The organism is Bdellovibrio bacteriovorus, assembly GCF_001592745.1.
In the GTDB taxonomy this organism is placed as follows: domain Bacteria; phylum Bdellovibrionota; class Bdellovibrionia; order Bdellovibrionales; family Bdellovibrionaceae; genus Bdellovibrio; species Bdellovibrio bacteriovorus_B.
On sequence record NZ_LUKD01000001.1, the window covers coordinates 1314964 to 1372634 of the forward strand.

A 57671-nucleotide genomic window follows, 5' to 3' on the forward strand; every position below is an offset into this window, starting at 1 on the left:
GAAGTTATCGAAAAATGTTTGGGCAAATTGAAATTCTTGGACGATCAAGAACGCGCACACTTCAGCGAGCTCTGTGAACTGGTGGCTCAAGAGATCGTGACTCTTCACTTAGAGATTTCTTCTCGTGAAGATCGCATCAAAGAATTGAATAAAGAACTTGGCAATCGCTTTAAATACGACAACATGATTGGTAAATCGAAACCAATGCAATCACTGTATGCTCTTTTGGATAAAATCAAAGGCGCAGATTCTACAGTGCTAGTACAAGGTGAAAACGGTACGGGTAAAGAGTTGATTGCAAAATCAATCCACTACAACTCAAACCGCAAAGACAAACCTTTCATCATCCAAAACTGTTCTGCATTCAATGACAACCTTTTAGAATCCGAACTTTTCGGTCACGTTAAAGGATCGTTCACGGGCGCTCTTAAAGATAAAAAAGGTCTTTTCGAGATGGCTGACAAAGGAACATTCTTCCTGGACGAGATCGGTGATACGTCTCCACAAATGCAAGTGAAGCTTCTTCGCGTATTGCAAGAAGGTACATTCACTCCGGTGGGTGCGACTGAACAAAGAAAAGTCGACGTGCGTATCGTTGCGGCGACAAACCGTAACTTAAAAGAGATGGTTGAACAAGGCACTTTCCGTGAAGACTTGTACTATCGCTTGAACGTTATCAACATCCGCGTTCCGCCTCTTCGTGAAAGAAAAGAAGACATTCCATTCCTAGTGGACTTCTTCTTGGGTAAGATCCACGATCAACAAGGTGGACCAAAACGTCAGATCACGAAACGTGCTTTGGAAAAATTGTATGATTATCCATGGCCAGGTAACGTGCGTGAATTGCAAAATGAAATCGAAAGACTTTGTGTTCTTTCCGGCGACGAAACAAAATTGATGGCAGAATTGCTTTCTCCAAAAGTTTTGGAAGCTGGCGAAAAGAACAAAGTTCAAGGTTCTCGTCTGCAAGGTAAATTGAAGGATGCGTTGGAAGATCTAGAGCGCGAAATGATCCGTGAAGGTCTTCGCCGCACAGGTTGGAATAAATCCAAACTTGCCAAAGAATTGGGTATCAGCCGCGCGGGTCTTATCATGAAAGTTGAAAAATACGGTCTTGATAAACGTAAGCTTGCTCGCTAATTCTTGAAATTCTAAATGAATCAAAAAGGGCTCTACTAAAAACAGAGCCCTTTTTCTTTTCTGAAACAACAGTGACACTCCCCGCACCCACCCTAAATATTTTACTGGTATGATCGAAACTTAGCGGGTTTTAAGACCTCTTTTTGCCGCCATTTTTTTAATCAGCTTTATAGCTTAAGTCCATGAAATTACGGGTAAATCACCTAAGCGCCAAAACTTGGCACTAGTCTTGTATTAATGGGTTTTGAGTGTAAGGGGTACGTGGGTATGCAGAACTCAACATTGGATAGCTCATTCGTAAATCGATTGAAGCAAATTCTCGCCAGCCGCTATGGGAAGGGTTTACAGGTTCGTCAGTTGATGGATCTGGCAGAGCTTAGTGCGGAAGATGTGTTCACGCGGGGGCGTGATCTTCACATTCCGATTCGTGTGAACGGATCTATCTTAGGAACGGCCGTTGTTCCTTCCGCCGATGATCTCAACGCAGAAAAACGCCAAGGGGTGGCGCAATTAGTGCGTATGGTTTTAGAGCCAGCCATGTACAAATGGTACCTCGATCAAAAAGAGTCGAATCTTTTAGAGCTGAGCAAAGCCAACCTGACTTTGGATAACGTGGCTTTGTTTGGCGAAGATCCTTTACCATCTATTGATGAAATCTTAAGTGATACTGAATTGGACCTCAACGAAGGTCTAGCTACGGAACTGATTTCTCAGCTTATCCATCTTGAAGGTCGTTCTGAAAACACCAATAAGAAAGTCGCTCTTCAACTTCACGAAATCACGGGCCGCTGGGCCTTTGTTCCTTTCAACGATATCAAGGGGCAGCTGCACTCTGCGCAAGACATTGCGAAAATGGGTGCGATGACAATCTTTGTGGAGAATGTTGAGAAGCTAAATGCGGCTGAACAAGAACTCTTGATGGATTACATCGCCGAAGAGCGCTCTTCAGAAGAGCCTCTAATAATTACGAGTTCCGCTGTAAGTTTGGACGAGCTGACTCGCTCTGATTTGGCCTCAGATCTTGTCGATGAACTTTCTGTGAACTGTTTTGAAGTGGACCGTGCTCCTCTGACGACTCAGGGTCTTAAGGAAGTCCTGGAACTCTTTTTTATGAAAGATTCCACGATCGACGCCTAAAAGTTTAGTTCTTGATAATCATCTGAGTGTCTGTGAGAATTTTTCTTATGGTCACTCATGATGAATACTTAGTTCCATTTCTTTCTCGCTCGCTGCAAAGCGATTCCTATAAAGTCTTCTCTTTAGCTGGAGATGCTTCCAACCGTCGCTATTACCGCGTGGTCTTGGACAATCAATCATGGGTTCTGATGCGCTGGGAACCTTTTCAGCCCGACAACTATCCGTTCTTAAGCGTTTTAAATCACTTTGCTAAAAACGGAGTTCACGTACCCCAGGTGGTTTCCATGTCCCCGGAAGAGGGGTTGGTTCTTCTGGAAGACCTCGGTGATTTGACTTTGGAAAGAAAGTTCTGGGAAAGCCAGCATCAAGAAGCTTCGATGGATTTTTATCAGATGGCCGTTGATGAGATCGTAAAGATTCATCACCCAGCCACTTTGAATAAATCGGACTGCACGGCTTTTAAAATCGAATTCAATACTGAAAAGTTCTTGTGGGAAATGAACTATGGTAAGGACAACCTTATCCATGGTGTTCTGAAGTTTTCATTCAACGAAAAGCTGCAAAAAGAAATCTCTGACATCTTTTTAGATGTCTGCACCCGCTTGGATAAAGAGCCTAAACGCATTGCTCATCGCGATTACCATTCTCGCAACCTGATGATTAAGCTGGATCAAATGAGCGTGATTGATTTCCAAGATGCACGCCTAGGTCCGATTCAGTATGACCTTGTCAGCCTGATGCGCGATTCTTATGTCGATATGAATGACGACATGGCGAATAAGCTAATTAATTACTACTTGGATCAATCGAAGCAGTATCTGCCAAAAGATTTTTCGCGCGAACATTTTGATCGCATCTATGAACTTCAATCGATTCAGCGTTGCTTCAAAGCTTGCGGAAGTTTCGCTAGCTTCTTCCACTTGCGCCAAGACCGTCGTTACTTGAAATATCTTTCGGGGACACTTCGTCGCGTGATAAAAGCTATCAATGAGTTCCCAGAGTACAAAACATTTGCGGATGTTTTGATTGATTCTGGCGCCTTAGAAAGAAAGTACGAATCACTATGAACGTGATGTTGCTCGCGGCTGGCGAAGGCACCCGTCTTCGTCCCTATACCACTATTTTGCCCAAGCCCGCGATTCCGTTTTTGACCATTCCCTTGGCGGCTCACTCGTTGGGTTTCCTACGAGAAATTAGTATTAATAAGCTCGTGGTGAATACTTACCACCTGCCAAAGAAAATCCACGAACTTTTCCACAGACTTCCACACAAAGCAGAAAGCCTGCATTTTTCGAACGAAGTCGGAGCCATTCTTGGCAGTGGTGGCGGATTGGGTAAAGCTCGCGATCACTTCAAAGGCGGCGGCGACTTTATTATGATGAATGCGGATGAAGTGATTCTTCCTCAAGATTCGGCCGTTCTTAATAAAGCCATTTCTTTGCATACACAATCGAAAGCCATCGCGACATTGATGGTGATGGACCATCCAGGGGTTGGAACACAGTTTGGTGGCGTCTGGACAGATGCTAACAACAACGTGTTAGGTTTTGGAAAACAACCTATTCCGGGAAGCGTGAAGGCTTGGCACTTTGTAGGTGTTCAAATTCTTTCTGAAGAAGTATTTTCGTTTATTCCATTAGAGGGTGAATCCAACATTCTTTATGATGCTTTGACCGTCGCTATTCAAAAGGGTCACGTCGTCAAAGCCTTTCCGTTTCAATGCAGTTGGTTTGAAACCGGAAATCCCGGGGACTTTCTGGAAGCCAGCCGAAAATGTTTTTCCTATTTGGCGGCGGCAGAAGATTCTTTTCAGAAAAAGGCGTTAACCGCAAACATTCAAGACTATGCTCCAAAACCGGTTCATGTGACTTCTGAATTTGGCGGACAAAGAGTCATTTCTGAAGGTGCAAAGATTGATATCTCTTCAAAGATTCAAGGTCTCTTCTGTATTGGCAGTGGAAGTTCCGTCGCTTCGGGTTGCCAGTTAGAGAACGTGATTGTAGGGGATGGTGTTCAGGTCAGCGCGGGAACTCAGATCGCAAATACTTTGTTGCTGGAAAGTATTTAAAATAAAAAAACGGTGCTTGTTCAGAGCACCGTTTTCTATTTTCGATTTTTTAATTACTTTTGCAGTGCCAATTCCGCATCCGTGAAGAAAGACTCTTGGCTTTCTTTCACTTTATATCTTCGAGTCATCATCAAGAAGATACTGTCAGCAGCGACACCGATCGGTTCACCGTTATAATTTTTCTGCATACCTGCAAGGCTTGATGGATCACGATCTAAAGCACCCCGGCCTGCACCATCATTACTCGCGTAAGCACCACCAGCCGTGCTGTCGTCTGTAGAATCTGAAGGACCGGAACCAGAGATACCTCCGCCGCCGCCTTCTTCAAACCCGTTCGCTGCTGTCTTTGAACCAAGTTTTAGTTTTTCCATTTTTTCTGCGGCTTTTTTCTCGATGGCTCCTGCGAGCGACATCAAACCATCAATCGCGCCTGGAGGAATCCCCGCGGCCGCCATTGATTCTTTGGAAGCGAAGTCAGAAAGTTTGTACGTCTTTCCGTTTACGGTCGCAGTTCCTTTTTTAGCATCTAAGACGCCCATGCTTTCAAGTTTCTTGATGTTATTTGCAACTGCAGCGGTGTGTGGGTCTTTAGCAGTTTCACCTAGATCACTTGGATCGTAAGTTCCACCGCCAGTATTTAGATCTCCGAGACCATCAGTATCAAAACCGGTTAAGCCTGCCATATTTGATGACTTACCGTGGGCTCCCCCTTGCTTCATAGAAAGAAGGCCCAACATCACTTCCATCACACCTTTTGCGACTAGGCCCCAACCCACTGGAGAAGAGCTATATCCCGCAGAAATATCCGCAGTTCCCATCGCGATAAACATCCCGCCTGTGAGGAAGGACATGGCCTTACCATCGCTATTTGAATCCTTTGTTTTATCGGCAGAATCATTGACGGAGGGCTGCCCGCCACCCGTTGTTTCAATACCGTTCGATGCTCCAGAGCCGGTTTTAGTTCCCGTTCCTGGTCCCTTTTGTGTTGCTGCCGACGGAGTTACAGTTGCTGCACCCCCGAATGCCACATTCGAAGAGAGCCCGACACTTAGTGCACAGATGTATTTTAAGAATGTTTTAGTCATTCGTGCCCCCTAGTTATTCAACAGAGTGTTTTTATTATCACGGTAGCGCTCTTTGACTTTTTCCCAGTTGGATTTACCACCCTGGCCCGTCACTTCGTTTTTCCAAGCTTGCTGTTGACCGGCAACGCCTTTGCTTGGATCTTTCGCCCCACCTGGAAGATAGGCGCGATATTTATCTCCGCTGCCACCACCGAAGCTGCCGAAGCCACCGCCTCCGCCGCCACCACCGGTGCCGCCAAGAATATTTGCATCAAGACCTTTTGCTGCAGCTTCAGAAGGTTTGTCGCCGCTGGCACTGATACCACCGCCGCCACCTAAACCTGCGCCACCGCCTGAAGGTGCGCCGGGCATACCACCACTGTCACCGCCGCTACCGCTTGCTCCACCTGTTGGTGAATCAAGCCCTGGAATGCTTCCGCCGCCAAGACCGGCAACACTGCGGTCACCTGAGATATTTGATTTATCAGTCGAACCTGTTCCTACGCCACCAACGACAGAACTTTCACCTGGTTTTTCATAGTTGTTAGAACAGCCCGGAGTTCTAGGATTTGCCAAACAAATACACTCTGGCAAATTTGCATTGGCAGCGACTTTACATTTTTCTTCAGTGGATGCTGTTGTGGTTGGATTTGTGCTACCACTTGTATCTTCGTCACACTTCTGACCTTGCTTCATTGAATTTGCAAGAGACATAATACCCGCTCCTGCTGAAGCTAAAAGCTGAGCGTACTTGCCAGTGCAAAGACTGACTTTTCCAGAGATCGAGCGTTTGTCACCCTTCTCTTGCTCTTGTTTCACATATTGCATGATATTTTTTAGGTCATTATGATAAGAGGCTTTATACGACTCACATAATTGAGTTTGTCCAGGGTTAGGATTTGGCGCACACTGCGCACTTTTTTCTGCAGCCGCCGCATACTTTTGCATATCCTCTAAGCCTGAACGGGCTTTTACACACGAAACACCGCAACCCGCTTTCATCACACCACAAGCAGATGTATAAGCAGTTAAACCCGCTTTTGCGATATCCATGGCTTTAGCAAAACCACTACAAGCATCGTTAACTGCCATCCCACCTAAAGTTGAAAGCAGAATGTTAATATTAGATGCGGTAGATGCAAGATCAGGACTGTATTCTTCAAGGCATACGGTTGAAGCACGAGAGTGATTGTTTAAACAGGATTGTCTCCATCCCGTGTACTGCTCAAAACCCTTTTTAATTTGCTCATATTGATCATTAACGAGGCCGCCCTGCTTGTAACCCTGAATATTGGCATTCAGGTTCTCCATCATACTTTTCATCTGATTGCAGGTTTCTTTTTTTCCTTTACCTGCTAAGTCTTTATCCGGAGTTGAACCTGTAACACCACCTGAGGTGACCCCAGATCCAGCCGGTGCCGCATTTGCTTTATCATCATCGGTATCAGCGCAAGGGTCACCACCGCCGCCACCTGCACTTGCTTCTGTGGGAGGACTTTTCGGAGCACCATCATTGGCAAAAGAATGAGGAGTATAGAGACTCATCGAGCCCAATAATATATAGGTGATAAATAGACTTTTCATGAGATTCCCCTATGTCTCACTTTTCGGACAAAGGTCTACCGTTCTTGAGTATTTTCTTGGCGTATCAGAATGAGACGCTCTAGATAAATTTATTTAGAATTCGTCGTCTGGAGGAGGAGGATTCAACAGCGGGCCCGCGCCAGAAGCTTCTCCACCCAATTTCAAATCAGCAGAGCGAAGATAATCTGACGACACCATCTTAACGGCGTATCCCGTAGTTCCACCCATCACACAGTTTCCTGGAGTTGGAGGATTGGGAGCATTGTTATCAGCGCCTTTAGGAAGATCGGTGCATTTTCCAAACTTATTTGTATCTAACGAATAGTTGTTCAAGCCGACGGGAGCCCATGATGTGAGAAGATGCTTCCAGTCACTCAAAGTAAATGTAAACTGCTCTTTCACTAAGCCTTTCGTGTTTACGAGATCCCCTGGATCGTTGATAACTTGAAACTGATCTTTGACGCCAAATTTTTCGTAGTCGTAAGCGCCTTGTCGGTACCCTCTGCGATAGCCAAGGTCAGGACGCAGATCTTGATTGCTGGTGAATGCAGATCCTGGCCCTGCAAAGAACCCATTCTTTAAGCGAAGAAAATAGTTGTGATAAAAATCGGGCTCGATCGAATAGTAAGCCGTATCGAAAGTATCAGGCAGAATCGCCGCCATCTCTAAGATCCGCATTGGTGACGGGCGATTTGCCGCTCTATCAAATGCCATGACATCGCCGGAGCCGCCTCGATTGATAAAATCAAAGGGGAGGTCATCCCAGTGTGCAAAGTTCGGAGCGTCTACTCCTTCGTAAGGTGAGTTACCACTGGAATCATCACTTGGCGCCGTACCGTTTCTCCATCCCGAATCCAATTCGTAGATAGCTTTACCGTAGTAGCCAAGCATCTTATAAGTTTTGAGACCAAATTTATCACCAATAAAACGACTGTAGTTCGCAGCTCGATTTTCGGTGCCTTCGGCACTTTCACTGATAGTTGAAAGTGCGGAGGTGTCCGTCACACGAGGAGCCATGTTTGGATCAGTTTTGTCATTGGGATTACCTTCAGACCAACGTGAGCCCCGATTCCAATTTTTATAATACCACGGACCAACTCGCCCACCGAAAGGTTTATAGAAAGCGCGCGCTTTAAGCGTAATCGCACCTAGTGGAGAAAAAGGAATCTTGGGTTGTGTGGTTGCAGACACCCCAGTGTAAGCCATACACCAAGGATTTTTTTCCACACCAATAGAAAAGTTGAAATTATCATTCAAGTCAGTTCGGTAGCCAATCCACTGGGCCATCTTATCGATGGAGGAACTCATTTCAGTTTCACTTTTGTGATGTGGGAAACTATACGGGTTATTAGAGTGCTCTTTCGCTATAATGTTAATCGCATTATTATTCCCACACTGTGTATCAATATAGCGAAAGCCAGGGTAAATGCGAATAGGCGTGAGCCATTTCGCTGGAGCACCGTCTGCCAAGCCCTCAGCATTACAATCGCCAGTTCCTAAAGAATTGAACATGTCCATACGAACAGTAGAACGATTCGCCGCCGTTAGATTATTGGCTAAGGTTTTTTCAACTCCGGTCTTCACACTTTGACCGTCAATGTCGTAGAAATCTGACTTCGTACCACTCGTGGCTCTGGAAAGATGTTTGATGGCTTCCATGCGGTTATTTTGATCCAGGTTGTAGCCAACCACGAATTTTGCGAGCATCAAATAGTTGTACGAGCCGAAATACTTACAACGCTCGATCGCATTTCTTTTTAGAACGTCACTGGCCCTGTCGATTTGCCTTGAAAACGCCTGGTGAAACGCAATGACTCCAGGGGCGTCCCAAAGTCTTGTGGCTCTTCCCGTGGCCATATTACGACATGTATTCTCTCCAGGCGGCATCGGTTTAAAAGGAATATAGGTAATGCAAAAAGCAGGAGCTATTTGATAATTTTGAGCAATAGAGTTCGTCGTATTAACAATATCATCAAGCATTCCGGATTTTAGCTGTCGGGTTGTTTTATCGTAAGGGTGATAATTCCACTCCCCCGCACTTCCCAACATACGATAGCGCCAAGCCAAAAGTTTCCAGCTTTGACGAATTTGATAATTCATGTGCGCGATCGCATTCATATTCTCTGCTTGTCTCGAGGCCGCGTAGTAAGCCGCTAAATCCACAGAGTTTTGCAGATTGATTTTGTGATGAACTAAAAGACCCACGTTGATGACCATTGCGAAAAACAAAAACAGAATTTGAAAGATCAACGCGACGAAAAGTGCGACCTGACCTTTACGGTTTTTTAGATTCTGATTAAAAGTGCTTCGTCTGTTCAACATTGTGTTTAAACATTGTCTCTTAGTCGGCGTCTCGAAGCAATAACTCGACCTCTAAAACTTTGACTTGTTCTATAGTGAGATGACAGACTTTTGGACATAGTTCTATGGAGGGAACTCGACGATGGTCCGATCCATTCTCCTTGCTGTTGCCGTGTCCATGTTGTCTTTGTCGGCACGAGCAGAAATTCTGTTTGAAGGTTACTCGAAAATTCTTTCGAACGATCAGCATATTGGATATGTGATCAGCCGTTATGAGTTCGACGCTAAAAAGAAGCACTTCATATCCACTTATTTCTTAAAAACAGGCAAAGGCCCGACGGAAGTGACTGAAAGTTTGAAGGCCGTAGCGGATTCGGAACTGGCACCTGTTTCTTACGAGTACACAAATCTTGCTGGCAAAGAAAGCAAGACTATTGATGCCAAATTTAAAAACGGCACAATGAGCGGCGTGATTCTTTCAGGAGGAAAAACTCAAAGAATTGAGAAAAAGATCCCTAAAGGAACTTTTCTTTCCACGTTCCTGGTTTATCTGATGTTAAAAAGTAAAGAAGGGCTTCGCTCTGAAACAAACTACGAATATCAGGCGATTGCGGAAGAAGATGGTGCCATCACGAAAGGACAAGCCTTAGTTGGCAAAGAAGAAACTTTCAACGGGTTTAAGGTCTTTAAGATTCTTAATACGTTTAAAGACATGAAGTTTCTAAGCTACGTCAACGACCGTGGCGAAGTTCTAGGAACGAACGCCATGGGACAAGGGATCACTACTGAATTAGTCGCCAGTCCTTCGGAGGCTACCGCAAATCTTCCTTACAGCGCGACATTACTAAAAACTTTGTTTGGCAATGTACCTATAGGTCAAGCTAATGTAGTTTATAGATCCTTGAAGCTCAAGGAAGCCGAAGCAAATGCGCCGGCTCCTTCCAAACAAATGGGTGTTCCTCAGGGACAAGGAATTATTATTAAGGCTCAGCCCGAGAAAGCGGAAAATAAAGGAAACTAGTTCATGAGCAGCATCAGTCATATCATTGGTCAGCACTTTTTTATTGGAATCTCCGGACATGCTCTGACTGCAGAAGAAAAAAAGTTTATCGTAGAGAACAATATCGGCGGTGTCTGTCTATTCGGCCGAAATGTGGCCGAACCCAAACAAGTTCGCGAACTCTGTGCTGAAATTCAATCTCTTCGCCACCAACAAACTGAAAAAGCACCGCTATTCATCGGTATTGATATGGAAGGTGGGCGAGTTCATCGTCTTAAGTCTCCTTTCACAGTTTGGCCTCCCCTTCGTAAACTAGGTGATCTTGATGCGCCTACCGTATCTTTTCATTTCGCAAACCGCATGGGTCAAGAAATGAAGGCTGTCGGTATTAATTTAGATTTTGCCCCTTGCGTAGACATCTTTACGAACCAAGCAAACACTGTCATCGGAGACCGCTCGATCGGAAGTGATCCTGAATTGGTCGCAAAACATGCTTCCGCCTTGGTGCGGGGTTATATCAAATCTGAAATCATCACTTGCGCAAAACACTTTCCTGGTCACGGCAACACGATTGTGGATAGTCATGAAGATCTTCCCGTTGAAAACTTGGATCTTGAAAGACTTGAAGCTTGTGAACTTATTCCTTTCAGAAAAAGTTTTAAAGCTCGCGTAGATATGGTGATGACTTCACATATTAAGTTCCCAAAAATTGATCCTGATTGGCCGGTGACGTTGTCTGAAACTTTTATTCAAAAAATCATTCGTGATGAATGCCGCTACAAAGGATTGATCGTCACTGATGACTTAGGAATGAAGGCGATGACGAAGCACTATGGAATTACAGAGGTTCCAGTGCGCGCGCTCAAAGCCGGTGTCGACTTACTTCTTTACTGTAACGATCCTGAAGTTCCTCCACAAGCCTACGAAGCAGTATTGGAGGCAACAGCTCAGGGTTCTTTATCCAAAGAACGTCTTGAAGACAGCTATCGCCGCATCATGGATTTGAAAAAAACAAAAATTCCTAATCCCGAGCCTTTGCCACTTAACGAAGTGGTGAATATCGTAGGACACCCAGACCATCTAAAAATTGCGAAAGCCATTGCAAATGGTCAAGTTCCCGACGGACTTCTTCCCGAATAGTTATCGCTGCCAAAACACAGGCGTCCTTTCATAGGACGTTTTCTTTCGCGGTGTTACGCTTAATAAATGGATCTTATTCGCGTAACACCCGAGGGACTTTATTGTGATTTAGGCGAGTTCTATATAGACCCGTGGCGCCCTGTTCGCCATGCGCTGATTACGCACGCACATTCCGATCATGCCCGCTGGGGATCCAAAATCTATTATGCTCCCGAACGAGGTTTGGCATTGCTCAAATCAAGATTGGGCGAAGGCCTGCACGTCGAAGGTAAGAAGTGGGGAGAAAAATTTCGGATGGGTTCTGTTTGGGTGAGTTTCCATCCTGCGGGACACATTCTGGGCTCGTCTCAAGTGCGTATAGAATACAAAGATCAGGTTTGGGTCGCATCAGGTGATTACAAAAGAACGCCGGATCCATCTTGCGACGCTTTTGAGGTTCAACAATGTGACACTTTTATTTCTGAAGCAACATTTGCCTTGCCGGTTTATAAATGGGATCAAGGCGAGGTCACAGCAAAAAAAATCTTCGATTGGTGGCAATCGGATCTGGATAGACCGACCTTAATTTTCTGCTATGCCTTAGGAAAAGCGCAAAGAATTCTGGCAGAACTTAAAAGATTCACCGATCAACCCGTTTATCTTCATGGAGCGGTGGAAGGCCTTACACAAATCTATCGCGATGCAGGGATTGAAATGCTTCCGACCGTGTCCGTTATGTCCAAGGAAAAAGGATATAACTTTAAGGGTGATCTTATCATTGCTCCCCCTTCAGCACACCGTTCTCCATGGATGAAAAGATTTAAAGAGCCACAAACAGCTTTTCTATCCGGATGGATGCAAGTTCGGGGAACGCGCAGAAGGAAGGGTTATGAAAAGGGTTTTGCACTTTCTGATCACGCGGATTGGAACGAGCTCAATCAGACCATCCAAGAAACAGGAGCCTCAGATATTTTTTTGACTCATGGAAGAACCGACGTCCTTGCCCGCTTCCTAGAAGAGCAAGGCAAAAGTGTTCGCTTCTTTGAGACACAGTTCACCGCCGAAGAGGAGGCTTCATGAGAGCCTTCGCACAACTTTACGATGAATTGGATTCCACGACATCGACTAATGAAAAAGTCTCTGCTCTTAAAAAGTACTTCGAAAGAGCCAAAGCAGACGATGCAATGTGGGCAATTTTAGTTCTTACCGGAAAAATATCGAAACGCATTCTTACATCGCGGGATTTAAGAAAATTATTTTTAGAGGCCACGAAGTATCCAGAATGGCTGTACGATGAAAGTTATCATCACGTGGGTGATACCGCAGAAACATTGAGTTTGCTTGCGCACTCACTCAACCTCTGCCGAGAAGAATCTTCTTCCAAACAGAAATCACTCACGAAGTGGCTTGAAAAGGAAATTCCCAATTTAGCCTCACTGAAAGACGATCCCGCACAAACCGAAAAGCTTCTGGAATGGTGGAAAGACCTGACTTACCAAGAGGTCTTTATTCTCAATAAACTTATAACAGGCGCCTTCCGGGTGGGAGTGAGTGATAAACTCGTGATTAGGTCCATCGCGGAAGTATACTCTCTTCCCACTGATCAAGTGGCGCACCGACTGACCGGAGATATTAAACCCGGTAAAGAAACTTTTGAGCAGCTAATCTCTGCAGAACCAACAGAGCTCAACTTTTCTCAGCCTTATCCATTTTGCCTAGCCCATGCTTGGAGCGATCGCAGCGAAAGCTCCTTCAACTCGGAGGACTGGTGTTTAGAATGGAAATATGACGGGATTCGAGCTCAAGTCATTCGCCGCGAAGACAAGCTCTGGATCTGGTCGCGGGGTGAAGAGCAAATTACTCACACTTTTCCCGAAGTCGCTTCGGAATTACAAAAGCTTGAACCGGGAACCGTCTTAGATGGAGAGATCCTAGTTTTTGCAGAAGGTCGCATTAGACCCTTTCAAGACCTACAAAAAAGATTGGGACGAAAGAAGGTGAGCGCCGCTCTTCTGAAAGAAAAACCGGCGGGCTATATTGTCTATGACTGTCTTGAATATGAAGGTGTCGATCTTAGAAATCGTTCCTTACGTGAAAGAAAAGAGTTTATTAAAAAGGCCTTAGCGAAAATTAAGCATCCGAATATTCGCATTTCCTCAATTCTGCACGCAGAAAACGTTGCAGCATTAGATCAGTTGCGCGCTAATGCGAGAGAAAATGATGCCGAAGGATTGATGATTAAGCACTGGAATGGCGCCTACACGGTCGGACGAAAAACGGGTAACTGGTGGAAGTACAAAGTGGAGCCATTAACTTTAGATGCCGTGTTGCTTTATGCCCAGGCCGGCACAGGCCGCAGATCCAATCTTTACACGGACTATACTTTCGCACTCTGGAATGAACAACACGAGCTTACACCGTTTGCAAAAGCCTATTCTGGATTAGACCAGACTGAGATTGATGAGCTTGATAATTGGATTCGCCGTAACACCGTTGAAAAATTCGGACCTGTTAGATCGGTTCAGCCATTTCATGTTTTTGAAATCGCTTTCGAAGGTATATCAGAATCCACAAGACACAAATCGGGACTGGCGGTGCGCTTCCCCCGGATCTTGAGATGGCGTAAAGATAAGAAGCCCGATGACGCCGACACTTTAAAAACAGCGCGAGAACTTTTAGACGCCGCAGGGAAATCATGAAGGAGTTAAAGCCCATCCATGATTTTTTCAAGAACCGCAAATGGAAGCCTTTTCCGTTTCAGGTTCAAGCTTGGGAAGCCTTCCTAAGAGGCGAATCGGGCCTGTTACACATTCCCACTGGTTCCGGAAAAACTTATGCCGCCACTATGGGCCCTTTTGCAAAGTTTCTGAATAAACCGCGCAAAGGCTTAAAGGCTCTCTACATCACTCCCCTTCGCGCCCTCACGCGCGATTTGGAGCTTGCTCTGTTAGAACCCATTCAACAGGAAAAATGGCCGCTTAAAATCGCTTCCCGAACCGGAGATACGGCTTTGTCGGCAAAGAAAAAGCAATTAAAGGAACCCGCCGACTTAATGCTGACGACCCCAGAATCCTTAGCCGTACTCACTTCACAGTTAGATGCCGAAGACATTCTAAAAAACATTGAAGTCGTTATTCTCGATGAGTGGCATGAGTTGATGTCCAGTAAACGAGGCAGTCTTATTGAGCTGTCTCTTTCTTATCTAAGAAGTCTCAACCCCGAGGTTCAAACCTGGGCGATGTCGGCTTCGATCTCAAACCTTAATGAAGCCGCTCAAGTTGCCGTCGGTCGCGCGCAAGAGCCGGTGATAATTTCGGGAGGCTCGGACCGAAATTTGGATTTGGATACGCTTCTTCCGAAAAAAATCGACCGCTTTCCCTGGGCCGGACACTTAGGTTTAAGCCTGAAAGAATCTCTTTTAGAAGAACTTGATCCCGATGTCTCGACTTTGATTTTCACGAACACGCGTTCACAAGCAGAAAAATGGTTCGAAACAATTCTTTCGATGAAACCCGAGATGGAACCCCTCATGGCTTTGCATCACAGCTCTTTAGAAAGAGAAGAGCGCGAGGCCGTGGAAGAGGGAATCAAAGAAGGTCTTCTTAAATGGGTGATCTGCACTTCTTCATTGGATTTAGGTGTCGACTTTCAACCTGTCGAACGTGTTGTACAAATCGGAAGTCCAAAGATGGTCGCGCGCATGATTCAAAGGGCAGGTCGTTCCGCCCATCGCCCGGGTGGTAAAAGCCGGTTGCTATTTGTACCTACAAACTCTTGGGAAATTTTAGAGTTAGAAGCCGTAAAGAAAGCCTTAAAAGACAAGCGCATCGAACCCCGACGACCCTTAAAGAAACCCATCGACGTGCTATTGCAGCACATGATGACGTTGGCCTGCGGACCGGGACTGCGCTTAGATGAACTGTGGCTGTCACTGAAAGAGACCTATTCTTTTTCAGACATCACACCCGAAGAACTGAACTGGTGCCGCCAGTTTTTAACTAAAGGCGGGGAAACACTGCAGTCCTACCCGCAATTTCACAAACTCACGTATGACGAAGAGACCGGTAAATATCGACCTGCAAATTCTCGTGTCGCCAGCCACCATCGGATGAGTATTGGCACTATTGTCTCTAGAGAATCCGTTCACGTGTCTTATACGAACAGATCCCGTATTGGCTCCGTCGAAGAAAATTTTATTTCTAAGCTCAAAAAAGGCGACGTTTTTCAATTCGCCGGCAAGAAACTCGAGTTCGTTTTACTCAAAGACATGACGGCTTACGTAAAGGCCAGCAAAGCCACTACAAATGTGATTCCTTCGTGGGACGGCGGCCGCTTTCCTATTTCAGAAACACTAGGGCAAGCTCTTCGTGAAGTTCTCACCATGAAGCATCCAGGACTTGATAAGCTCCTTCGGCCTTTATTAGGAACTCAAAAAGAGCTGTCTATACTTCCCGACGAAAATACTTTTCTGATAGAGAATTGGCATTCTAAAGAAGGAGAACATCTTTTCGTCTATCCTTTCGAGGGAAAATCCGTGCACGAAGGACTGGCGCAACTTTGGGGATATAGATTCGCTCAAAGAAAACCCACGACCTTTTCTTTTTCAGTGAACGACTATGGATTCGAGATCGTCGGCCCCGTTAATTACGGATTTCAAGACTTATTCGACGATGATTTCTACAGCGAAGATCAACTGATTGAAGAAATAGGTCAGTCTTTGCAGATTGGACAACTTTCACAGCGCCAATTCCGCGAAATCGCTCAGATTGCGGGGCTGGTTTTCACCGGATTTCCCGGATCTCCAAAGACTGGAAGACAATTGCAGATAAGCTCCTCACTCCTATATGACGTGTTTAAAAAGCATGAACCCAACAATTTACTAATAAAGCAAAGTCTGGACGAGGTGCTTTCGAATTCTTTAGAAAGCAGTCGAATCAAAAAAACTTTGCGCCGATTGCAAACCATGAAGACAGAATGGGTGCGTTTAGACTCACCTTCACCTTTGGCCTTTCCTCTTATTGTTGAAAATCTGGCCATCGGTAAATTGTCTAATGAAAGTCTTGAATCGAAAATCGCCCGACTAAAAAAATCCTGGGAAAAGAAAAATGAAGATTCAACTCGCGAGCGAAGAAATTGAACTTCTTCCAGAAAAAGCTTTTCATTGGCATAAAGAAAGATTGTTAGGTCTTTCAGATATCCATATTGGGAAAGCGGAAAGCTATCAACATGCCGGAGTTCCATTGCCATCGGGAGCCCACCGCGAAGATTTAGACAAAATGAGCTTTCTGATTGAAAGGCATCATATTGAAAAAGTCGTCATCCTCGGTGATTGGATTCACACTCAACACAGCATCAGCGAACTCGTCTTCCGCGATCTGCACAGGTTTTTCCACAGGCACAGCAACGTTCATTGGACTCTGCTTCTGGGGAACCACGAAAGAAACGCCTTCGAGCTATTACAGGATTTCCCGTTCCACATGGTCAGCCAAGATTTGGAATATCCGCCGTTTCTTTTCACCCACGGACACAAGTATCGCAGCTCGCCTTTCTTTCAGATTCAAGGGCATACTCATCCGTTAGTCTCTATTCACGAAGGACCTTTAAGAATGAAACTTCCGTGTTTTCATCTCGAAAAAGATTGTCTGACGCTTCCAGCGTTTGGAAGTCTTACGGGCGGTTATGTCATTCGTCCTAAAAGAACAGATCAAGTTTTTGCCGTCGCTGAAAATGAAATTTTTGAAGTACGGACCAGACCTTAGAAAGAATCCGCATTGCTTGTCGGTAAGATTCTTCATCATCCGATCTCTCACTTTTTTAAAGGAGTATTCTCGAGAGATGAGGGGGTGTTTCATGAAACTCAAAGATTTCAAACCAAAACCAATCGAACAACAAACTATCGTCATTACTGGTGCAACCAGCGGTATCGGGCTTGCTACTGCAGAAATGGCAGCAAAGCGTGGTGCTCGCGTCGCACTATCATCGCGCAACACAGATGACTTAGAAAAGATCTGCCGACGCTTGCAAGAGCAGGGCTACAATGTGATCGGTGTTAAAGCTGACGTCAGAAAAATAGAAGAGCTTGAAGAGCTTTGCGAGCAGACTAAGATGGCATTTGGCTCTATCGACACCTGGATTAACAATGCCGGCGGTTCCATTTATGGTCCGATCTTAGAGATACCCGAACGAGAAGAGCGTGAGCTTTTTGAGATGAACTTTTGGGGGGTCCGTCACGGATGCCATGTGGCAGTGGAAGCACTCAAAGAAAAAGGCGGAGTTCTTATCAATATCGGGAGCGAGGTGTCTGCCAGAGCCATTCCTCTGCAGGGAATGTATTCCGCCAGCAAACACGCTGTAAAGGCTTACACTGATGCACTTCGCATGGAACTTGAGCATGAAGAATTACCGATACATGTTTGCTTGGTGAGACCTACAGCGATAGACACACCCTTCCCTGATCATGCAATCAATCACTTAAAATCCGGCGAACCTTCACTCCCTGATCCTGTCTATCACCCTGACTATGCGGCGGAAGCCATTCTAAAATGTTGCGAAAAACCAGAAAGAGACGCCTGGGTAGGAGCTCCTTCTAAGATGAGAGCTATCATGGAGTTTCTGGCCCCAGAAATGGCGGACAAGATGATGGAAAAATCCGCGTTTGAAGATCAATCTCAAGGTACCAGCGTCCCTCATCGAGTTGAGAACGAAGGTCTTTTCGCTGCTCCTGTCCAAGAAGGCGAAATCCAAGGCCATCATAAAAAGAAAATCAAAGCGAAGGATGAAATGAAGAAACCACACGTCTCGGATCCTCGTCCTTCTCATCACTAACTAGGATGTCAGGCTCTCTTTGCCGAGGGCCTGACAATCGCCCGTACAGCCCTGAAAAATATTCCTGATCTTTCTGTCCCAGGTGGCCCTGGATAGTTCTGGGGTGGCCTAGGAATTGATAGTGCACTCCTTGATAGGACAGGAGTTTTTATGGGTTTTAACTTTGATAATGATAAGTCAAATAAAGCTGATGATCAGCTAAGTCTTTTTGACTTTCAAATGCCGAAGGCCGATTTCACAAACGAAACTCCGAAACAATCTCGTAGTGAAAACACCGCTGTTGATTTCGATATGTGGATGATGGCGCACAAAGAACCTGAGGTTAGCAAGACACCAAAGTTCGTGACTTTATCTGCCGCTGTTCACGCCGCCGCGATCTTAGCTATCGCCGTGATGACAGTGCCACTGGTTGAGACTGCAAAAACAGAGACGATCACGATTGAAATTGAAGACGTTCCCGCTCCTATTATGAAAGCTCCTCGTGGAGCTCGCGTTCCTCCAACTCAAGGCGGAACTCCCGTGGATCAAAGCACTCCCCTCGTGGAGAAAATGGAAGAGGCTGGCAGCCCCGGTGATATCGTCGTTGCAAAACCTTCAGCGCCGACGAAAACGAAAGCAAAAGCCGCTGCTAAATCTGTTGCCAAGGCTTTACCTGCGAAAGCTCCCAAAGCTTCATCACAGGCGGTGGCAGGAAAAGCCGCACGCAGTATCGCCCCTAAGACGACATTCAAAGCCGTTCCAATGACAATTGATGATATTGAAGCTCCTGAATTAGATCAGGGAGAACTTTCGAAAGCCGCTGTGGCTTCAAACTTAAACGAAGACTTCAACGACGATTTTGAAAACATCGATCGTTCGCAAAGATCCGCTATTGAAGGTGAAAAGCGCTCTATGGAGGCTATGGCAGCGGCCCTCGCCGCTGAACAAGATGAAGATCTAAATGCTTTAGCGGATGCAAACCAAGAAGAAGCCGATCGCTTGGCAGCGGCTCAGAGTTCTTTGCGTGAACGAAACGCTAAGTCTATCGCTTCAGCACTTGCCGCAGAAAGAGCGGCCGCCGCAGCTGCCTCAGCAAGACAGGCCGCGGCTCGCGAAGCAGCCGCTAAAAAAGGCGGCCTTGGCGGTAACGGCAATGGTCTTGGAATGAAAGATGGCGAAGGTGCCGGAAACTCTGGCTCAAAAGGGCCTGGGACCCAACTTTCAGGAATGCCCTCAGGCGTTCGCAGCCTTGATCAACTTCGTCAAATGCCAGGCAACCCAAGACCGCAATACGATCGTGAAGAACGTCGTCGCGGCGACCAAGGTGAAATTGCTTTCGTCGCTTATATCAATAAGCAAGGTTATGTGTCTCAATTCAAAATGTTGAAATCGACAGGATTCAGAAACCTGGATTCAAAAACCTTGGCGGCACTGAAAAAGTGGCGCTTTTATCCCGGCCAAGAAGGTTGGGTGGAGCTTCCATTCCGCTGGGACCTTAAAGGTGGAGTTCAGGAAGACGGTGGTCTGCTTCGTCGAAGCGTGAGCCGCAGATAAGATTTAATTCTTAGAACGAAAAAAGGGCCTTCAATGGGCCCTTTTTCTTTTCCGCAGTCGACAGAAAAACGAAAAGCCCTTTGGAGTTCCCGCAGGGCTTAAATCTAACTACTTGAAATAACTAAGCAACTAGTCTTTGAAAAGAGCTTTAGCTGATTTTGTCGTACCTTTAGTGCGAACAGAAGCTTTACGCTTTTTGCCGCTTGTCGTTTTTTTCTTTTCGCGAATGTACTCAGTACGTTTTGTTTTAGAAGCCATGGTATCTCCTGCGTTTTTAACGGAACGAGTTAATTATCAAAACGGAATCTCCAAGTCAACCGAATGGCGATAATCTCCCGAGAATTTCTGATTTCCTTGATAAGCATAGCTTAAAGCGAATCTAGGGCCTTTAAAGCCAAATCCGGCCGTTAAAAGCTCTCGTTCATCGTCGGTATCGTTGGAATAACCGATGCGGGTAATTAGAAAGCGGTTCACGTAAGTCTCAAGGCCGGCGCCGAAAACAGACTCTGAGGTCGCATCCACGCGGAACCTCATGGCTTCTTTATAGATATAGTTAAAGCCTCCACCCACCGAAGTTTTTTGGCGGATATTTTCTGGAGCGTCTTTGTTTTCACCAAACACATTGTAAACGACCAAACCCCAACCAATATAAGACTTCGGAGTGTACATGATACCGATGTCGGCGTTGGGTTGACGGTATGATGAGTCCGGAAGTTTTTGTTCGATGTAATGGCCAGTAATTCCAAAAGCCCATTTGTCGACGATGAATTCCGCCAGCGACAACATGATATCACTTTGTTTCAGTTCTCCTTGTGCAACGTCAGTCGTTCTTTGCACGTAACCTAAAGTTGCTGGGAACATGCTCTCTTCAGTATTGTCACTTAACGTGATTGCAAATTCGTCTTCGGCACCCGAAGCAAAGAAGTAATGTCCTCTAAGATGCACTTGGGATGCGGGATTCAAGAAGGTGGAGTCGCCTGCTTCTACCGTCGCACGTCCAGTTCCTCCCGTTGCTGCAGAAATTGATGAATTATAAACTTGGGCTGCGGCCAGGTTCGCGATAAGCTGGACAAGCAAGAAAACAGAAAGTTTTTTTAAGCTCAAAGGATGGGGCAACATGATTTTTCACCTCGCAAGCATCGTGAGTGCGTTCGTTTTAGCATTCACATCCTATCAATCGGTCCAGGCTGCCGCCAACACATTTACTGCAAAACCTGTTCGTCTTGGCGACAACTTACTTTCAATTCTTCGTCAAAATGGATTTTCTGAAAAAGAGCGCGAGCAAGTTCTTGCTTCACACAAAGGACTACGCCACCTCTTTCTGACTTTAGATACGAAATACTTAGTGCGCCGTACAGCGGGGGAAACAGAACTGCGCATGTTTGATTCCCAGACGTCGGAGGCCTTTCGTATTCTAAAATCCGGCAAGAAGGTGACGGCCCTCCCCTACAATCCAGAATATAAAACTTCTTTAATTCGTATTGATGGTCGGGTCTACGGCTCGCTGTTGGGAAGTATTCTTGCGAAAATCAATTCCAATTGGGTCGCAACGCGCTTTATGGATGCCTATGTTTTCGATATGGAAAGTTCGCGTGACGTCGCTCGCGGTGCGCGCTTTTGGTTCACGGTCGAAAAGAAGTTCGAAGCTGGACAGTTTGTAAAATACGGAGAAGTTCTGCAGACTTCGCTAGAGATTGACGGCTCTCCAGTTCAAAAAAGGTTTGTTCGTTATAAAGATGGAGGCGTGTTCTTTAATGCCCAGGATCTTTTGGAAGATCGCCCCTTTTATGCCCCCGTTGAGTACATTAAAGTCGCAAGCCGCTTTAAACCCAATCGCCTGCACCCAATCACAAAACGTCTGCAACCTCACTTAGGAATTGATTTTGAACTTCCGGTAGGTGAACCAATCTTTGCGCCACGCAAAGGTATCGTGGTTCGCTATGGTCACAATCGCGCAGCAGGAAATTTTATTATTCTTCTGCACTCGAATGGCATGGAGACAGCTTACAATCATCTTCACCGCATTGATAAACGCATTCGTCGTGGTTTGTCTGTGAAAGCAGGAGAGCGCATTGGTGAGGTCGGTTGCACGGGATATTGCACTCGTGCGCATTTGCATTTCGCGGTAAAGAAAAAGGGTCGAATGGTCGACCCTGTGAAATACATTAAACCTTTTCCGCCCCAAATGGAGCAGTTGTTAGAAGCACGCGTTGCTAGCAACTAGTCGCGCGTACACACAGTTACGTAGTGCATGCACTTACTGCTGGGAATAGCACCACTGTAAGTGCCGTTTGTTCTGAAGCACTCTTTTGTCGTATCGTACTCAACTTCCGCAAAACCTTTAGCCGCCATGTTTTCTTCTTTATAGCAAGACGTGGCTCCCTTAGGAACTACACAACGGTAAGAGACATTCACATCCCATTGATCCGCGCGAAGATGACGGCGCATAACCGCTAGTTCTTGACGAATTGAACTGTTGGATAGGTCTGCAAATGTATGCTCTGGGCAATAAGAAGCACGGTCTTCCTTGCGAACCACGCGATAGGCACGGTTGCAATTCCAGTTTTTAGCGCCAACACCGGAACCTGAAAGATCTGTTTCCAAAACCGAAGCTAGTACGCGGTTGGGATTTCCCGAATGAACACCCGCAGCTGAAGAGCCTGGCACGAATGCCAATGAATAACCCTTACCGTAAGCCGATTTTACTGGATAAGCATCTGTCGCTGCACGCACTTTATAAATTTCAGCATTATCAGCCATGTAAGTTAAAGCCAACACGCCCGAAGACATGAAGATATTGCGATACTCCTCTGCCAATTCCTCACTCGTGTTGAAATTTAAAGACGCTTCGATGACACGAGATTCTGGAGAGAATGGGAAGTAATTCGCCGTCACACCCTTCGTGCCATAAGCATCCATCACTAAACTGTCAGTTAAGTTTCCCACTAGAGGAACGATGTCAGTCCACAAAACAACGTTGTTCGTGGCTGTGTAAACATCCGTCAGACTGTTTTTCACACGGATTGCCATATTCGCTACAGCACCGTTATTCGCCGGAGAATCGGCCAAGTATTCTTTGTATTGATTTTCAGTTAAAGTCGGTTCTGGATAAACTGGTTTGAAGTTTTGATCAGCGTAAGTAAAGAACTCATCTTTAATTTTAATACCGCCGGAAGTAAACGCACCGACCTTGAGGGAAGAAAAAGCCGTATTATTGCGTAAACTCGTATCAGCACAGGAGTTATAGGTGATTGTGTCGATCGTCGATTCGAAAGCAAAAGGAATTGCCTGAACCTTCGCCGCTGTGGATTCACCATACTTCGCAGCCAAAGCTGCATCTGACATTCCAGAATCCAGAGTGCTATCTAGATCTGCATCAAAGCCCGCTTTACCGCAGTTTTGAAACGACACTACGAGCACAAACGAGGCAAGAATGCCACCTGCTGCACGCCACGCCGTTTTATTAAAACGTACTTTCATGGATTGCTCCCCCAAATACAAGGCTATCACACAACTTTTCGGCAGATTTACTAAAATTAACAAGGATTCTCACTCTGAAACGGACATTGTTTTAATGAAGCCGGGCCCCGTTAAGACTTGTCTTAAATTGAAACGTTTGAGATCAATGAAGCATGTCTAAAATTAAAAAAGCCATTATACCTGCTGCCGGACTTGGAACACGTTTTCTTCCCGCAACGAAAACAGTTCCCAAAGAGATGCTCACTATCGTAGACGCTCCTATTATTTTATATGTCGTCGAAGAGGCTGTGCAGGCAGGCATTGAAGACATCGTACTGATCGCGGGTCGCTACAAGTATGCGATCGAGGATTTCTTCGACACATCTTATGAACTTGAAGACAAACTTCACAAAGATGGTAAAGAAAAACTTCTTGAGCGTGTGATTAAAATCCGCGACAAGGCAAACATTATCAGCATTCGTCAAAAGCATGCGCTGGGTTTAGGTCACGCGGTTCACTGCGGCTTACCCATTATCGGCAAAGAACCTTTTGCCGTCTTACTGGGTGATGAAATCACAATGGGATTCCACGGACAGCCCAACGTAACATCACAGCTTGTAAAATCTTTTGAAGACACTGGCACATCGACGATCTCAGTCATGAAAGTTTCGGACAAAGATGTTTCTAAGTACGGCATCGCCGAAGTTGAAGATACGAATAAAGGTTATTTCCACGTCACTTCTTTGATGGAAAAACCCAAGCCAACGGAAACGAAAAGCCGCTGGGCTTTGCCGGGTCGCTATGTTTTTGATAATCACATCATGGATATTCTTCACAATGCGAAGCCTTCATTAAATGGCGAAATTCAGCTGACTGACAGCATGAAAGTTCTTTGCAATGACAAAGGCCTAAATGCCATGACATTCACAGCAGAACGCTACGACGCAGGTGATAAGCTGGGCTATCTTCAGGCAAATATTGAGCTTGCCTTACAAAACCCGGAGCTTGGGCCTGAGATGAAGCACTATATTTTGCAACTCGCGCAAAAATTGAATTAGGATCAAGACATGAAGAAGTTCATCCTTTTATTGTCCGTTGTAGTTTCAGCTCAAGCTTGGGCGTACATCCCCCCTACCCGCACTATTTTGCAAAAAACTGTGGAAAACGCGGGGTCAGGCATTTACGCCATCGAGCAAGAAGTTCAATTCTCAAATGGTGACGATACTTTGTCCGTTAAAGAAACCTGGCTGATTGATAGCGACCGTACGATGCGCCTGACGGTGACTGGTGGAAAAGACCTTCAGAACAACTTCCGACTTCAGTTCCTTTATAATGGCGGTCAAAAATGGAGCATGACAGGCAATAATCGCAAAAGCGAAAAAGCCCCGGATGATTTTCTTGAAAAGTATTTAAATTTCCGCAACGCCGAGATTTTCGCAAACACTTTGGCGCATTTCAAAATCATTCCGACAACGGCTTACAACAAAAAGGCCTTGCCTCGCACAGGTGCAGAGATCAAATACGAGCCCGAAACTTGGGTTCGCTACTCTCGCACCGGCGGTGTCGTGAACTATGCTTTGGGAATTCCTACTCCCGTAGAAAAAGAAATCAACTATCCAGGTTTGTGGATCGAGCAGGACCAGTTCGTGGTTCGTAAGCTGCGCCTACCTAGTCAGGTTGAGATGAGTGCGGATAACTATAATCAATTTGCAAAAAATCTATCTTATCCTCGTTCTCGCACCATCCGTTGGGGCAACAACACTGTAACAATTCGTTTGATCAGCGCTTCGGCTCGCCCACAAACGGCGGTCAGCCTTTTTCAACCTTCCTCATTAGATTCAAACCTGAAGTGGGACGGCATTAGCGGTCTTCCTGCAAAAGATGTCGTTACGGAGTTCTACACGAGGTTTAGATGAGTGATGTCCAACTGTGGAGAGTGGCCGTCGACGCTCCTCTCCCAGAGGCTTTGACGTACAGCTTTGCACATCCTTTAAAACGCGGCCAGCTAGTAAATGTTCCTCTTGGTCGCCGCAAAGTTAAAGGCCTTGTTCTAGGTCCGACGGATAAAGTTCCTGACTTTGAAATCAAAAGTATAGACTCGATTGACGAAGAGTACTCTCCCCTTCCTGAATCCTTCATGAAGTGGCTCGAGTGGCTTGCGCAGTACTATATCCATCCCATTGGACAAGTCGCGCAGTCTGCTTTTCCTCCGCTGAAGAAAACAGATAAACAGCGTCAATCAAAGCGACCGCCCGTTATTCCAAAGTTGGAAAGTGATACCAATTTAAACTTAACGGAAGAGCAAAGCGCTTGCTTCGAAAGCATTTCACAACATCATAATTTTTCCACGCACCTTTTATTCGGTGTAACAGGCTCGGGTAAAACGGAAGTCTACTTGCGCTTGCTTGAAAAAGTACTCAGCGAAGGAAAGCGCGGTCTTGTACTGGTACCCGAGATTTCGTTAACGCCACAATTGATTCAACGTTTTGCCCGACGCTTTGGCGATAAGATTGCCGCACTTCACTCTCAACTGACGGATCGTGAACGTACGAATCAATGGTGGGATATTGTTGAAGGCAGAAAATCCATTCTGATTGGCGCTCGGTCGGCCCTGTTCTGTCCGATTGAGGACTTGGGACTTATCATTGTTGACGAAGAGCATGAGCCCAGCTTTAAACAAGATGAAAAATTAAAATACAATGGCCGTGATGCTGCGGTGATGATGGGCAAAATGATGAATTGCCCGGTCGTACTCGGTTCCGCAACACCGAGTCTGGAGACTTGGAAAAACGCAGTGGATGGAAAATACCATCTGCACACTCTCCGTCATCGCGTTGCTAATCGTGCCCTCCCAGAAATCGAAGTCATTGATCTTCGTAAGCAAAAAGACGACAGCGAAGAACAGAAAAAAATCGTCGAAAAGTATTCGCACCTTCCCTTCTGGCTCAGCCCAAAACTTTATGACCGAATGCATGAAGTTTTAGATCGCGGCGATCAAGCTGCTCTTTTCCTCAATCGTCGGGGAATTGCGCAAATGGTGGTCTGCCCGGCTTGTGGTCACACACGGGAATGCCCCAACTGTGATATTTCACTGACATTGCATGCGCATTCTCATTTGATCTGTCACTATTGTGACTATCACGAAAATTTTAAAACCAAATGTCCTGACTGCAAAGAAGGACAACTGGAAGCTATCGGCCTGGGCACCGAACTTGTTGAGACGGATCTAGCTCGTCTATTCCCGGGCAAAACGATCGCTCGCGCGGACCGAGACGAAATTCAAAGCCGCGCGGACCTGGAAGATTTAGTTCAAAAAATGGAAAGTGGCGAGATCGACATTTTAGTCGGAACGCAAATGATTGCCAAAGGCTTAGACTTCCCAAAGCTGAAACTCGTGGGACTTGTCTTAGCTGATGTGGGATTTAATCTTCCCGATTTTCGTGCGACGGAAAGAAGTTTTCAGTTGATTACGCAAATGAGTGGTCGCGCTGGTCGCCACGTTCAGGAGGGCGAAGCTCCGGGAATGGTCATCATTCAAACATTCAATGCAGAACACGACAGCATCACTTTCGCCCGAAATCACGACTTTGAGGGCTTCGCCAAACATGAACTCGAAATTCGTGGCCAGCTTAGCTATCCACCTGTTGGACGTTTGGTGAGTTTCAGAATTCAAGGGACGCACTTAGGAAAAGTCGAAGACACAGCCGGACTTTTAGCGAGACGAGCGCATGCTTTGAAAGCTCAGTTTCCTCAGTACAACTCCATTGAGATTTTAGGCCCTGCAGAGGCTCCACTTTCGAAGTTAAGAGGACAATTCCGATTTCATCTCCTCATAAAGACGACTCAGGTTGCAGCTGCCAATCCCTTTTCAAGACAACTTCTGGGTGATCAAGAGTGGATTCCGTCGGGTATAAAAATTTTGATCGATATCGACCCAATGAGTTTGCTTTAATTCCCTTACTTTCCTAAAATGGGAAGTTAAGGAAACCTTGATTCATGATCCAATGTCCCCGCTGTGGAATACAAGTTACTGAACTTCATCCCGTAGATGCTGACCTCATCACGAAGTTGCAATCTATTGGTGAATCTAATTTACCTCCACAAGTCTGCGCGGGATGTATTTCCGATTTACGCCGCACAGTCGCTTCAAGCAGTGGTGGTGTTCTTATGGCGCAAGAGCGCGCCAAAGAACAACATCGTCTGCAGCTTTGGAAAAGTCGCGTGATGCTAATCAAAAAAGCGCGCCTGTGCATGACTCAAAAGCTTTATTCCGAAGCCGCGATGTCGTATGAAAAGTACTTAAAAATTCTCGACATCGTTTTCGATATTAAAAAAGGCGAACGTCTTAAGCCAGAAGCTTTCAAGGACAGTGCTCGTACGACAGAATTGACCGTAGTGGCCTCTGTGTACTGGGACTTGATGCGTATTTATGATACTCACGAAAAATACGCGGATCGCATGATGAATGCCGCAAAACAACTGGCGATGTTTATTCAATTCACGCCTATTTATCCGGACATTATTCGTAAGGCAGAGTCTTTTCAAAAAACCGCACGCAACCCGCATATCGTGAAACAGTTTTTGAAGATGTCCGACAAAGAACGTCCTCGCTGTTTCATCGCGACGGCCGCCTTCGAAAACCCTCAGGCACCCGAGGTGATGAGCTTACGCGCTTTCCGTGACTTCACTCTTCGTCGGTCAGCATGGGGGCGTAAATTTATTGCCATTTACTATAAGTTTTCGCCTCACATTGCTTGCTTACTCGATAAGCAACCACGCATGAAACCCGCAGTCAGAGCACTTCTCCGTCTTTTGATTAAATGCGTTAGCTAAGTTTCTCACGCTTTGATGCTTGCAAAGCAGCTACGTTTTAAGGGAATGTATTTGCATGGCTCATATCTACGACTATGCAATTATTGGTAGCGGTTTAACTGGTCTCAGTATCGCAGCGGCTCTTAGCCGTGAAACTAAAAACATCGCCCTTATCGAAGGCGCCGATGTTCCGTTCGGAGTGAACAAGAAAGTCAACTTTCCTACAGGCCCTATGAACAACGGCCTTCGTTTTGTTCCTGATTCTGTGCTTTCCGAAAAAGCTTTGCGCTTTTTAGAAAATCTTCTGAATACAAAAGTTGTCGACACAGTTTCTGAAGAAGCTCCTATCACCTATGAATCTGGTGGCTTCAAAACTTTCTTGGGTTTTGGTGACACTCCACCAGCGTTCTATGAAGAACTTGCTTACTTCACTTCTAGCAAGCGCTTGGATTTGGCGATGGAGCCCTACGAGTGGACCCAAGCTTTGTTTGAAAAATTCCAAGGCGAGTTCATGCAGCGCTCTTACGTGACTAAGTTTCACCAAGAAGGTGAGAAAGTAACTCACGTAACTATCAATGGTTCTAAAACATTGCATGCTCACAACTTTATTTTTGCGGGCACTGTGAAGGATTTAGCGATTCTTCTTCCTGATGACGCTATTTCTATCCGCGCACGTTCAAAGCTTTCTAAAAATACTTACTGGACGGCTTTGTGCTTAGATATCTGCCACGCGAAACCGGTGACAGACTCGACAGCTATGCACATCTTGAATGGAACGACTCAAGACGAAATCGGTCCTTGTGCGGGGCGCTTCCTTCCGGCAGTGGAAACTGAAAATGGTCCTCTTCAAACTTCTCAATGGATGACTTTCATTGAGCAAGAAGTGACTGAAGATTCAGAGGTCGTTGGCATGGCTTTGAAAAAAATCAAACGCCAAATCAAACGCGCTTACCCTGAAGCTTTGGACAACTTGAAACTGGAAAGAATTTTTGTTGCTCCAATCATCGCTGGCAACGGCGATATTAAATTGAGCGCGAATATGACAATTCCAGAACTTGAAAATCTTTGGATTGCTTCATCAACTGTGAATGAACAAAAGAACCTTGTAGGCTCTTTGCTACAAGCTGAAATGATCATTGCGTCTTTAGGATTTAAAGTCGAAGCTTCAGAAGAAGCTCCAGGGGCGGAAGCTACAATCTAAAAATAAAAGGGTGCGCCAAGCACCCTTTTTCTTTCTCTGTCTTCTTCTAAATTGCCAATAATTTTCGCTGCCACGCTAGCAGCACCAGTTCCTCGGATATTTTCTTGCACTTTTACTTAAAAATTAAATCTCTTCTAATGGAAGTGAAAAAGAGAACGTAGTTCCTTCACCGAAGTTGCTAGTGACAGAGATCTGTCCACCCATAATCTCTACCAAGTTCTTTGAGATCATTAGGCCTAAGCCTGTGCCGCCATATTGGCGCGCGATGGAAGGATCTTCCTGATAAAAACTGCGGAAAAGTTTTTTAATATTTTCGCGCTTAATGCCACGACCCGTATCAATGATGTGCCACGAATAAGTGTTCGCAATAGAATCTTTTTTCACTTCAATGCGCACTTTGCCTTTTTCTGTAAACTTCACTGCATTTCCGACCAGATTCATCAACACTTGGCGCAGACGATGCGAATCGCCTTTAGCTCGTGCCGGAATACCCTCATCCATGTGCAGCTCTAGCGAAAGACCTTTTTCCTGACATTTGATCGAAAACATTTTTTGAATGTCATTGTGAAGCTCTTTAATATCAAACGGATGACTGTCCACCTGAAGAAGTCCATTTTCGATCTTTGAAACATCCAAAATGTCATTCACAAGATGCAGTAGAGAATCAGAACAACGATGAATGGTGTTCACGTACTCTTGCTGTTCTTCATCGAGTTTTGTATCACGAAGGATATCTGAAAATCCCATGATACTATTTAGAGGCGTACGAATTTCATGACTGACATTGCTTAAGAAGCTGGATTTCACCGAAGCCAGGCGCAAAGCCTCTTCCCGCGCATGCATCATTTGTACTTTAGAGCTAGCCACTTCCCGCAGCTCGACACGGTGGCGTTGAATTCCTAAAATAAGTACGAAGTTTTCAAAGATAACCCAAGCGGTGTGTTCAACCCATCGCCACTCAACATCCGCATTAACTCCATAAATGGACATCGGAATGAAAAAACCGCGCAGAAGGTGGTCAATAATAACGATCGAGGCCCCCACCCATAGAACGGAAATATCCATATAAAATGCCAACGCTGCTAACGAGACGAAGATATGGAAATGCGATTCGATTCTGCCACCGGTAAGATAGATGATCAGGGTCGAAAACAGCATCTGCCCAAGAGCCACCAGACAGCGAGTGACTTTTTCGCCCGGGAACATCCATGCCGCATAAATGGGAGGAATCGCAAAAAGGGCCCCAAAAATAAGGCCGATCAAGGCGTTTTCTTTGGAGCCGCTCATCTGCCCCAACCAAGTCGATGGAGTAACAAAAGCCCCCAGCAACACGCAGCCAACCCATTGAAATAACATAAGATATGCAAAACCGCGATCTACCCGAACGCAGATGTCATTGGCCTGATTTTTAAAGATCTTCTCCACCTCATGATGGAGTCTTGGGTCGTCCTGTACTGTCATTCCCTCTCGCTTACGTTCATAAATATTGGGATTGGTTAGACTATTTATCGGAGTCAATCCGTCGCGTCTAAACATTTCTCAATACGCGAGGTTTCTAATGTAATCCTGATGTATCAAAGGGGGAGTCCACGAAAGACTACTTGCGTGCTATGCCACCCTGTGATATCCCCAAACTCCAAACAATAAGCACTCGTAGGCACTAACTGGTCCCCCAAGTACTGAAAAAGGGGGTCTTCCGGCGAATCAAAAAAAGCTGGCTCTACCTGCGGGGACGATTAACCAGAAAGGAAGTACTACCATGGCACAAGTGACCATGAAAGAAATGTTAGACGCTGGCGTCCACTTCGGACATCAAACTCAGCGTTGGAACCCAAAAATGAAACCTTATGTTTACACAGCTCGCGGAGGCATTCATATCATTGACCTTCAAAAGACTGTTGTACGCGCTAACAAAGCTGCTGATTTCGTAAAAGAAGTTGCTGCTAACGGTGGTCGTTTGATCTTCGTTGGAACGAAAAAGCAAGCTATTGAGCCTATCCAAGAAGCGGCTCAAAAATGCGGTCAGTACTACGTAACTAAGCGTTGGTTGGGTGGTATGATGACGAATTTCGAAACGATCAAATCTTCTATCGATCGTCTTCGCAAAATCGACACAATGAAAGAAAAAGGCGAATTCAACTACTTGACTAAGAAAGAGCGCGCGAAGCTTGAAAAAGAATACCTTCGTTTGACTGAGTTCTTGTCTGGTATCCGTGAAATGAAGGAAATGCCATCTGCTATGTTCGTAGTAGACCTTCCCAAAGAACACATTGCTGTTGCTGAAGCTAAACGCTTGGGCATCCCAGTTGTTGCTATCGCTGATACAAACTCTGATCCAGAGTCTGTTGAATACGCGATCCCAGGTAACGACGATGCGATCCGTTCTATCAAATTGTTCGCAAACCTAGTTGCTGAAGCTTACCTTGAAGGTGCTAAAACTTGGGAACAAAAACTTCGCACAATGACAGACAAACAATCTGACGTTGCTAAAGAAGCTTCTGAAGGTAAAGAAGAAGCTCCTAAGCGTCGTGGCGCAGGCCCTCGTGGTGGCGCGAAAGATGCTCCTAAGAAATCAGCAGGTCCTGCAGTTGTTAAAGCAACTAAAGGTCGTAAACTTGTTGCTGCTGGTACAGCAGAAGAAGTTGAAATCCAAGCTGAGCTTGAGAACAAAGAAGACGATTCAGCGGAGTAATTCCTCTGTAATTGAAATGAAAAAGGTGGCCTAGCCACCTTTTTCATAAGTAGCCGCCCTCGCTTTTCCGCAACGGCGGTTTCTTCGTGTCTGATCGAATTCGTTTTTAAAATCTATTGTAAGGAGACTTCCTAATGTCTATTTCCGCTACTCTTGTTAAAGAGCTAAGAGAAAAAACAAACGCAGGTATGATGGATTGCAAAAAGGCGCTTGAGGCGACTTCTGGCGATTTCAATGCTGCTGTTGAATGGTTGCGCGTAAAAGGTCTTGGCGCTGCTGCAAAGAAAGCTGACCGTATTGCTGCTGAAGGTACAGTATTCGCGCAAGTTGTTGGTAACACGGGCGTGGTTGTTGAAATCAACTCTGAAACTGACTTCGTTGCACGTAACGATGGCTTCAAAGCTCTAGTTGCTGACGTTGCTGAACACTTGGTTAAAACGACGGCTACTGGCGACGTTTTGGAACAAGCATTCACTAAAGATCCTTCTAAAAAAATGGCAGACCTTTTCACTGAAGCTACTGCTACTATCGGTGAAAAAATCGTTCTTCGCCGTTCAGAGAAGTACACTGCTTCTGCTAACACTTTGGTTCACACTTATATCCACGGTGAAGGTAAAATCGGCGTATTGATCGAAGTTGCTGCTTCTAAACCAGAAGCTGTAGCGAACCCAGCTTTGAAAACTTTCGCTCAAGACGTTTCATTGCACATTGCTGCTATGAACCCAATGGCTATTTCTTCAGATCAAATCCCTGCGGATGTTGTTTCTAAAGAAAAAGAAATTTTGACTGCTAAAAACCTTGAATCAGGAAAAAAACCAGAAATGATCGAGAAGATCGTTGAAGGTCAAATCCGTAAATTCTTGGCTGAAAACTGCTTGATGGACCAAGCTTTCGTTAAAAATCCGGACATGAAAGTGTCTGATTTGGCGAAAACTGTTGGTAAAGAGATCGGCGCTGACGTTACAATCAAACGTTTCGTACGTTATGAATTGGGTGCTGGTATCGAGAAGAAGTCTAATGACTTCGCAGCTGAAGTTGCAGCTCAAATGAAAGGACACTAATTTGAAAGAGCCTGTCTATAAACGCATTTTGCTAAAGTTAAGTGGTGAAGCTCTTGCGGGCAAGCAAGGGACTGGTATCAATACAGCGACGATTAAACAAATCGCGCAAGACGTAGCAGAGGCTTATAAAGCAGGCGTTCAAATGGGTATCGTCATCGGTGGCGGTAACATCTATCGTGGTGTTGCCGCTTCTGCTGAAGGCATGGATCGCGCAAGTGCTGACTACATGGGTATGCTTGCGACTTGTATCAATGCTTTGGCCCTTCAAGACGCTCTTGAAAAAGAAGGCGTCCCTACTCGCGTACAAACGGCTATTGAAATGGCTGAAATCGCAGAACCTTATATCCGTCGCAGAGCCATCCGCCATTTAGAAAAAGATCGTATTGTGATTTTCGGTGCAGGAACAGGAAATCCATTCTTCACGACAGACACGGCCGCTTCTCTTCGCGCCATGGAGATCAATGCACAGGTCATCATGAAAGCGACAAAGGTCGACGGAATCTACGATAAAGATCCTGCAAAACATACGGATGCAAAAAAATTCGATAAGATCAGCTACATTGACGTTCTAAACCGCGGCTTGCAGGTGATGGACTCTACAGCGATCAGCATGTGTATGGACAACAAACTTCCAATCATCACTTTCGACCTTACTCAGCCAGGAAACATCCTTAAAGCTGTTCAGGGCGAAAATATCGGCACATTGGTTCACTAGAACCACGATAGAGCAAAAAAGGAGACAACATGTCAGTCGCAGATGTAAAAAAGAATGCTCAAGCAAAAATGGAAAAGACTTTGGCGGCTTTAGGCGAAGAGCTTAAAAAAATCCGTACGGGTCGTGCTCAAGTATCTATGCTTGATAATATCCGCGTAAACTACTACGGCACTCCATCTCCTCTTTCTCAAGTGGCATCTATCTCTACTCCGGATGCAAAGTCATTCCTGATCGCTCCTTGGGAAGTTTCAATTCTTAAAGATATCGAACAAGCTATCATCAAGTCTGAATTGGGCATGGCCCCAATGAACGACGGTAAAGTGATCCGCTTGAAAGTTCCAGATTTGACTGAAGAACGTCGTAAAGACCTCGCAAAACAAGTTAAGAAAATCGCTGAAGAAGCACGCGTGGCTGTTCGTATGGCTCGTCGTGATGCCAATGACGAAGTTAAAAAACTTCAGAAAGATAAAGCTATCAGCGAAGACGAAGGCAAAAAAGCCGAAGCAGACGTTCAAAAAGTGACTGACGATTTCATCAAAAAAGTAGACCAAGTTGCTGATGAAAAAGAAAAGTCCATTTTGACTATCTAATTAAGCTTTGAATTGGTTGCGATGACTCTACCGAAGCACATAGCTATTATTATGGATGGCAACGGTCGTTGGGCTCAGCTCAAACGTCGTCCTCGCACGTTCGGACATATCAAAGGAACTCGTGTCGCGAAAAAAATCATCACCGATTGTTCGCGACGCGGAATCAAGAACCTCACGTTGTATGCATTCAGCACGGAAAACTGGTTTCGCCCTCAGGCCGAAGTCAGTTTGCTGATGCAAATTCTTCGTCGTTATCTTAAGCGCGAAACTGAAAACCTGGTTAAAGAAAACATTCGCTTCTCTGTCATCGGTGACATGTCCCGCATTCCGGCAGATGTTGCGGAAGCTATTGGTAAATCCATCGAAGCTACAGCTCAATGCACAGGTCTTAACCTGGTCTTTGCTTTGAGCTATGGTTCTCGACAAGAGATCACAGAAGCCGTTCGCGATATTGCTGCACGTGTGGCGGCCGGTGAAATCAACCCTGAAGACATTGATGAGTCGGTTATCAATTCAGCGTTAAGCACGTATCCTACTCCGGATCCGGATTTGATCATTCGCACAAGTGGCGAACAAAGACTGTCAAATTTCTTGTTGTGGCAAGCGGCCTATTCAGAGTTTTATTTTACTGATGTGTTATGGCCCAACTTCACTGAGTCCCATTTAGAGGAAGCGTTGAACGCTTTTTCGATGAGACAACGCCGCTTTGGCAAGGTTACAGCGAATGACAACGTGGAAAAGCTTTCAAACTAGAGCTGTCTCGGCTGCAGTGGCCCTCGCACTGATTATCGGCCTTTATATTACTTTAAATGTTCAAGGACTGAAAATCGCGATCGCGTTCGTGGTTGCTGTGGGCACTTGGGAATTGATCACGATTCTTTTTAAGAACGAAAAATCAATTCTATTAAAAGGCCTTTTTTATTTTCTGACGCTTGCGATTTTCGGTGCGACTTTAACTTCTTTAAGCACCGGTGGAATTATTTATTCAATTGCATTGATCCTTATGATTATTGCCGTTCTTTTGTCAGCGCACAAAGAAGGTAATCTGAGTTACATGGCCGATGCTCAAGCCAAAGCCGCTTTGGGATTCTTCTACATGGGACTTTTGCCAGCGTTCGCGTTCCGTATTTTAGATCAGGCGCACGGCATTTCTTGGTTTGTTTATTTGTTAGCGGTTGTTTTTGCTGGCGACACAATGGCTTACGTTTTTGGTGTCTTGATCGGAAAACATAAAGTCATGCCGTCGGTTTCACCGAAAAAAACCTGGCAAGGTTCTGTGGGTGGCATCATCGGCTCGATGATTGCGGGATATATTTGCTGGCAATTTCTCTTTTCAGAACAGCCCTTGGGTCTCTTTTTGATACTTGCAGGTCTTTCTGGATTCGTGGGACAGTTTGGGGATTTCTTTGAATCTCTCTTAAAACGAGTCGCTGATGTTAAGGACTCCGGGAAAATTATGCCGGGTCACGGCGGTGTCCTCGATCGTATTGATGGCGTCCTATTCGCAAGTCCTGTTGTTCTTGCGGGAATTTTGATTTTGTCTCATCTTTTGTCGTAATCGGAAGGTCGAGCCCCCGAGCATTAACATTTTTATTTCCTAGCTCGCGACTCATCGAAACTCTAGAATATTCGAATGAATATCTTTTCTTATCTTCAATCAGGTTTATCAGCAATCATCCCCTTTGTTATTTTGCTCGGAATTTTGATTTTCGTGCATGAGCTTGGACACTTCCTTGTCGCTCGTTGGTGTGGCGTTCGTGTTGAAGTTTTCAGTTTGGGATTTGGCAAAAAGCTTTTGAAATATAAAAAAGGCGACACGACTTATGCGCTTTCACTGATCCCATTAGGCGGTTACGTGAAAATGTTTGGCGAGCAGCCGGGCGATAATATTTCTGAGGAAGATAAGAAACATTCGTTCACGCACAAAAATGTGTGGCAAAGAATCGCGGTCGTTATCGCGGGTCCTTTGATGAACTTCTTCTTTGCGGTATTGATTTTCTTTGCAGTCGCTTTGATTGGTGAAGACGCTAAGACGCCGGTTGTTGGTGACGTAGCTCAGAATACTCCTGCCTATGCGGCAGGTTTCCGTTCTGGTGATAAAATCGTGTCTATCAATGAAGCTCAAGTGAACACTTGGGAAGATTTGCAACGTGCTTTGAGCTTAAAAGAAAACCACAATCTTCATATCGACGTTGTCGTTCAACGCGAAGGTTCTGGCGAGACAGCTAAAATTGCAACAGACGCAAAAGCAGAACCAAATCCAAATGTTCTAAGTTCCTATGAATATGTCGCAAATGTTGATGGTTTAAGTCCTTACTCTGCGGGAACAACTATTGGGGTGCTTCAAGGTTCTCCACTAGCTGCTTTAGGAGTTCAAACCGGCGATTCAATCACCGCCATCAATGGCCAAAAAGTCGCTTACTGGCGTCAGCTTGAAGACACTTTGGCGAAACAGAATTCCAAGGAAGCGTTGACGTTAGAAGTTCTTGGAATGCGCGAAGGCGATAAGGAAGCAAAGCCAATCACGGTGACTTTGGCTCCGACGGAATCTATTAAAACTTATTCAATGGCAAGCCTGGGGTTTGAAAGCTCTGAACTTTATTTGAGCAAAGTGATGGACAATTCTCCGGCGAAAGCAGCAGGTCTTCATGCGATGGACCGTTTGGTCTCTATCAATAATGTGACGCTGAAAAAGTGGGAAGATGTCATCAACAACATCAAATCTTTTGATGGCAAAAACCCGGTAGCGTTGACAGTTTTGCGTGATGGTCAGAATTTAAATTTAAACATCACTCCTAAGATGACGACTCAAATGCTGCCAACAGGCACTGAAGAAAAGCGTTATACGATCGGTATTGCGCCGATAGCGAATATCGCAGCTCCCGAGTTGATGGTGGTTCGTTCCGAAAATCTGGGACAAGCCTTCGTGCGTGGCGTGGAAAAAACTTGGGACGTGTCAGTAATGACCGTGATGAGTTTCGTTCGTTTGTTCCAAGCGAAGATTTCTCCTAAAAATATCGGTGGTGTGATTTCTATCGGTCAGGCCGCTAGCGAAACGTTCAAGATTGGTTTGACTCAGTTCTTGCAAATGATGGCGATTATTTCCGTCAATCTTTTCATCCTGAACTTGTTGCCAATTCCAGTTTTGGATGGTGGACACTTGGTGTTCTATGCCATCGAAGTTGTGAAAGGTGCGCCGCTGAGCATGCGTAAGATGGAGCTTGCTCAACAAGTGGGTCTTGCGTTACTGATGAGCCTCATGATTTTTGCTCTATTTAACGACTTCACTCGTATTCTCGGTCTATGAAAGTATTAGCTATGGAAACCAGCACTCTGCTTGGCGGAGTTGCTGTTGTCATCGATGGACAAGTGGTTGCAGAGGAATCTTCCTTGCGCCAGAAAACCCATAGCGAAAACATCAGTCCTTTTGTTGATCATTGTTTAAAAAAAGCCCACTTAAAACTTGAAGATATCGACGTCTTTGCGGTGGGCCGGGGGCCTGGCAGCTTCACCGGAATTCGGGTCGCCGCCAATGCCGGAAAAACTTTTGCCTATAGCTTTAATAAACCCATGGTCACTATCGACACCTTGATGCTGTTAGCGGCTCAGGTGAAAGACAAAAGTAAACCGGCTCTTTCCATTATCAACGCTTATAAGAACATGGTGTACATGGGTCTTTTCGATATCACGGGTGCTGAGCCGATTTATATCAAAGGTCCAGACGCAGTTCCCGTCCGTGAACTTAAAAACCACATCCACTCAGATTGTTTGGTTGTTGGTGACGGTTGGGAAGCCTATAGCGAATACTTCCCTGAAGAATTAATGAAAAAGTTTTCTCGCGATCCGCAACTTCCCGATCACGCTTTGGCGTCAACACTCGGGCTGATGGCGGAACGCCGGGCTTTATCGGGCCGAACCTTGGACTGGAAATCTTTTGTTCCCCTTTATATCCGTGCCTCCGAAGCCGAAGAGACAAAAAAAGGAATTTTAATCTCGCCGCTTAAGTAGAGGATGCATCATGGAAAGAGATCTTCATAAGGCCTATTTGGAATCGTTGGAGTTTCAAAAAACTTCGAGTGAAAACACAGACACCAAATTATGGGTTGTTGCTTCTGGTAAAGGTGGCGTAGGTAAAACCTTTGTTTCTTCCAGTTTGGGAATCACTCTTTCAAAACTAGGTCACTCGGTTGTCATCGTAGATCTTGATCTGAGTGGCGCCAATATTCACACCTCTTTAGGACTTCCACCTTCACACATGAATGTTCGCCACTTTTTTGAGGGAGTTAAAACTCTTCAAGAGCTAGTGATCCCAACGCCATTCCCACATCTTTCTTATGTTCAAGGTTTTTGGGATTCTTGGACTCCGACTGATTTTTCTTACACTCAAGTTCAAAGTCTTTTGCCAGAGCTTAAGAAGCTACGTGCTGACTATGTGATCGTTGACATGGGTGCCGGCGCTTTAGAAGCGCACCTAGAACTTTTCAAAGCTGCTGACGAAAAATTTCTGATTACGACTCCTGAACCGACAAGCATCGAAAAGACATATCGCTTTATCGAAGCTTTCGTTTGCCATTCTTTGCGCCAGAATTCGACTCCGGATGCTTACGGCAATATGATTTCAACTTTAAGAAATCACCGCCAAAGAACTTTGGAAAAACCTTTTTCGTTTAGATCTTACTTGAAAGAGCAAACGGGATTTCAGTATGACTTCTTTGAAGCTCTTTCATCGACCCCAGTTCGCTTGATTGTGAACTCCGCTCGCAGCCAATCCAACGCCGATTTAGGTCATTCGATTAAGAGTGTCTGCAATAAATACTACGACTTAGGTATTGATTTTACGGGTGCGATCGATTTCGACAACGCTGTGTGGCAGTCGATTCGTTCACGTGAACATGTCTTGGTAGCTCAGCCTTTCACTGCTTTAGCGGGACAATTTTTAACGACCTGCAAACAACTTATTGATCCCGAGGAGCTTCGCGCCGTAGTATAATAGCTACGATGCAAGCGACGTCACGGTACAACTACTACGAGATTCTTGAACTGACAGCAAATGCACCTCAACACGAGGTGAGTGCTGCCTATGAACGCGCGCGCACAACGTATTCCGGCGAAAATCCTGCGATCTACACCATCTTTTCTGAACAAGAAGCTCGCGAGCTTTTGGTTCTGATCGAGGAAGCCTACCAAGTTCTTGGAAATAAGATTCTTAGAAATATCTATGATCAACGCTTGCTTAGCGGTCGCGCTTCATTGAACGATCTGACTTACGCTTCTATCATTGAGGCGAGTAAACAAGTCTTCCCAGAGCAAAAAGTTGAAAAGCCTATTCCGACTTTCAAAAAAGACGACGCTTTTGAAAAAGAGATCGCTGCAAAAGAAAACTGGGACGGAGCTTTCTTACAAAAAGTTCGTGAGTACAAACAGATCTCTGTACAACGCATGAGCGAGATCACAAAGATCAATTCTTACTACGTTACCGCTGTAGAAAGTATGGATCCATCGGGTCTTCCAGCCGTCGTGTTCGTTCGTGGTTACGTAGTTCAAATCGCTAAAGCCTTGGGTTTGGACGATAAAAAAGTCGCCGACTCGTACATGAAGAACTTCAAGAACGGTCTTGGAAAGTAAATCCACTTTGCAAAAAATCAATGTCACCGCGACTTCGGACATGCATGGGCTGCGCCTGGATAAGGCATTGGCGCTTATCGAGGATGTCGGCACACGTTCACGGGCATCGCACTTGATTGATGCTTCAGCCGTCTTGCTTAATGGAAAGATCGCCAAAGCTTCCGTTTCCGTAAAAGAAGGCGATCAGATTGAAATCACTTTGCCCGAGCCCGTCCCTACTGAGCTTCAGCCTTATGATCTTAAATTAGATATCCTTTTTGAAGACGATGATCTCATCGTCATCAACAAGCCCGCTGGCCTTGTGGTGCATCCAGCGGCGGGGCATGCACATGATACTTTGGTGAATGCATTAATTGCTCATACTGAAGATTTATCTATGAAGTTTGGCGAAGAACGCCCGGGGATCGTACATCGCCTTGATAAAGAAACCAGCGGGGTGATCGTTATCGCGAAAAACGATAAAGCGCACGAGTCTTTGACTGCTCAATTCAAAGAACGCAGCACCCATCGCATTTACTATGCAGTCGCAATCGGAACAGCGAGAACTTTGTCATCCGGAACAATCAAGAGCTTCTTAGCCCGTCATCCAACAGATCGAAAACGATATGCATCGGTATTGGATGATGAAAGAAGACCTTACGTAGATAAAGACGACCCTCCTTCGCTCGGAAAGTGGGCCGTCACGCATTACGAAGTTTTAAATCGCAAAAGTGGCCTCAGTTATCTAAAACTAAAACTAGAAACTGGAAGAACACACCAAATCCGCGTGCATCTTTCAGAAAATGGCCTACCGATTGCGGGTGATGTGCTTTACGGTGCGGATAAAAAAACGAAGAACATCGAAGCCCGAGAGACTCAAGAGTCGATCCGTGGATTGAATAGATTTTTGCTGCACGCTGCAGAGTTGGGATTCACTCATCCCCGCACGCAGGAAAGAATGTTCTTTCAGCAAGACTGGCCGGAAGACATTTTAACTTTAATAAAAAAATGGGGACTGAGATGAATCTAGAACAAACCGAACTTGGATATGAAATGCGCACCCCGCATTTCACGGTTTTTCTAGGTGGCATTAACGCCCAACTCACACAACTTAAAGCCGCTTACCCTGATTATTCATTCATGCGCGTAAAACAAATCCACAGCGACGCTGTTGTGGAAAGCAAAGATGCCCATCTTGACTATCAGACGATCGCGGATGCTCACTTCACTCGCGAAAAAAACTTGGCACTTTGTGTGATTACGGCCGATTGTGTTCCTGCCTTGATCTATGATCCAACGACGAATTTGATCGCAGGTATACATGCGGGCTGGCGCGGAGTTGCTTCGCGTATCATTCCTAAAACAATTGAAAAACTAGTCGCCGCTGGAGCAAGACCTCAGAATCTTCATGTTGTGGTCGGACCCCATATTCAGAAATCCAGCTTTGAAGTCGGTATAGATGTGCGCGATCAGATCCTCACCAGCTTGGGTCCTTTAAGTACTGAAGAACGAGCTCTGTATTTCGAGACTCTTCCCGATAACAAAGCACTTGTAGATTTAAATCAGGTCGTTCGAACACAGCTTCAGCAAGAGGGTGTCGCCGCCGACAACGTATTCCTTTTACACATTGATACGGTGACGGACTCTAGATTTCACTCGTATCGTCGCGATAAAGATAAGTCCGGAAGACAAATCAGTTTCATTTGCCGTACATCATGAAAATCCTGCCGCAAGATTTTTATATGGAAGACACCTCGACGGTAGCCAAAGCTCTGTTAGGAAAAATCTTGCATGTGAAAAAAGGCAAAGAAGAATTTAAAGCACGCATAGTGGAAGTCGAAGCTTACTTAGGAATTAAAGATCCAGCCTGTCACACCTTTGGAGATCGAAGAACTCCCCGTACAAAATCAATGTATCTGGATGGAGGACATAGCTACGTTTACATGATCTATGGAATGTACTATTGCCTCAACTTTGTGACTCGCACCGAAGAGTTTCCCGAAGCGGTTTTGATTCGCGGCGTTCAGCCATTGAATGCCGACACACATGTTAAAAAGAAAGATATTAAAACAAATGGCCCAGGAAAACTCTGTAAGCATTATCAAATTAATAAAGAACACGACGGATTAAAGCTCTGGAAAAACACGTCTCCCCTTTTTGTTAGTGAAGACGATCATGTCGTTAAACCAAAGCAAATCATTGCTCGCCCCCGAATCGGCGTCGACTATGCAGGAGAAGCAGCGCAGTGGCCTCTTCGCTTTTATCTTAAAGATAATCTTTTTATTTCACGTCCCTAAATTCAGAACGACACTCGTCGCCTGCTTGTTTTCTCAATTCGAAGCAAATAGCAGGACCAATGTTTGAAAGCGTAGTGATAAGTGCGAGCCGAAAACAAAGTTTTCTTTGGTCCTCATTTTAGAACAGTGCTAACATTGTAAGCATGAAGGTCTTACCGCAAGTTCAGGATGGGGAACGTTTCAATACTTTTTCGCACGCTCTAGGTGCTTTTCTTGCGCTTCTTGGTTCTGTTCTTTTAATCGGACTTGCGGCTTCAAAACAAGATACGTGGCGACTGTTTTCTTTTTCTGTGTATGCCTTTACAACCGTAGGTCTTTACTGCATTTCCACGATGTATCACGGATCCCAAGGACAAAAGAAAAACTTCTATCGCAAGCTTGATTACATCGGCATTTACCTGAAGATCGCTGGCAACTACACTCCCTACGCCATTTTAGCACTGCGTGGAAACACCGGCTGGATTGTTCTAGGTGTCGTGTGGGCATTAGCCGTGCTCGGAATTATGTGGGAACTCGTTGCAACATCGAAGAATCGCAATTTTTCTTTCGCACTCTATGGGATCATGAGTGTCACCGTTTTACCTGCATTAAAACAATTGATGGACGCAATTCCTCCAATGGGTTTTGCGATGATCATGGCGGGTTTTATTTCTTATGCTATCGGAGTTTATTTCTTTTTCAACGACACCAAAATCAAGCACGGTCACGGCATGTGGCATCTGTGTGTGATGGCTGGAACGGCCTTTCAATATCTCTGCGTATTAATCTATCTGACCTAGCCCTTTTGTCTTTAATAAGTGACAGTTCCTTCGTATTCCATACAATTTAATCATACAACTGAATTCAGGTACATGTCTGGAAGGGTACGACGATGCAACTGAGATATTTCTTCGCTGTTTCCATTATTGGTTCTTTGCTGCTTTTAAATCTTTCCTGTGCAGAAAAAAGTCAGGCTCCAGAATCGATGAATTTGAAGCTTCTAAGAATGCAAGCAGAAGCAAACTATCAGACTGATATCGTGCAAAACCCTGCTTCAGTGAAGAACGTTCAAAGAGTTGCCTTGGTTTCAGGTATTGATCAATCTGCTGATCAAAGTTTTTGGAACTCCATTGCGTCTCACAAACCCGATTTGGTCATCGCAACAGGAAACACCGTTCATTCTACGAAAGCTTTCGAAAAACCTTTGCTTTCCCAATACAAAAAATTAGATGAAAGCGAAGATTACCGCAAAATCCGTCAAAGCATTCCATTCATTGCAACGTGGGATGAGCTTGATTTCGGACTACGGCATGGAGACTCTTCTTTTCAAAGTAAGAACGAAAGCCGTGATGCTTTTCTTAAGTACTGGAATTACATTCCGAAGCTTCAACCAAAATCTGCAAAAGGTGTAGAACACTCTATCATCTTAGGCCCTGCTGGAAAACGTGTGCAAATCATCGTGCTCGACACTCGTTACTATGCAACACCTTGGACCGAAAACGGTTCTGATGGAAAGTTCAAAAAGAATTGGTCTAAATCCGCAAGTTTGTTGGGTGCGCAACAATGGAGTTGGTTAGCGAACGAGCTTAGAAAAGATTCCGACTTCAAAGTGATTGTTTCATCCCTTCAACTTGCCGCAAACACCGATGAAGGAGAGCGCTGGGGACTTTATCCTCACGATCGCCAAAAACTTTTTGATACGATTCGCAATGCCGGAGCCAAAAAAGTCGTTGTCGTCAGCGGCAACCGCAACTTCGGTGCTTTAGGTAAAGTCGATATGGAAAACTACGGTCCTCTTTATGATTTAACTGTCGGGCCTTTCAATGAGTCAGTCATGAATGCAGAAAAAGATCGTCATTACATCGGTGAGCCCGTTGCTTCCGAAAATTTTGGAATGTTGGAATGGGATTGGAAACGTCAGACACTTTACCTAAAAATCTTCGACCGCAATAACAAGCTCGCTAAAGACCTTCGTATCAATATTTAACTAGAAAGAACCTGGTTCCTTTTCCCAACGATGGGAAGCAGGTACCTTTTAGGCAAAAAAAATCCCGCTGAAGAAGCGGGATTGAAGATTCGAAAGAAAAATGGTGGCTTGAGACGGAATTGAACCGCCGACACAAGGATTTTCAGTCCTCTGCTCTACCAACTGAGCTACCAAGCCACGGAAATCAAGAGACCAAATGTGTATCTTTTGGCCTCTTTGATGTCAACAACTAGGCTTTATCGAAGGCGTTTTTTAAGTCGTTTAGTAGATCGTTCAAGTCTTCCACCCCTACAGAGAGGCGAATCAACGAATCATCGATCCCTAAAGCCTTGCGGTTTTCCGCCGGAACGGAGGCATGCGTCATAATCGCTGGATGCTCGATAAGGCTTTCTACGCCTCCCAAGCTCTCTGCCAAAGAGAAAACATTCACATTTTCAAGGAATTTGCGGGCAGAATCCATGCCTCCCTTGATGTAGAAAGTTATCATTCCGCCAAAGCCGTGCATCTGCTCTTTAGCCAAAGCATGTTGAGGATGGCTCTCAAGACCTGGATAGATGACTTTGTCCACTTTTGGATGGCTTTCCAAAAACTTCGCGATCGCCATCGCATTTTCCTGGTGGGCCTTCATACGCAATGGCAAAGTTTTCAAACTTCTTAAGCACATGAACGAATCAAAAGGTCCTTGGATTGCGCCCATGCCGTTGCTTAAGAAAGCTAATTTTTCCGCCAGGTCATCACGAGAGGTCACCGCAATACCGCCAACCACGTCACTGTGGCCACCGATATACTTCGTTGCGGAGTGAACGACGATGTCAGCGCCCAACTCTAAAGGACGTTGGAAGTACGGGCTCATAAACGTGTTATCGACCGCAACGATGATACCTTTAGATTTCGCAATCGCAGAGATGCGTTTGATGTCGACAAGTTTCAAAGTCGGATTTGTCGGAGTCTCTAACCACACCATTTTCGTAGTGGCTTTGATCGCCTTTTCGAAATTTTCTACTTTCGTCAAATCCGTATAAGAAAAGTCGATGCCATCATGCTTAAGGACTTTGTCGAACAGACGGAAAGTACCGCCATACATATCATCCATAGCAATCACATGATCGCCGCCTTTAAGGATGTGCAGAATAGTTGTTGTCGCCGCACAACCTGAAGCAAAAGCAAATCCGTACTTACCGCTTTCAAGGCTTGCCATACAATTTTCATAAGCGCGACGAGTGGGGTTGTGAGTACGAGAATACTCCCATCCTTTATGTACGCCTGGAGATTCTTGTACATAAGTCGAGGTCAAATAAACAGGCGTCATGATGGCGCCAGTTGTTGGATCCGGTGATTGACCGGCATGAATAGCTCTAGTTGCAAAACCCAAATTCTCTGTTGTCTTCTTCATAGCGACACCTATTTTTTTAGATTCTTCAATGCCTCTTCAGCACTGATCACGCGATTAAATGCAGTTTTCACATCAGCTTCTTTAAGGAAACCGTTTTCAATCATCCATTTGTCGTTGAAGGCTTTGCTCAGATATTGGCGACCGCTATCCGGGAAGATCACGACGATGTTTGAAGGCTTTTCTAGCTTTTCAGAAGCTTTCAATGCGCCCACAAGAGCTGTTGCGCTGGATGGTCCAACCAACAAGCCTTCTTCCGACACCAAACGACGTGTCATATCAAAAGCTTCGGGGTCGCTGACACGAATAAAACCATCGTAAATATCCAAGTGAACGTTTCCTGGAAGCATATCTTCACCGATACCTTCCACTTTGTAAGAACCTGGAGGATCCACAATCTTTTTATGATAAAAAAGATCGTAAAGAATACTTCCGATCGGATCGGCGCAGATCACCTTTACGTCAGATTTCTTCTCTTTAAGAAATTTCGCGCAACCTGAAAGAGTCCCGCCGGTACCAGCTCCGCCTACCAGCATATCAATCTTTCCATCCATCTGTTCCCAGATTTCTGGACCCGTCGTTCTATAGTGACGAGTAGGATTGTCCGGATTAAAGAATTGATTCGCTAAAAATGCGCCCGGAGTCTGCTCCGCGATCTTTTTTGAGACAGAATAATGACTGAGTGGATCTTCCGGTTCCACCATCGGAGTGATAACGACTTGAGCTCCATAAGCACGCAATAAAGCACGCTTTTCTTCGCTCATCTTTTCAGGCATCACGAAAATACATTTATAACCTTTAACCGCGGCCGCCAAAGCCAAGCCTACGCCCGTGTTTCCGGAAGTTGCTTCGACAATAGTGCCACCAGGCTTTAAATCGCCGCGCTTTTCAGCCTCTTCGATCATGGCAACGGCCACGCGGTCCTTAATACTGCCACCCGGGTTAAAATATTCTACTTTAGCAAAGAATTTATGCTTTGAACCCTTTGTGACGTTGTGAAGAGCCACTATCGGCGTGTCGCCGACAGTATCCAAAATCGAATTATAGATTTGTGACATGATTTACTATCTTTCTAAGTCATTTCTTCTTCTGTTGGGACGAAGAAGGACTGAATTCATCGACTGCAAAACTGTATTCATTTGAGTCAAAGGATCTACGGAATAGTCCATGCCAAGCTCAGTCGTCAGTTGCTTCACAAGTTGACGGCTCGGTTGATCTTTCATCAATTCGTCCACCAATTTTTCTAAAGCAGCCTGTTTTTTGTCTGATTGTGCCATGGGCCTTCCTCCAACACGGCCACTCTATCACCCCCCTCCTAAAGAGTGAAAAAAATTTTGCAAAAGCGGTCCAAAAAGGAGCATCAAAAACGCGGGAAATTGGAAAATTAAGAGGGGTACGAGCATTATAAATGGCAATCGCGCAATTTTATTTGTTATTTCCTCGTGGCAGGCCTCAATAAGTTCTTCTTCCAGCCTGATAAGGACACCATGTATGGCCTCACCATGCAGTCCTCTTTCTAAAATTTGCAAAAGAGTGCGGCGATGAAGGGAGGAAATGGCCTGAACGCAGGCTTTTGGATCCTGCCCCTGCTGCAAAAGAGCCAGCCATTGCGTCACGATCAGCGGAAATTCGCCTTCATGCTTTTTAATATACTGCAAAACACCCTGTTTGACCGATTGGCCCTTTTCAATAGCGCGTTTTACGGAACTTAATAACTCCAATGGTGGTGCTAAACCTTCCATTTCAATCTCCTTCCCATCGAAAAAATCCAAATCAGTCCGCCTAAAAAGATTAATGACGACATTAAGATAAGTTTTTGGTGCTCTTTGAATCCAAATTGCATGATCACAAAGAAAAGTAGTGCGACATAAAGAGCGGTGACAATTATCGCCTGCATCTTCAATTGTTGACTCACTTGTCCAGACCTACGTCGAAAATCTTCGTGCATTTTTAATTCTCGTCGAAGCGCCTTTACTTGATCGATGCAACGACTTTGCGAACGATCAATTTCTAAAATCTCATCCCGGAAATCCTGTAGCAGAGCGGATTTCATGGCGATGACATTTTCCGACATCGCCAGTGATTGATAGAGTTCCATGAGCTGATGGCGCATCCAACCGGATTGATTTTCGATGGCTGCATACAAAGATGAGCGGAAAGATTTTCCCGTTTGCAGACCTAAAATCACCGCATCTAACAGCGGAATCAGCGCGCTTCGCATTCGTTTCATCAGGAAAAAACGCAAAATTCGCGGAAAAAACTTTAAAGTTATCAAAAGAATGCCGATGAAAAGCCACAGTGAAGGTGCGGTTGGCATGTTTGCGGTGAAAAAGCAGATCACAACAAGGTTCAAGATCGAAAGAGTTCGAACAAGTTGTTGAGAGAAAGCGAATTCACGCGCCATCGACGAAAGAATTCGATGAACGAGCACGTGTCCGATCAGCGAAATCATAAAAATGATGAGCAAAGGGCACCTCCACCGGATCTTGAAGTTCGCAAAAAATATGCAAGGTAAATTTTTTGTTGACGAGGCTGGTCTAATTGTTGAAGACTTAAGTTAAGAAAAGTTTTTATGTTAGAAACAACAACAACGTTTGCATCCTAGGAGGAGCACATGGCAAAGAAAGCAGCAAAAAAAGCTACAAAAAAAGCAGCTAAAAAAACTACTAAGAAAGCCGCTAAGAAAACTACAAAGAAAGCTACTAAAAAAGCTTCTAAGAAGTAATTCTTACGGAACTAGTTTAGTTCTTAACGGAAACCCCAGAGGAAACTCTGGGGTTTTTTTATACCCTGAAACCCGCTCTGGGTGCGCATTTCCGGTCGACGGACATTTTCTATAAATTCCAAAAATAGAAAATCCCGAAAGCTTTCACCTTCAGGATTTTTCTAAGAAACACATTTTAAATTTTTAAATTTCGCGGACTAGAAATAGTAGATGGCACCGACTGAACCGTTCGGCAAAATCATCGAACGTTTTACTTCCCACATCGCCGTCAATTCCCCAAAGAAAGACAATCCGGCGAATTCACCATTAAGTTGATTGTACTGAAGACCCGCTGACGCATTGACAAAATCCGTGCCAAAACGACCGGTTTTTTTCTCGCTTTCAGTCAAAACACGGTCCAGGATGTCAGAGTTTTCGTAATCGCTGGATCTTCCACGCGAGTTGTACCAGCGCGAATAACCCACTGTTGTGTAAGGCGCCAAGAAATCACCATCAAAAGCGTGTTTCCAAGCTACTTGGAAGGTGTTGTAACCAGGTCCTGTGCCAAATCCCGCAACAACTCCATCGGCTTCTTCAAAATTTAGTTCCATGTTAAAGCCGGCAACTCCCAAAGTTCCGCCTACCGCGACTCCCGCGCCCACTTTTCTTTCGGCGCGCATCTTTAGTGTCGTGTCGTAGGAATAACCGCTAGAGCCTGAGTAATAAGTGTTTGCAGCTCCTGGAATTGAATGGATCACGTCACTTGAAGTAGAACGCTGCGGAGGAGAATGAACCGTAGGAGAAGCCATTACAGGTGCTTCTTCCTCTTCCACATTTCCTTGATCAATAACCAAAGCACCTTGCTGAGGACGTTCTTCAAATGCATTTGATTGATGTTGCATGCGGATGTCGCGGGCGTATTCCGCTTCGATCGAGCGCGACTTCGATTTGATAGTTGCTGCATCAGAGCCAAGATTCAAAGGGGCCGCATGGGCCTGAACAAAGCTCAAGAAAAGGAGTGCTCCCAAGGAACACGCTGAAACTTTTAACATAGGACCTCCTTATAGGGAGATCTAAAAAATACGGGCTCTTACGCCTTCTTCCTGAAAGAACTTTTTAATCGCGGGACCATCTAATGGTTCCAATCTAAAAAGGAGCTTATGAACAAGGTCATAAGTTTCTTCCGCTTTCTTAGATCTCATATTGTGAGTAAAATATGCCATGTCATCGCTGATTTTGACCGCGTTATCAAGCAATCTTGCCACATCTTGATTCTTGGTGGTTTTATCCAAAAGAACCAGTGTTTTGTTGAAGTTTGTCGTCAGTCTATCCAACTGCTGAATCATATTGGTGACCGAGCCTTCATTTTTTTCAACGAGATCAATCAGTTTTCCCGCTAAACCATAGCTTTGTGAGATCAACTGATCGATACGCGGAGGATCTTCTCCCCGAACATAGTCACCCGAAGAAAATTCTGCGGCTTCCCCACTTCCCGGAGAGATTTCTAAAAACTTTTCCCCGATCACACCCGCTAGATTGATGAAAAATTTGGAATCTTTACGGACACTGGTCCAGGCTTTTTTATCTACGGTGATTGTTAGACGCAGTTTCACCTCTTCACCATTAGCCATTTTAAAAGAGGGATCGAAGTTAATTGATTTTACCTTGCCTACTTTAATACCCATAACGCGGACTGGAGATCCTTCTTCGATTCCACCAGCATAGTTGTACATGACATTAAGTTCTTTAGAGTTAGAAAAAGGAGAAATGAAACCCATAAAGTAAGCGAACACCACAATGAGCGCTACAGAGACAAGAGCCAGCAAACCTACCTTGGTTTCAACCTTCATACGTTCTCCTAATAAAGATAACTAAAAGTATAGGACAAAATAAAATCAATCACAATAATTGCAATCGAAGCCACGACCACGGTGTTCGTCGTTGCTCTGCCGACACCTTCGGCGCCTTGTTGACATCGAAAACCAAAGTAGCAAGCAACGATGGGAATGACTCCTCCGAAACAAGCACCTTTGATCGCGGCAAAAACCATATCTTGAAATTGCACAAAACGATCCATCGACGTGAGAAACATCGATGGTGTGTAGCCTAAGTAATGTTGGCTGACGATAATGGCAGAGAAAATACAGGTCATATTCGCGATGATCGTCAACATCATGCATCCCAAAACACAGGCCAGAAATCTTGGAACTACAAGGTAATTTACCGGATCAATACCGAGCATTTTAAATGCATCGACTTGCTCTGTGATTTGCATCGTCCCCACTTCGGAGGCGTAACCTGCTCCCACGCGAGAGGTCAGAAGAAGTGCGGTAAGAATGGCGCCAAGTTCTCGCAGAATGAGCAAAGCCGCAAACCCCGGAACCATCGAGTCGTTTTGGATAACCAGCTTCATATGGAATGACGATTCTAAGATCGTCACAATAGCGGCAAATGAAACGCAGAAAAGAATGATGATCAAACTTTTGTTCGCTACGAAATAAAGCTGCTGAAAGAACTCTTTTCTGCGGAATGGAGGACTGAACACTCCCGTCATTGTTTCGGCGATTAAAGAAATCATGAGCGGTAGCCTCGAATCATTTGTAAGATCACTTCGCCTAAAAAGCTTGTCATCCAGTCCACAACAACGATGCAAATCATAGTGCTCACGGATGTCGCAACCACCGCGCGCCCGACACCCTTGGCTCCGCCCGTCGTAGTGAAACCCTTGAAAGTACAGATGGTTGCTAAAACAAGCGCGAAAGCTCCGCATTTAATTACGCCACTTAAAATAGAGACCGGACTGACAATCATGGGAACATGGCGAAGGTATTCTTCAAAGTTCACCCCCGCAAACGCGTACCCCATCAACATTCCACCGAACACGGACATGATAAGTCCGCCACCCAGTAAGAAGAAACTAGAGATGATGATACCTAAAAACCGTGGCGCGATAATCTCTTGCATGGGATCCGCGCCCAAACAGCGAACGGCATCAATTTGTTCTGTCACCCGCATGGTTCCTAATTCCGCTGATGTGAAAGCGCCGACTTTTCCACTCAACATGAAAGCGATGAGTAAAGGTCCCACTTCACGGAAGGTACCACTGGTGGCAAGGCCTCCCAAATATCCTAAGGCACCGAATTCTTTCATTTGCAGAGCAAACTGCACTGTCATAATGGCGCCAACAAAAAAGCCGGCCATCGCTGTCGTGAAAAAACTGTCAGCCGTAACCTTCCAAATCTGTTCGAAAACTTCGTGGATTTTAATTTTTTTATAAAAAAGAGATCTTAGAATTTTCTGTAGAAAAAGCAGGGCTCCCCCCACCTCATCTAAAATTGATATGAAGAGGGTCATGCGCTTAAGACCTCTGACAGAAAGTCTTTCACCAGAGGGATTTCGGATTTTTTTAATTCATCCGGAGTACCTTGTGCAACGATCTGTCCTTTATCTAAAACGACAATTCTATCGGCAATGGAAAGCGCACAATTCATATCGTGACTGACCACCAAAGATGTCGTCTTCAAAGTTCTAGAAAGGTCTAAAATAAGTTGATTCACGGCAGTTGTTGTCACCGGATCAAGTCCCGTTGTCGGTTCATCAAAAAGAAGAATCCGCGGCTCTAGTGCCACCGTGCGAGCCAGGCTTACGCGCTTTTGCATTCCATAAGAAATTTGTGCCGGAGTTTTTTGCTCAATCCCCTGCAAATTGACCAGGCGTAAAGCTTTGGTTACTTTTTCTTTGATCGTCGCTTCGTCGAAGTTATAGTGACGACGAAGGCCAAAGGCCACGTTTTCAAAAACAGTCAGAGAGTCGAAAAGAGCGGGATGCTGAAAAACCATTCCGCATTTTTTGCGGATCGGCAGATATTGTTCCTCAGTAAATTTAGAAACTTCTTGATCGTCGATCCAGATTTCACCTTCGTCGGGAGTTAAAAGACCTACGAGATTTTTCAATAGAACCGATTTTCCTGTCCCGGATGTCCCCAGAATGAAGATGATCTCGCCCTCGCGGATTTTCAGACTTAATCCGTTGAGCACCGTTCTTGTTCCAAATCTCTTTACGAGGTTCTTAAATTCGATCACAACTCAATGTTAGTTGTCGGAAACTTAGCGGGTCAACCTGCAATTAGTATTGCGGCTTCTGCGGAGGAACTTTTAAATAAAGTCCAGCTATCACCGCGGCTCCTACTAAGTACATAACTATGAACACCCATGGTTCGAAATCTTGAAACAGTATTTTTGAAATCCATTCGGCGATAAAGCCTGAAGGATAAGTCACTTCACTTCCCGTTCCCTGTCGTAAATGTTCTTCCCATATAGTCAGCGGGCACGCGATTCCAAATACAGATTCGATGACGACAATTCCTATCATTGCCAGATGAAGGCGGCGCAACCAAAGATTTCTGACCCATTTCCAGTCCAACCAACCGCCTATCATGATCAACGGAATAGGAATAAGAACACCTAAAACATAGAGGAAATGGCAATAAAGAACGATGTCGGCACTGTATTCTTGATTCATGAATTTAGAATACGCACTCGCAGAAAACGCAAAAGATCCAGTGAATGAATACAGATTGTTACGAAAAAGAAAATCAGGTCATCGCAGTCAAAGGCCCGTCCAGCAAGCCTCTGACAAACTGATGAACACGGGGATCAGAATGCTTTTGTGTTTCTTCAGGATTTCCAGTGATAAGAAGCTCCTGGTCCACCACCACGCCAATTCTATCCGCCATTTGATAGGCACGGTTCATGTCGTTTGTGATCGCAACAACCGTCGAGTTTTTTTCTTTTTTTAATTTCAGAATCAGTTCGATGATTTTTTTGGAAGTGATGGGATCTAAGCCCGCGGTTGGGTCGTCATAGAAAATGATCTCAGGGTCTAGAGCGAGCGCTCTAGCAATTCCGAGGCGTTTTTGCATCCCGCCACTGATCTCGTCGGGGTACAAATCACGTGCATGCGGAATCCCCACCGCATCCAAGAAATACTCTGCTTTCTTTGTAATTTCCCAATCCGTGAGTTTCGTTGTTTCGCGCAAAGGAAAGCAGATGTTTTCCACGCAAGTTAAGGAATCAAAAAGAGCGTTCTTTTGAAACAAAATTCCCATGCGCTTCAGCAGCGGAAGCTTCTCCTTATTGCTTAGCGTTAACCAGTCCTTGTGTTCAATAAAAACTTTGCCATTCTGAGGGGTTACAAGCCCTGACATGGTTTTTAATAACGTGGTTTTCCCCTGCCCGCTGGGGCCCACAATAACGAAGCATTCACCGGCTGCAATATCCAGACTGACACTTTTTAGCACCACGTGATTTTCGAACGCGACCTTGATGTCTTGCAGGCGGATCATACTCATGCTTCGTCCAGTTCTTCTGCCAGCGCCTCTGCGCCGAGCGGTAAGTGTTGTCTCTAAATACGATTTGATATTGAATGTGTGATCGAACGCAAGTTTAAATTTTTTCCATTCGTTTTGAAGCCTTAAGGAGATTTACATGGCTCACAAAAGAAATAAAATTGCCGTTATCGGCGCGGGTTTCGTTGGTTCAACTACTGCTCACTGGGCAGCACAAAAAGAACTTGGCGATGTTGTTATCTTGGACATCAATGAAGGTGCAGCCATCGGTAAAGCTTTGGATCTAGCTCAAGCAGGTCCTATCGAAATGTTCGATACTAAAATCAAAGGCACGAACAAATACGAAGATATCGCAGACTCTGACGTTGTTATCATCACTGCAGGTATGCCACGTAAACCAGGCATGAGCCGCGATGAGCTTGTTGGTATCAACGCGAAAATCGTAAAAGACGTTTGTGAAGGTGTTAAAAAATACGCTCCGAATTCTTTCGTGATCGTAGTTTGTAATCCAATGGACGTTATGGCCGTTTACGCAAAACAAATCTTGGGCTTCCCTCGTGAGCGCGTTATCGGAATGGGCGGTTGCTTAGATTCAGCTCGCTTCCGTGAATTCATCGCTGAAGAGTTGAATGTGTCTGTAAAAGACGTGAACGGTATTGTTATCGGTAACCACGGCGATGCGATGATGCCTCTAGTTCGTCACGCTTCAGTTTCTGGTATTCCTCTTACAGAGCTTCTCCCTGCTGACAAAATCGCAGCTATCGTAGCTCGTACAAAACAAGCCGGCGCTGAAATCGGTGGCCACTTGAAAACAGGTTCTGCATACTACGCTCCTTCACGTGGCGCGATCGAAATGGCTGAAGCTATCTTGAAAGACCAAAAACGCGTTCTTCCAGTTGCTGTTGAGTTGACTGGTGAGTTCGGTGTTAACGAAGGTTTGATGGTCGGTGTTCTTGCTACTATCGGTGGCAAAGGTATCGAAAAAGTTCACAAGTTCGAAATGAACCCTGCTGAACAAGAAGAATTCAAAAAGTCAGTAGATGCAGTTCGCACACTAGTTTCTGCTCTTAAAAACGTTCAATAATCGGAGATAAAATGAATATTCATGAGTATCAGGCCAAAGAGATTCTCAGAAAATTTGGCGTAGCGACGTTAAAAGGTAAAGTCGCGCACTCACCTGAAGAGGCAGTGGCTGCTGCAAAAGAAATCGGTGGAAATATTTGGGTTGTAAAAGCTCAGATTCACGCTGGTGGCCGCGGTAAAGGCGGCGGTGTTAAGATTGCTAAGACTTTGCAAGAAGTTGAAGATCTAACGAAAAAAATGATCGGCATGACTTTGGTGACTCACCAAACAGGTCCTGAAGGGAAAGTAGTTCAAAAAGTTTTCATCGAGCAAGGTTGCAACATCGCTAAAGAATACTACGTTGCATGCTTGATCGACCGCGCTACAGGAAGAGCGGCAATGATGGCTTCTTCTGAAGGTGGTATGGATATCGAGGAAGTTGCTGAACACAATCCAGACGCGATCAAAAAAGTCGACATCGACCCTACTGTAGGTTTGATGCCTTTCCAAGCTCGCCAGTTGGCTTTCCAAATTGGTATGTCTCCAGAGATCGTAAATAAAGCGGTTAAGTTCTTCCAAGGCCTTTACAACGCATTCATCACAACAGATTGTTCGATCGCAGAGATCAACCCTCTGGTTGTGACGAAAGAAGGCGAAGTTCTTTGCTTGGATGCGAAAATGAACTTCGATTCTAACGCTCTTTTCAGACACCAAGACATCGTCGAACTTCGTGACTTGAACGAAGAAGAACCTTCTGAAATTGAAGCTTCTAAATTCGATCTCGCGTTCATCAAGCTTGATGGAAACATCGGATGCTTGGTTAACGGTGCGGGTCTTGCGATGGCAACTCTAGACATCATCAAACTTCACGGAGCTTCTCCGGCGAACTTCTTGGATGTTGGCGGTGGCGCTAATAAAGAAAAAGTAACTGCGGCATTCAAAATCATCCTTAAAGATCCAAACGTAAAAGGGATCTTGGTGAACATCTTCGGTGGTATCATGAAGTGTGACATCATCGCTGAAGGTGTGATCGCGGCTTCTAAAGAGTTGGGCTTAAAAGTTCCTCTTGTGTGCCGTCTTGAAGGTACAAACGTAGAGCTTGGTAAAAAAATGTTGAGAGAAAGCGGATTGAATATCACTCCTGCTGATGACCTCACAGATGCAGCTAAAAAGATCGTTGCTGCGGTAAAAGGATAATCGACATGGCAATTCTTATTAACAAAGACACTAAAGTTATCTGCCAAGGTTTCACTGGAGCTCAAGGTACTTTCCACTCTGAGCAAGCAGTTGCTTACGGAACTAAAATGGTTGGTGGTGTGACTCCGGGTAAAGGTGGCACAACTCATATCGGTCTTCCTGTGTTTAACACGGTGGCGGATGCGAAAGAAAAAACAGGCTGTAATGCATCTGTGATCTTCGTTCCACCTCCATTTGCCGCAGACTCTATCATGGAAGCTGTCGATGCAGAGTTGGATCTTGTGATCTGTATCACTGAAGGCATCCCCGTTCTAGACATGGTGAAAGTGAAAAAATTCATGCAAGGTAAGAAGACTCGCTTGGTGGGTCCTAACTGCCCGGGCGTGATCACTCCAGGTGAATGTAAAATCGGTATCATGCCTGGTCACATTCACAAGCCAGGTCGTATCGGTGTACTTTCACGTTCTGGCACATTGACTTACGAAGCTGTTGGTCAATTGACGGCGTTGGGCCTTGGCCAATCTACTTGCGTAGGTATCGGCGGTGACCCAGTGAATGGAACAAACTTCATCGACGTTCTAGAGATGTACAACAAAGACAAAGATACTGACGCCGTGATTATGATCGGTGAAATCGGTGGATCTGCAGAAGAAGAAGCTGCAGAGTACATCAAACGTGAATTCAAAAAGCCAGTAACAGCGTTCATCGCGGGTGCAGCAGCTCCAGCAGGTAAACGTATGGGTCACGCCGGCGCAATCATCAGCGGCGGCAAAGGCACAGCAGAAGCGAAGTTCGAAGCTTTGATGTCTGCAGGCTGTAAAATTTCTCGCTCTCCAGCAGAGATGGGAATCACTTTGAAATCTATGTTGAAGTAATTTCTTCGCGATTAGGTTTAAAAATCAAAACCCACGGTGGAAACATCGTGGGTTTTTTTCTTCCAAATAGAACCTACTTCTTAAGATGCCATCTTAACCAAATCTAAACCGAATCCAGCATGTAATATTAACAAGCTGCTCTTTCAATTTCCAGGAACTGTTGGTACACCCTTCCCGTCCAAATAACTAATTTAGACGGAGGTCTTTTGTGAAATCGGTGGCTTTCCTTTTCCTGTCAGTTTTGGTTTCTTTTTCTCAAGTTTCTTTGGCTGAACAGTTGGAGCTTCCTCTTGAGCCCAAACAGTGCATTAGCCTGCAAGAGGCGCAATCTTCTTTAACAAAGTATATGAATCCGCTTGTGGGTACTGTGCCTGTGGATGATTTTTATTGGTTGAATGAAGACGATGCTCCTCTAACGGCTAGAGACGTCGCTCACGCCGCAAAATCACTCGAGTGGGATGCCCGCGGTTTAGTCTATCAATCTTCCGCAGTCTATGACGGTTACTGCGCAGCGGGAGCTTCTTGCTGGGGTTGGTACGTTGTTGATTGCGCAGGTAAAATCGAAGCGCGTATGGACGGTGAAGAATAAATCCTTCATGGGATTTATTTTAATGTAGCACCGTATTTTTTAAAAATTGTCTGAAGAGTGCCGTCGGATTTTATTTTATCTACGGCGGCATTCACTTCTTTTTCTTTCACCCGCCCCTTGCGACTGACAGCACACGAGATCGGATATTCCTGCATAAAAAGGCGTTGGCGATTGCGATCAATTTTTGGATGCTTTAGCTTAAAATAATCCACAAAAATTTCATCGGTGACTATATAGTCGATACGCCCGTTAAGAAGCTTTTTTAAATTCGCCTCTTCACTGAGGCTGTCTTCTCGAACAAGTTGTTTAGACTGAAATAAAGGATCTAACTTCGGGTAC

Annotated in this window: 57 protein-coding genes and 1 tRNA gene (2 of these 58 only partly in view); 37 read left to right on the forward strand and 21 right to left on the reverse strand. The window is 45.1% G+C overall.

The features are described 5' to 3' along the window. From AZI87_RS06310 to AZI87_RS06325, 4 genes are all read left to right on the forward strand, one after another. Nucleotides 1-1140, forward strand: the 3' portion of a protein-coding gene (locus tag AZI87_RS06310; RefSeq protein ID WP_063205532.1) for a sigma 54-interacting transcriptional regulator. It extends 417 nt beyond the left edge of the window; the window shows 1140 of its 1557 coding nt (coding positions 418-1557); its start codon lies off the left edge, out of view; its stop codon occupies nt 1138-1140. Nucleotides 1141-1407: 267 nt separating this feature from the next. Continuing rightward, a complete protein-coding gene (locus AZI87_RS06315) occupies nt 1408-2277 on the forward strand; it encodes a hypothetical protein (RefSeq protein WP_063205533.1) in 870 nt (289 codons plus the stop codon). 32 nt (nt 2278-2309) lie between these two features. Next, nucleotides 2310-3344: an aminoglycoside phosphotransferase family protein gene (locus AZI87_RS06320; RefSeq protein ID WP_253696514.1), complete on the forward strand. Its 1035-nt coding sequence runs from the start codon at nt 2310-2312 to the stop codon at nt 3342-3344. Then, on the forward strand, nt 3341-4345 hold the full coding sequence (locus tag AZI87_RS06325) for a sugar phosphate nucleotidyltransferase (protein WP_063205535.1): 1005 nt from the start codon (nt 3341-3343) through the stop codon (nt 4343-4345). Before AZI87_RS06320 ends, AZI87_RS06325 begins: the two co-directional genes overlap by 4 nt. Before the next feature lie 53 nt (nt 4346-4398). On the opposite strand, the gene AZI87_RS06330 is transcribed toward AZI87_RS06325, so the two are convergent. The 3 genes from AZI87_RS06330 to AZI87_RS06340 form a co-directional block, all read right to left on the reverse strand. Then, nucleotides 4399-5430 carry a hypothetical protein gene (locus tag AZI87_RS06330; RefSeq protein ID WP_063205536.1) on the reverse strand — a complete coding sequence of 344 codons (1032 nt, stop codon included), beginning with the start codon at nt 5428-5430 and terminating at the stop codon, nt 4399-4401. 9 nt (nt 5431-5439) lie between these two features. Then, nucleotides 5440-6993, reverse strand: coding sequence for a hypothetical protein (locus tag AZI87_RS06335; RefSeq protein ID WP_063205537.1), 1554 nt, complete (start codon nt 6991-6993; stop codon nt 5440-5442). A 93-nt stretch (nt 6994-7086) separates the two neighbouring features. After that, nucleotides 7087-9315: a Tad domain-containing protein gene (locus tag AZI87_RS06340; RefSeq protein ID WP_063205538.1), complete on the reverse strand. Its 2229-nt coding sequence runs from the start codon at nt 9313-9315 to the stop codon at nt 7087-7089. Between the two features lie 121 nt (nt 9316-9436). Here AZI87_RS06340 and AZI87_RS06345 point away from each other — a divergent pair, with 121 nt between their 5' ends. The 8 genes from AZI87_RS06345 to AZI87_RS06380 all read left to right on the forward strand — a co-directional run bounded on the left by AZI87_RS06345 (nt 9437) and on the right by AZI87_RS06380 (nt 19771). Beyond that, nucleotides 9437-10315 carry a hypothetical protein gene (locus tag AZI87_RS06345; protein WP_063205539.1) on the forward strand — a complete coding sequence of 293 codons (879 nt, stop codon included), beginning with the start codon at nt 9437-9439 and terminating at the stop codon, nt 10313-10315. Nucleotides 10316-10318: 3 nt separating this feature from the next. Next, nucleotides 10319-11434: a beta-N-acetylhexosaminidase gene (gene nagZ / locus AZI87_RS06350; protein WP_063205540.1), complete on the forward strand. Its 1116-nt coding sequence runs from the start codon at nt 10319-10321 to the stop codon at nt 11432-11434. Between the two features lie 66 nt (nt 11435-11500). Next, the gene (locus tag AZI87_RS06355) at nt 11501-12493 is read left to right on the forward strand and encodes a ligase-associated DNA damage response exonuclease (RefSeq protein ID WP_063205541.1); all 993 of its coding nucleotides are present in this window, start codon (nt 11501-11503) and stop codon (nt 12491-12493) included. After that, nucleotides 12490-14112 (forward strand): ATP-dependent DNA ligase, encoded by a 1623-nt coding sequence (locus tag AZI87_RS06360; RefSeq protein ID WP_063205542.1) that lies wholly within the window; start codon nt 12490-12492, stop codon nt 14110-14112. Before AZI87_RS06355 ends, AZI87_RS06360 begins: the two co-directional genes overlap by 4 nt. Next, entirely contained in the window at nt 14109-16550 is a 2442-nt protein-coding gene (locus tag AZI87_RS06365) for a ligase-associated DNA damage response DEXH box helicase (RefSeq protein WP_063205543.1), read from the forward strand. The genes AZI87_RS06360 and AZI87_RS06365 overlap by 4 nt, the downstream gene beginning before the upstream one ends. Then, entirely contained in the window at nt 16519-17172 is a 654-nt protein-coding gene (gene pdeM / locus AZI87_RS06370) for a ligase-associated DNA damage response endonuclease PdeM (protein ID WP_063205544.1), read from the forward strand. Before AZI87_RS06365 ends, pdeM begins: the two co-directional genes overlap by 32 nt. A 91-nt stretch (nt 17173-17263) precedes the next feature. Continuing rightward, nucleotides 17264-18238, forward strand: a complete 975-nt coding sequence (locus tag AZI87_RS06375) for an SDR family oxidoreductase (RefSeq protein WP_063205545.1) — start codon at nt 17264-17266, stop codon at nt 18236-18238. Between the two features lie 150 nt (nt 18239-18388). After that, nucleotides 18389-19771 carry an energy transducer TonB gene (locus AZI87_RS06380; RefSeq protein ID WP_063205546.1) on the forward strand — a complete coding sequence of 461 codons (1383 nt, stop codon included), beginning with the start codon at nt 18389-18391 and terminating at the stop codon, nt 19769-19771. Between the two features lie 129 nt (nt 19772-19900). On the opposite strand, the gene AZI87_RS18345 is transcribed toward AZI87_RS06380, so the two are convergent. Next, entirely contained in the window at nt 19901-20029 is a 129-nt protein-coding gene (locus AZI87_RS18345) for a hypothetical protein (protein WP_291516163.1), read from the reverse strand. A gap of 36 nt (nt 20030-20065) precedes the next feature. Then, nucleotides 20066-20890 carry a hypothetical protein gene (locus AZI87_RS06385; protein WP_063205547.1) on the reverse strand — a complete coding sequence of 275 codons (825 nt, stop codon included), beginning with the start codon at nt 20888-20890 and terminating at the stop codon, nt 20066-20068. Here AZI87_RS06385 and AZI87_RS06390 point away from each other — a divergent pair. Further along, entirely contained in the window at nt 20889-21995 is a 1107-nt protein-coding gene (locus AZI87_RS06390) for a M23 family metallopeptidase (protein ID WP_063205548.1), read from the forward strand. The genes AZI87_RS06385 and AZI87_RS06390 overlap by 2 nt on opposite strands. Here the strand turns inward: AZI87_RS06390 and AZI87_RS06395 are convergent. Then, on the reverse strand, nt 21992-23251 hold the full coding sequence (locus AZI87_RS06395; RefSeq protein ID WP_253696517.1) for a hypothetical protein: 1260 nt from the start codon (nt 23249-23251) through the stop codon (nt 21992-21994). The two genes, AZI87_RS06390 and AZI87_RS06395, sit on opposite strands and share 4 nt — an antisense overlap. Before the next feature lie 152 nt (nt 23252-23403). Between AZI87_RS06395 and AZI87_RS06400 the strand changes: the two genes are divergently transcribed. The 5 genes from AZI87_RS06400 to AZI87_RS06420 are packed head-to-tail and all read left to right on the forward strand — an operon-like array spanning nt 23404 to nt 29243. Continuing rightward, entirely contained in the window at nt 23404-24288 is an 885-nt protein-coding gene (locus tag AZI87_RS06400) for a UTP--glucose-1-phosphate uridylyltransferase (RefSeq protein WP_063205550.1), read from the forward strand. Nucleotides 24289-24297: 9 nt separating this feature from the next. Beyond that, nucleotides 24298-25146, forward strand: a complete 849-nt coding sequence (locus tag AZI87_RS06405; RefSeq protein ID WP_063205552.1) for a hypothetical protein — start codon at nt 24298-24300, stop codon at nt 25144-25146. Then, the gene (gene priA / locus AZI87_RS06410) at nt 25143-27182 is read left to right on the forward strand and encodes a replication restart helicase PriA (protein ID WP_063205553.1); all 2040 of its coding nucleotides are present in this window, start codon (nt 25143-25145) and stop codon (nt 27180-27182) included. Before AZI87_RS06405 ends, priA begins: the two co-directional genes overlap by 4 nt. Nucleotides 27183-27226: 44 nt before the next feature. Further along, nucleotides 27227-28063, forward strand: coding sequence for a CFI-box-CTERM domain-containing protein (locus AZI87_RS06415; RefSeq protein ID WP_063205554.1), 837 nt, complete (start codon nt 27227-27229; stop codon nt 28061-28063). A gap of 55 nt (nt 28064-28118) precedes the next feature. Further along, nucleotides 28119-29243: an NAD(P)-binding protein gene (locus AZI87_RS06420; RefSeq protein ID WP_063205555.1), complete on the forward strand. Its 1125-nt coding sequence runs from the start codon at nt 28119-28121 to the stop codon at nt 29241-29243. Between the two features lie 123 nt (nt 29244-29366). On the opposite strand, the gene AZI87_RS06425 is transcribed toward AZI87_RS06420, so the two are convergent. Then, nucleotides 29367-30704, reverse strand: coding sequence for a sensor histidine kinase (locus AZI87_RS06425; RefSeq protein ID WP_253696520.1), 1338 nt, complete (start codon nt 30702-30704; stop codon nt 29367-29369). A gap of 298 nt (nt 30705-31002) precedes the next feature. Here AZI87_RS06425 and rpsB point away from each other — a divergent pair, with 298 nt between their 5' ends. The 15 genes from rpsB to AZI87_RS06500 all read left to right on the forward strand — a co-directional run bounded on the left by rpsB (nt 31003) and on the right by AZI87_RS06500 (nt 44168). After that, nucleotides 31003-31935 (forward strand): 30S ribosomal protein S2, encoded by a 933-nt coding sequence (gene rpsB, locus AZI87_RS06430; RefSeq protein ID WP_063205557.1) that lies wholly within the window; start codon nt 31003-31005, stop codon nt 31933-31935. 134 nt (nt 31936-32069) lie between these two features. Beyond that, complete coding sequence (tsf, locus tag AZI87_RS06435) at nt 32070-32996, forward strand: translation elongation factor Ts (RefSeq protein WP_063205559.1); 927 nt, start codon at nt 32070-32072, stop codon at nt 32994-32996. A 1-nt stretch (nt 32997) separates the two neighbouring features. Beyond that, entirely contained in the window at nt 32998-33711 is a 714-nt protein-coding gene (pyrH, locus tag AZI87_RS06440; protein WP_063205561.1) for a UMP kinase, read from the forward strand. Between the two features lie 29 nt (nt 33712-33740). Next, the gene (gene frr, locus AZI87_RS06445; protein ID WP_063205563.1) at nt 33741-34301 is read left to right on the forward strand and encodes a ribosome recycling factor; all 561 of its coding nucleotides are present in this window, start codon (nt 33741-33743) and stop codon (nt 34299-34301) included. A gap of 21 nt (nt 34302-34322) precedes the next feature. Further along, complete coding sequence (locus AZI87_RS06450; protein ID WP_063205565.1) at nt 34323-35054, forward strand: isoprenyl transferase; 732 nt, start codon at nt 34323-34325, stop codon at nt 35052-35054. Continuing rightward, on the forward strand, nt 35026-35859 hold the full coding sequence (locus AZI87_RS06455; RefSeq protein ID WP_063205567.1) for a phosphatidate cytidylyltransferase: 834 nt from the start codon (nt 35026-35028) through the stop codon (nt 35857-35859). The genes AZI87_RS06450 and AZI87_RS06455 overlap by 29 nt, the downstream gene beginning before the upstream one ends. A 75-nt stretch (nt 35860-35934) precedes the next feature. Continuing rightward, nucleotides 35935-37608 carry an RIP metalloprotease RseP gene (gene rseP / locus AZI87_RS06460; protein ID WP_063205569.1) on the forward strand — a complete coding sequence of 558 codons (1674 nt, stop codon included), beginning with the start codon at nt 35935-35937 and terminating at the stop codon, nt 37606-37608. Then, a complete protein-coding gene (gene tsaB, locus AZI87_RS06465; RefSeq protein ID WP_063205571.1) occupies nt 37605-38309 on the forward strand; it encodes a tRNA (adenosine(37)-N6)-threonylcarbamoyltransferase complex dimerization subunit type 1 TsaB in 705 nt (234 codons plus the stop codon). The genes rseP and tsaB overlap by 4 nt, the downstream gene beginning before the upstream one ends. A 10-nt stretch (nt 38310-38319) precedes the next feature. Next, on the forward strand, nt 38320-39291 hold the full coding sequence (locus AZI87_RS06470) for a P-loop NTPase (protein WP_063205573.1): 972 nt from the start codon (nt 38320-38322) through the stop codon (nt 39289-39291). An 8-nt stretch (nt 39292-39299) separates the two neighbouring features. Further along, nucleotides 39300-39926, forward strand: coding sequence for a helix-turn-helix domain-containing protein (locus tag AZI87_RS06475; RefSeq protein ID WP_063205575.1), 627 nt, complete (start codon nt 39300-39302; stop codon nt 39924-39926). Further along, nucleotides 39916-40929 carry an RluA family pseudouridine synthase gene (locus tag AZI87_RS06480; protein ID WP_253696522.1) on the forward strand — a complete coding sequence of 338 codons (1014 nt, stop codon included), beginning with the start codon at nt 39916-39918 and terminating at the stop codon, nt 40927-40929. Before AZI87_RS06475 ends, AZI87_RS06480 begins: the two co-directional genes overlap by 11 nt. Continuing rightward, complete coding sequence (pgeF, locus tag AZI87_RS06485; RefSeq protein WP_063205577.1) at nt 40926-41624, forward strand: peptidoglycan editing factor PgeF; 699 nt, start codon at nt 40926-40928, stop codon at nt 41622-41624. Before AZI87_RS06480 ends, pgeF begins: the two co-directional genes overlap by 4 nt. Then, complete coding sequence (locus AZI87_RS06490; protein WP_063205579.1) at nt 41621-42202, forward strand: DNA-3-methyladenine glycosylase; 582 nt, start codon at nt 41621-41623, stop codon at nt 42200-42202. The genes pgeF and AZI87_RS06490 overlap by 4 nt, the downstream gene beginning before the upstream one ends. A gap of 143 nt (nt 42203-42345) precedes the next feature. Then, the gene (gene trhA, locus AZI87_RS06495) at nt 42346-42981 is read left to right on the forward strand and encodes a PAQR family membrane homeostasis protein TrhA (RefSeq protein WP_063205581.1); all 636 of its coding nucleotides are present in this window, start codon (nt 42346-42348) and stop codon (nt 42979-42981) included. A gap of 92 nt (nt 42982-43073) precedes the next feature. Next, the gene (locus tag AZI87_RS06500) at nt 43074-44168 is read left to right on the forward strand and encodes an alkaline phosphatase D family protein (protein ID WP_063205582.1); all 1095 of its coding nucleotides are present in this window, start codon (nt 43074-43076) and stop codon (nt 44166-44168) included. 101 nt (nt 44169-44269) lie between these two features. Here the strand turns inward: AZI87_RS06500 and AZI87_RS06505 are convergent. The 13 genes from AZI87_RS06505 to AZI87_RS06570 all read right to left on the reverse strand — a co-directional run bounded on the left by AZI87_RS06505 (nt 44270) and on the right by AZI87_RS06570 (nt 53612). Continuing rightward, a tRNA-Phe gene (locus AZI87_RS06505) sits at nt 44270-44345 on the reverse strand. Between the two features lie 52 nt (nt 44346-44397). Then, nucleotides 44398-45561 (reverse strand): cystathionine gamma-synthase, encoded by a 1164-nt coding sequence (locus tag AZI87_RS06510; protein ID WP_081112144.1) that lies wholly within the window; start codon nt 45559-45561, stop codon nt 44398-44400. Nucleotides 45562-45569: 8 nt separating this feature from the next. Beyond that, on the reverse strand, nt 45570-46616 hold the full coding sequence (locus AZI87_RS06515; protein WP_063205584.1) for a PLP-dependent cysteine synthase family protein: 1047 nt from the start codon (nt 46614-46616) through the stop codon (nt 45570-45572). A 6-nt stretch (nt 46617-46622) separates the two neighbouring features. Then, on the reverse strand, nt 46623-46835 hold the full coding sequence (locus tag AZI87_RS06520) for a hypothetical protein (protein WP_063205586.1): 213 nt from the start codon (nt 46833-46835) through the stop codon (nt 46623-46625). A gap of 27 nt (nt 46836-46862) precedes the next feature. Continuing rightward, nucleotides 46863-47300, reverse strand: a complete 438-nt coding sequence (locus AZI87_RS06525) for a hypothetical protein (RefSeq protein WP_063205588.1) — start codon at nt 47298-47300, stop codon at nt 46863-46865. Continuing rightward, nucleotides 47288-48025 carry a hypothetical protein gene (locus AZI87_RS06530; protein ID WP_155722505.1) on the reverse strand — a complete coding sequence of 246 codons (738 nt, stop codon included), beginning with the start codon at nt 48023-48025 and terminating at the stop codon, nt 47288-47290. The genes AZI87_RS06525 and AZI87_RS06530 overlap by 13 nt, the downstream gene beginning before the upstream one ends. A 455-nt stretch (nt 48026-48480) precedes the next feature. Beyond that, nucleotides 48481-49314 carry a hypothetical protein gene (locus tag AZI87_RS06540; RefSeq protein WP_063205592.1) on the reverse strand — a complete coding sequence of 278 codons (834 nt, stop codon included), beginning with the start codon at nt 49312-49314 and terminating at the stop codon, nt 48481-48483. Nucleotides 49315-49335: 21 nt separating this feature from the next. Then, on the reverse strand, nt 49336-50112 hold the full coding sequence (locus AZI87_RS06545; RefSeq protein WP_063205594.1) for an MlaD family protein: 777 nt from the start codon (nt 50110-50112) through the stop codon (nt 49336-49338). A gap of 8 nt (nt 50113-50120) precedes the next feature. Continuing rightward, nucleotides 50121-50840 carry an MlaE family ABC transporter permease gene (locus tag AZI87_RS06550; protein ID WP_063205596.1) on the reverse strand — a complete coding sequence of 240 codons (720 nt, stop codon included), beginning with the start codon at nt 50838-50840 and terminating at the stop codon, nt 50121-50123. Continuing rightward, nucleotides 50837-51616: an MlaE family ABC transporter permease gene (locus AZI87_RS06555; RefSeq protein WP_063205598.1), complete on the reverse strand. Its 780-nt coding sequence runs from the start codon at nt 51614-51616 to the stop codon at nt 50837-50839. The genes AZI87_RS06550 and AZI87_RS06555 overlap by 4 nt, the downstream gene beginning before the upstream one ends. Further along, the gene (locus tag AZI87_RS06560; protein WP_063205600.1) at nt 51613-52344 is read right to left on the reverse strand and encodes an ABC transporter ATP-binding protein; all 732 of its coding nucleotides are present in this window, start codon (nt 52342-52344) and stop codon (nt 51613-51615) included. Before AZI87_RS06560 ends, AZI87_RS06555 begins: the two co-directional genes overlap by 4 nt. 43 nt (nt 52345-52387) lie before the next feature. Beyond that, nucleotides 52388-52783, reverse strand: coding sequence for a DUF2784 domain-containing protein (locus AZI87_RS06565; RefSeq protein WP_063205601.1), 396 nt, complete (start codon nt 52781-52783; stop codon nt 52388-52390). Between the two features lie 73 nt (nt 52784-52856). Then, nucleotides 52857-53612 (reverse strand): ABC transporter ATP-binding protein, encoded by a 756-nt coding sequence (locus AZI87_RS06570; RefSeq protein ID WP_063205603.1) that lies wholly within the window; start codon nt 53610-53612, stop codon nt 52857-52859. Between the two features lie 136 nt (nt 53613-53748). On the opposite strand from AZI87_RS06570, the gene mdh reads away from it, so the two are divergent. The 4 genes from mdh (at nt 53749) to AZI87_RS06590 (ending at nt 57332) form a co-directional block, all read left to right on the forward strand. Next, nucleotides 53749-54693, forward strand: coding sequence for a malate dehydrogenase (gene mdh, locus AZI87_RS06575; RefSeq protein WP_063205605.1), 945 nt, complete (start codon nt 53749-53751; stop codon nt 54691-54693). Nucleotides 54694-54704: 11 nt separating this feature from the next. Next, the gene (gene sucC / locus AZI87_RS06580; RefSeq protein ID WP_063205607.1) at nt 54705-55868 is read left to right on the forward strand and encodes an ADP-forming succinate--CoA ligase subunit beta; all 1164 of its coding nucleotides are present in this window, start codon (nt 54705-54707) and stop codon (nt 55866-55868) included. Nucleotides 55869-55873: 5 nt separating this feature from the next. Beyond that, nucleotides 55874-56743, forward strand: coding sequence for a succinate--CoA ligase subunit alpha (sucD, locus tag AZI87_RS06585; protein WP_063205609.1), 870 nt, complete (start codon nt 55874-55876; stop codon nt 56741-56743). A gap of 208 nt (nt 56744-56951) precedes the next feature. Beyond that, nucleotides 56952-57332, forward strand: a complete 381-nt coding sequence (locus tag AZI87_RS06590) for a hypothetical protein (RefSeq protein ID WP_063205611.1) — start codon at nt 56952-56954, stop codon at nt 57330-57332. Between the two features lie 14 nt (nt 57333-57346). Here AZI87_RS06590 and AZI87_RS06595 read toward each other — a convergent pair whose 3' ends face one another. Further along, a protein-coding gene (locus AZI87_RS06595; RefSeq protein WP_063205613.1) for a substrate-binding periplasmic protein crosses the window boundary here: on the reverse strand, nt 57347-57671 show its end. The gene runs 413 nt beyond the window's last position; 325 of the gene's 738 nt are visible here — the last part of the coding sequence; its start codon lies off the right edge, out of view; its stop codon occupies nt 57347-57349.

Excerpts from the sequence above, each read along its gene's own strand:
- AZI87_RS06455 (WP_063205567.1), top strand. The coding sequence starts at position 35,026 with ATGACAACGTGGAAAAGCTTTCAAACTAGAGCTGTCTCGGCTGCAGTG.
- AZI87_RS06420 (WP_063205555.1), top strand. The coding sequence starts at position 28,119 with ATGGCTCATATCTACGACTATGCAATTATTGGTAGCGGTTTAACTGGT.
- AZI87_RS06510 (WP_081112144.1), bottom strand. The coding sequence starts at position 45,561 with ATGAAGAAGACAACAGAGAATTTGGGTTTTGCAACTAGAGCTATTCAT.
- AZI87_RS06490 (WP_063205579.1), top strand. The coding sequence starts at position 41,621 with ATGAAAATCCTGCCGCAAGATTTTTATATGGAAGACACCTCGACGGTA.
- tsf (WP_063205559.1), top strand. The coding sequence starts at position 32,070 with ATGTCTATTTCCGCTACTCTTGTTAAAGAGCTAAGAGAAAAAACAAAC.
- AZI87_RS06550 (WP_063205596.1), bottom strand. The coding sequence starts at position 50,840 with ATGATTTCTTTAATCGCCGAAACAATGACGGGAGTGTTCAGTCCTCCA.
- AZI87_RS06415 (WP_063205554.1), top strand. The coding sequence starts at position 27,227 with ATGATCCAATGTCCCCGCTGTGGAATACAAGTTACTGAACTTCATCCC.
- sucC (WP_063205607.1), top strand. The coding sequence starts at position 54,705 with ATGAATATTCATGAGTATCAGGCCAAAGAGATTCTCAGAAAATTTGGC.
- AZI87_RS06340 (WP_063205538.1), bottom strand. The coding sequence starts at position 9,315 with ATGTTGAACAGACGAAGCACTTTTAATCAGAATCTAAAAAACCGTAAA.
- frr (WP_063205563.1), top strand. The coding sequence starts at position 33,741 with ATGTCAGTCGCAGATGTAAAAAAGAATGCTCAAGCAAAAATGGAAAAG.
- AZI87_RS06515 (WP_063205584.1), bottom strand. The coding sequence starts at position 46,616 with ATGTCACAAATCTATAATTCGATTTTGGATACTGTCGGCGACACGCCG.
- AZI87_RS06470 (WP_063205573.1), top strand. The coding sequence starts at position 38,320 with ATGGAAAGAGATCTTCATAAGGCCTATTTGGAATCGTTGGAGTTTCAA.
- AZI87_RS18345 (WP_291516163.1), bottom strand. The coding sequence starts at position 20,029 with ATGGCTTCTAAAACAAAACGTACTGAGTACATTCGCGAAAAGAAAAAA.
- AZI87_RS06360 (WP_063205542.1), top strand. The coding sequence starts at position 12,490 with ATGAGAGCCTTCGCACAACTTTACGATGAATTGGATTCCACGACATCG.
- AZI87_RS06570 (WP_063205603.1), bottom strand. The coding sequence starts at position 53,612 with ATGAGTATGATCCGCCTGCAAGACATCAAGGTCGCGTTCGAAAATCAC.
- AZI87_RS06365 (WP_063205543.1), top strand. The coding sequence starts at position 14,109 with ATGAAGGAGTTAAAGCCCATCCATGATTTTTTCAAGAACCGCAAATGG.
- trhA (WP_063205581.1), top strand. The coding sequence starts at position 42,346 with ATGAAGGTCTTACCGCAAGTTCAGGATGGGGAACGTTTCAATACTTTT.
- AZI87_RS06500 (WP_063205582.1), top strand. The coding sequence starts at position 43,074 with ATGCAACTGAGATATTTCTTCGCTGTTTCCATTATTGGTTCTTTGCTG.
- AZI87_RS06565 (WP_063205601.1), bottom strand. The coding sequence starts at position 52,783 with ATGAATCAAGAATACAGTGCCGACATCGTTCTTTATTGCCATTTCCTC.
- AZI87_RS06400 (WP_063205550.1), top strand. The coding sequence starts at position 23,404 with ATGTCTAAAATTAAAAAAGCCATTATACCTGCTGCCGGACTTGGAACA.
- AZI87_RS06425 (WP_253696520.1), bottom strand. The coding sequence starts at position 30,704 with ATGACAGTACAGGACGACCCAAGACTCCATCATGAGGTGGAGAAGATC.
- AZI87_RS06395 (WP_253696517.1), bottom strand. The coding sequence starts at position 23,251 with ATGAAAGTACGTTTTAATAAAACGGCGTGGCGTGCAGCAGGTGGCATT.
- rpsB (WP_063205557.1), top strand. The coding sequence starts at position 31,003 with ATGGCACAAGTGACCATGAAAGAAATGTTAGACGCTGGCGTCCACTTC.
- AZI87_RS06450 (WP_063205565.1), top strand. The coding sequence starts at position 34,323 with ATGACTCTACCGAAGCACATAGCTATTATTATGGATGGCAACGGTCGT.
- AZI87_RS06345 (WP_063205539.1), top strand. The coding sequence starts at position 9,437 with ATGGTCCGATCCATTCTCCTTGCTGTTGCCGTGTCCATGTTGTCTTTG.
- priA (WP_063205553.1), top strand. The coding sequence starts at position 25,143 with ATGAGTGATGTCCAACTGTGGAGAGTGGCCGTCGACGCTCCTCTCCCA.
- AZI87_RS06385 (WP_063205547.1), bottom strand. The coding sequence starts at position 20,890 with ATGTTGCCCCATCCTTTGAGCTTAAAAAAACTTTCTGTTTTCTTGCTT.
- AZI87_RS06355 (WP_063205541.1), top strand. The coding sequence starts at position 11,501 with ATGGATCTTATTCGCGTAACACCCGAGGGACTTTATTGTGATTTAGGC.
- AZI87_RS06520 (WP_063205586.1), bottom strand. The coding sequence starts at position 46,835 with ATGGCACAATCAGACAAAAAACAGGCTGCTTTAGAAAAATTGGTGGAC.
- AZI87_RS06335 (WP_063205537.1), bottom strand. The coding sequence starts at position 6,993 with ATGAAAAGTCTATTTATCACCTATATATTATTGGGCTCGATGAGTCTC.
- rseP (WP_063205569.1), top strand. The coding sequence starts at position 35,935 with ATGAATATCTTTTCTTATCTTCAATCAGGTTTATCAGCAATCATCCCC.
- AZI87_RS06540 (WP_063205592.1), bottom strand. The coding sequence starts at position 49,314 with ATGTTAAAAGTTTCAGCGTGTTCCTTGGGAGCACTCCTTTTCTTGAGC.
- AZI87_RS06325 (WP_063205535.1), top strand. The coding sequence starts at position 3,341 with ATGAACGTGATGTTGCTCGCGGCTGGCGAAGGCACCCGTCTTCGTCCC.
- AZI87_RS06330 (WP_063205536.1), bottom strand. The coding sequence starts at position 5,430 with ATGACTAAAACATTCTTAAAATACATCTGTGCACTAAGTGTCGGGCTC.
- AZI87_RS06380 (WP_063205546.1), top strand. The coding sequence starts at position 18,389 with ATGGGTTTTAACTTTGATAATGATAAGTCAAATAAAGCTGATGATCAG.
- AZI87_RS06375 (WP_063205545.1), top strand. The coding sequence starts at position 17,264 with ATGAAACTCAAAGATTTCAAACCAAAACCAATCGAACAACAAACTATC.
- AZI87_RS06555 (WP_063205598.1), bottom strand. The coding sequence starts at position 51,616 with ATGACCCTCTTCATATCAATTTTAGATGAGGTGGGGGGAGCCCTGCTT.
- sucD (WP_063205609.1), top strand. The coding sequence starts at position 55,874 with ATGGCAATTCTTATTAACAAAGACACTAAAGTTATCTGCCAAGGTTTC.
- pdeM (WP_063205544.1), top strand. The coding sequence starts at position 16,519 with ATGAAGATTCAACTCGCGAGCGAAGAAATTGAACTTCTTCCAGAAAAA.
- mdh (WP_063205605.1), top strand. The coding sequence starts at position 53,749 with ATGGCTCACAAAAGAAATAAAATTGCCGTTATCGGCGCGGGTTTCGTT.
- AZI87_RS06390 (WP_063205548.1), top strand. The coding sequence starts at position 20,889 with ATGATTTTTCACCTCGCAAGCATCGTGAGTGCGTTCGTTTTAGCATTC.
- AZI87_RS06315 (WP_063205533.1), top strand. The coding sequence starts at position 1,408 with ATGCAGAACTCAACATTGGATAGCTCATTCGTAAATCGATTGAAGCAA.
- tsaB (WP_063205571.1), top strand. The coding sequence starts at position 37,605 with ATGAAAGTATTAGCTATGGAAACCAGCACTCTGCTTGGCGGAGTTGCT.
- AZI87_RS06525 (WP_063205588.1), bottom strand. The coding sequence starts at position 47,300 with ATGGAAGGTTTAGCACCACCATTGGAGTTATTAAGTTCCGTAAAACGC.
- nagZ (WP_063205540.1), top strand. The coding sequence starts at position 10,319 with ATGAGCAGCATCAGTCATATCATTGGTCAGCACTTTTTTATTGGAATC.
- AZI87_RS06545 (WP_063205594.1), bottom strand. The coding sequence starts at position 50,112 with ATGAAGGTTGAAACCAAGGTAGGTTTGCTGGCTCTTGTCTCTGTAGCG.
- AZI87_RS06405 (WP_063205552.1), top strand. The coding sequence starts at position 24,298 with ATGAAGAAGTTCATCCTTTTATTGTCCGTTGTAGTTTCAGCTCAAGCT.
- pgeF (WP_063205577.1), top strand. The coding sequence starts at position 40,926 with ATGAATCTAGAACAAACCGAACTTGGATATGAAATGCGCACCCCGCAT.
- AZI87_RS06475 (WP_063205575.1), top strand. The coding sequence starts at position 39,300 with ATGCAAGCGACGTCACGGTACAACTACTACGAGATTCTTGAACTGACA.